Origin of the sequence: uncultured Photobacterium sp., assembly GCF_947502415.1 — a bacterium.
GTDB lineage: Bacteria > Pseudomonadota > Gammaproteobacteria > Enterobacterales > Vibrionaceae > Photobacterium.
In genome coordinates this window covers 1-42,738 of record NZ_CANMZV010000030.1, presented here as the reverse complement: position 1 = coordinate 42,738, position 42,738 = coordinate 1, and the positions used below count along the sequence as shown (strand labels likewise).

The window sequence follows — 42,738 nt, the reverse complement described above, 5'->3', positions numbered from 1 at the left end:
ATGGGTGTTCACGTTAAACCAGAATAGGTGTTCACATTGAACCGGAATGAGTGTTCAGCATGGGCCGGAATACGCAACTTGGTGATATCGAGTTTGATTGGTCTGAACTAACGACAATGGGCATTGTTGCTTCCATCCGTCAAGAAGGCGATGAAGCTGCTGAATCAATGTCGATTCGCTACTACATTAGCTCCGCAAAGTTAACGGCGAAAGAGTTGCTAGAGTCGACACGAGCGCATTGGTCAATTGAGGTGCAGCTTCACTGGAAACTCGATGTTGGAATGAGTGAGGATGAGTGTCGTATACGTCGTGATGAAGCGGGTGAGAACTTTGCTGCTATCCGTCATATAGCGTTAAATTTGCTGAATGCAGATAAGACATTTAAAGCGGGTATAAAACGTAAACAAAAACGAGCAGGTAGAAATAATGTTTACCTGTCACAAGTCCTTACGGGGCAAGGGGCTTCGTAATCTTGCCCTGTATCTCAGATAATTCGGTAACACCTTTAGACGCGCTTGTTGTATTAACCTCGCTAGATGCAGATGTCGGATATCATATAAATAGAGATGTTCGCCCACCTTTAGGGATCTATAATACGTCCTTATCTAGAGTGCTAAATAAACTTGTAAAATGTTGTACAAAACTTGAGGAATACTTCAAACTATCAAACAATATTGATGGGTTAAGTGTAGGTGATGATCTTAAAGATGAGGTGCTCGATTATATAGAACTAGCGTTATATTCTGCTGCTGAGCATGTTGATGATATTGGGCTAATAGCAAGCGGCTTCTTCGAAGATACTAAAAAATACAAAAAGTCAAAACCGGCCAAAAAATTGAATGAAGAAGTTAAAGAATTAAAGTCTTTTATTTCAGCTAGTATTAATTCGATTAAGCATCAGCAATCAAGAATTAGAATGTATTCAGTGGATATCAGTCATAATCGTAAGTTACTGTGTCTGCATGGATATTTTATTGAAGGTGTTCACAATGGAACTGTTGGACCAAATAAAATATTCCATGGGAAAGATAATAAGATATTTTCGATAACCTCTTTAGTTTGGGAAATTATTTGCTTTATTCTTAATACATCAAGAAGTTTAAGCGTGTTCTTATCAACCGTATGTAACATTGAACTAAAAGAGCACAAACAAGTAGGTTGTGAGTCATTAAATAAAGCAATAATAGCAGCAGCAAGACTTCCATTATATAGTTTTGATGATTCTCATCCATTTTCTAAGACCCGTTTAGTAATTAATACGTCAGATGTTACCCTCCTGAACTCTAGTCTATATGGTTCTATTAGTTACAAATGGTCAAATTCTAATGATATGCAGTTTTTCCGTGACCGACTTGGCTTTGTTGGAGATGGTGTAACAAAATCGTTTGAATTTGCAAAGCCAATATCTTTAGGCTTACAACACTGGACGTAATTGCCTAACAAGGCAATCAAGGTGATGCTTTTTACTCGGCAGTTTTGGTATGGAGTTCAGTGTGCTTTGCTGGTTCGGTGGGGCACACCTTATTGCAGGCGTTATGTGCTCAGGCAAATAGCCTCCAAACAATGGAGGCTGTGTTTAAGATTAATTGTGACCAGTTGGAGAGCAATTAATGGTTTTGTTATGGACGTTAATATGACACTTTTGTTCATTCCATGGTGCTGCTGCGATAAATCTAACACCACTGCTGTCCACATTTACCCATCCTGCATATACGGTTGGTGTATCCCTTTCTAGATCGAGACCTGAGTCACCTAGTTTGCAATATCTCATTGTTTCGTTTGATTTGAACATTTTAACAGTAATACATGGATCGCTTTTTATCATGTATGCTGCAAATCTCTCCTTTTGAGTATCAAGAGAATAGTCAGTTGCATAAAAGCGATAATCCGTGTTTACATTTGCCATTGCTGATGATGAGATTAGTGCTATTGCACAAATGAGTCGCTTCATAGTAAATATTCCCAACGTTTTTTGAACCTGTTTGAATCAACACCCCTTTCTCGCCAATGATCGTTGATCATGACGTTATAAAAAGATGAGCTTGTGCCGATTAAACCATTTTTAATATCGTAAACTAAGGCAGGTATGAACCAAGCGCGGGTACTGCCTTTAGGATCGTCGCTGCCAGTGTTGTCTCCTCGGTAAGTTAAGTCAACCAACACATCCTTAATATTTACAGGGAGTTTTTCCCATATTATGACATGTTCCTTGTCGTAAGCAGCGCGGACATCTGCTTTAGTAACAAGTCTTTCAGTTTCTTGTTCGTACCAAGGGTAAATTTCCAAAAATAAAAAATGTTGCTGTTTGCGTGTAAGTACTAGCTCATCATTAGCAACCATAGTGTTTAATTGCTTGTAATGTTCGTAAGCTGTATGTTTGGTTTTTCCTGCACCATCCTGAAGCCATTTGAGTAAGTTGTCAGAAATTGGGTTGCAGTGCTTCGCAACATTTGCAAACAATTGTGTTATGTCGCTAGATGTCCGCTTTCCAATGTCTAAGCCACGCCCAAACGTGATACCAGACTCACCAATGACAACGCCATTATTGTGTGGAATATGCGGAATGCGTGTAAAGTATGGACTCGTATCAATATCATTACCTTCTGAGCTAAAGGTTAATTGTCCCTTTGGTACGTTTAACCATTTTTTATCCATTTCATCGTCACTAGTGTTTTCAACTTGTTTTTGCACTGAAGTTTGCTCAGGTGCGACAACAATGACATCACCAACATTGATTAGGTGCTCGCGGCTTTCATACTTTGGGTTTAACTGAACTATTTCAGAAAAAGTTAATCCATGAGTCTTTGCTATTTGTGATAGGGAATCCCCTGCAACAACAGTGTGTGACATAGGCGGTTGGGAGGTTTCCGTTTTTGGTGCATTATTTGTTAATGCTGCTTGTTGTTTATTGTAGTTTGCTAAGGCTTCATCATATGAGTTGCCGAAGCCACCTGGAGTTGGAGCGGCCCAATATGCGGATGTTCTGGGTGGAAAGGGGTAGGACTGTTCATTTGATTGTGACCTTGGGTTAGCTCTTGCTTTCATATCAGCTTCATAAGCCATCGAACCCACAGGGAATATGCTTTCTTTTGTTGCCATAATTTTTGGTTAATTCGGTGTCTGATACTAGTGAGATTTAGTCTATCATGTGACTACACTTGCAATCTCACCAAAGGAATAGTGAAAATGTAGGTTTTAGATTGTAAACAGTGGCTTATAACACGCACATAACAAAGGCATCAAGGTGACGCTTTACACTCGGCGGTTTTGGTATGGAGTTTGGTGCGCTTGGTAGGTTTATCGTAGCGCACCTTATGCTCGGCGTTAGCCCTATAAAATGGAGTTCAAAGAATGAAATCAGCATTAGTATGTCAGTTCCAGTCTCATTTGGGATTTTGTCCGGCTAAATGGGATTCTGGTTTTTGGTTTATCTGGTTGTTTATAAAGTGATTTTTTGAGTAATGGAGACTTGGGGTGAAATGAGTTGTCCAATTTTCCGCTTCAAACAACCAGAAAATGAGAGCCTTGAAGTTTGAACTACTTCACGCGACAAGGCTGAGAGGCAGGCTTTGTTTGTATGGTCTTAATGTGGCTACATTGGCCAGGTATGTAGAGGATGTCGGATACCGATTGGACAACAACTATATCTAGTGGGAGTGTGGTCGGCCGTGCTTCTTGGCACGATTTTGCCCCATTCCGCATTAGTGTGATTACTCAGTGGCAAATCGTGCCACTGAAATCACAGTACATTTTCTCATGATTGGCGGCTCAGTATCGGTGATTGAAAACTCCCAATAATGAGCGATGCGCAACAAAACTCGCCAGCCTAACTATTGCATAGTTATTCTTGAGCCGACCGTTGACTATAGCTCATACCGATTAAAGGCTTTTCATTGCGGTTGATAGTTCAGTTATGGCTTTGACCATTTCAGCTACTTTTTCTTTCCCAACCGTATCAATTAGTTGCTCCGCATATGCTGTATGAAATGGTCTGATTTTTGACAGAGCATTATGACCTTTAGGTGTTAGCCGAAGTAGCATAGCCTTTTGATGAGATGGGTTTGCTAATGTTTCTAACATACCTTCTTCGATAAGCTGTTTGCTGGTTCTCTGAACACTTTGACGTGTGATCCCCATTTGACGTGCGACTTCAGCTTGTGTGAGAGGGTTATTCACAAGAGCGCCCAACACTTGCCAGCGAGTTGCGGTGAGACCGGCCTGAGAAGCAATATTCTCGGCTATTGACAAAAACTGACCATTTAAAGAAAAAACCGTCAGCGCTAAGGTACTAAGATCTTGCTTTGGGTCACTCATTTGGAGGCTTTCTCCATTAGATCGTAAAATCCAGTTATATCCCGCTGCTCAAACAATTTTACCCAAGAATTTAGCGTATCTTTAGAATAGATCTCTAGCTTCTTAAATATTTCTGCTGCAAAAGCAATAGGTTCAATACCACTTGCTGTAATGAGATAGTCTGTCGAAACAACTGGCTTTTGAACATAGTTCTGGCTTCCTACATACCCCGTCATTTTCAGAAACTCTTTCGCGTTACTCGTATGCAGCACCTTATCAAGGAGACCTCTCCGAGCCAGTGCAGCGGTAGCACCGCATATAGCAGCTACGCAGATACGATTATCAATAAAGCACTTAGCAGCTTCTACAAAATCATCGATACCTCCTGTCGCAGCATTATCTGAGCCACAAAGAATAAGCATTTTACCTTCAGAGGTGCTCAGTTCCTGAAGTGTCAAATCTGGTATTACGGTTAATCCGCCTTTCGTTTTGATTGATTCCTTGGTTCGGCCTACAGTCTTTACCTCAAATCTCTCAGGGGTTATTTGAAATTCTGGTGAGTTTATATGAGCTAAAACATACCCATACTCCCAGTCAGAGATACCATCATATATAGCTAAGTAAACAACATCTTTCATAACGTACATCATCAATAATGACAACAGGCTTACATTGTGTCAGCGTGCTGTCGTTAATTCAAGGTAAGTGTCAGGAATTTTGAGATATTACATATGCTTGATTTCTCCCAATTCCTTTCATTTTGGGCTACGTGAAGTTCAAATTTGCAAATTTATTCCTTACTAACTTGGACGATATGACATATTGTTTATCGATGAATATTTGCTAAGTTTGATATGCTTTAAAAGATGGTATTGTTCTTCAAGTAATCTATGAGTCTTGAAGCCCTTGTACTAAGAAGTTGGCGCCTGTACCAGATGGCATAAACATCACGATTTTTGCCATGCCAATTAGGTAGAACTCTGATCAATTTGCCTGATTCAAGCTCATCTTTTACTTCTGTTAGAGGAATTAATGTTATGCCGAGGCCATTAACAGCAAACTGCTTAGCAACATTAAGATCATTGATCAACACACGACGAGAAACAGGTTTGTAACAGATATTCTCTGATAGGTGGGAGTTGTGATAAAGCTCCCATGTAGTTAAAGGTTCAACAACAATAACTTTCACCTTTTCAAGATCTTTTGGCTCTTCAAGTTTATCTACAGATTGTAGATAGACAGGACTTGCCACAAGTACCGTTTTGATGGTTCCAATTTTAAGTTGTGTTAAATTGGAATCTTCCTGCTTTCCAACACGAATAGCCATATCAGCATTTGACGAATAAAAACTGGTAAGCGCATTACTTAATTCCAGCTCTAATTCAATTTTAGGATTTTCTTTCAGATAGTTAGATAGGGGTTCATGTATACAGCTTGCAACCAAATTGGTGGGTGCTAACAGTTTGATATGACCTTTATCACCAGAAACATCGTCTCTCAGCTCATTTGCTATGGAGTCGAGAGAGTTAACATGAAAACGGGCGTTCTCGTATAGCTTTCTGCCTTCTCTGGTCATTTCAAAAGTGTGGCTATTTCTGCTCAATAGCTTACAACTAAATTCATCTTCTAGGTTTCTGATTCGTCTGCCTATTGTAGATGATGGGATATTAAGTTGTTTACTTGCTGATTTGAAACTTCCCGCTTCTATAACCGCGACAAACAGTGAGATATTGTCATGCATACTAAAGAACCATATTTGGGTTTTAAAGGCTCATTTTGAACCATAGAAATCATTTATGCTTATCACTATAGTTTTTTGTAAACAGTCAAGCAACTTAAGAGGCTAGCATATGAAACATCGTATTTTGTTTACCGTAATCATGTCTTTCTTTTTATCGTCACTAATGACTTTATGGGTTACGTACATAAATTTAGGGAGTACATCAGAGTTTTTAAATTTATGGGGGCATGCTTTTTTATTGGCGTGGCCAGCAGCAGGAGTAATCTCTTTCTTTATTTCACCTCTGGCACAGACGATAACCAAGAAAGTGCTTCAATAATGATATACCACTTCTTCAAGGGCTTGCTTGCCCCTTGATGATTTCGTCCCAGAACCTTTCATGACGCAACGTTTCACGTTAGGTCTTAAAGTGCATATCAGTTCAAAATAGATAAACGCTGGATTCTTTTGTCTGTAGAATGAAAGTGAGTCAAGTCTTGCTAGGTTATAGACAATGAATATAAAAAGGTTTTCTGAATTAGTCGGAGTGTCGGCGTATACACTCCGCTATTACGAAAAAGTCGGGCTACTCAGAAATATTAAACGTGACGCCAGTGGTCATAGGTTCTATACACAGAGTGATATTGAATGGGTCAGGTTTATTGTTCGCCTAAAAGATACAGGAATGGAGCTAGAGGGAATTAAGCAATATGCCGATTTACGAGAGGTAGGTGATGGTACTTTGCAACAAAGGAAACAACTTCTGGAGCAGCACCGTACTAAATTGAAATCCGACATCGAATTTCAACTAGCGCACCTTAAAGCTCTTGATGGCAAAATTGCTTTCTACGAAGAAAAAATTTCTTCTTGACTTAGAGTTAGCTCTAACTAGTAGCCTGCTGCTATTAAACCATACAGAGGGCTAGGAAATGAGCAATATAAGATACGAAATTGGTTTCGAGCAACTGAGTAAGATTGATGGGGAAGCTGGACATAAGGTAGTTGATAGTCTTAAAGACGTTTGCCCAGATCTGGCAAAATACACGATTGAATATCCATTTGGTGATATCTACAGTCGAAATGGATTAGATTTGAAATCCAGAGAAATCGCAACGGTTGCCGCATTAACCGCTTTGGGAAATTGCCAGCCACAGCTAAAAGTTCATCTTCACGCCGCTCTTAATGTTGGCTGTACCGAAGAGGAAATAAAAGAGGTGGTTCTTCAGATGTCAGTTTATGCAGGTTTTCCCGTGGCATTAAACGGTATGTTCGTTGTCAAGGAGGTATTGGCTGAACGCTTAGCTGATTAAGGCAGGGCCATATTGAAGAGAAACGAACTAAGATTTCGGAATGCTATATTTTTGCTCATGACATGTTACATAGAAGCCATGAGCAAAACTTCCCATAAGTTAGTATTAGTACTCATAACACTTGCAGAGAATCTATAGCGCTAGCTATAGCAGATGCTAGCCCTTCGGGGTTTTCCCATGCCATTGAATGTCCAGCATGAGGAACCACTTCAACTTTAACCCCATTACAAGGCAATTTTTCAAAATCACTGTCAGGTAGGGAGTCACTCCCAAAAAGGTAAGTTTTTGGAACATCGAGTGAATATAAAATCTCTCGCCAACTTGGATTACTTCCATATGATTTTCTGATCTAATCAGGGTGAAAGCCCCGATTGTTGGGGCTTTCACTTGAATTCACCCTGTGCTTAACAGTTAGTTTTTTGTTACTTAACTAACGTTCTAAGTCTTTTTTGCCCCTTTCGTTGTTAGTGCTTTGATTCATTCACAGGCTGTTCTTCTGAATTTGCCTTAGAATTTCTTATCAGCTTCATTCAAGTGAAGTTCAACAGGTTATTAACGCACAAACCAAGACAACTGTGTGGGTATACAGTTATAACTAAATCACTCTGATTTTCACCTATCCTTGCGGTATTAACGAGACAAGAATTGCATGCTTTCCACAGTGCATAAGCATATATCTAATTGAAAATATTAACTTTATCATTTTTAATGAGCGTATATGAGGTCTCGTTATACGCGTATACTCGCTTTTACCGAACGTAAAACCGCACATAGATATTAATGTAGGGCTTAAGTGCTTGATAGTCTTACTGAAGTAGCTAAAATGCAATCAAGATGGCGGGCGTGTTATCGAGCATGCTGCTTAATGTGCTGTTAAATGCGCATCAAGTTTAGAGATAAAAATGAAGTTCAAAGTAAGTAAAGATGATTGTATAGCAGAGGCTAAGCGTTTTTTTAAATACTACTATCGCTTTTGTAAATCTCCTGATAGTGATGATTTAAGAGAGTTGCTAGCTTCTGCATACAGTGCAAATGATAAGCTAAGAAAAGCTGGGATGGGTGATTTTTTTGACAGTGAGGAATTTTTGTCGATAAAGGCAATCCGAAACTTTTTCATCCATCAGGCTGAACTGTTGAATGAAACGAAGTCATTACCAGTAATATCAGATGTTCCAATCTCGGGTGAAACCAATATCGTTTGTTTAATTCCGGTTGAGCGCTTTAAGTTAATAAAAGAAGCTTCAAATAAGACAGCGAATGAGTCACTTGACAAAACAATGGTGTTCTATCGTGATTTTGTAGATATTTACCCATGTATATTTAATTTTGGTGTTAAGTTTTACTTTTTCATTAAAGACTTAGGATTTAATTTGGATACAGAAGAAGTACTGAATTTAGAAAACTCACTTGAGTTTGAGAGAAAAAATGGATATTCGCACTACATAAAAGGAAGAATCAGTTTGCCGTTAGGCGGTTGTGTTGATGAGTTTCTTTCGAAAAACCTGATTAGCATGGATGAGCGAAAGTTAATGATGGAAGCACTTTACGAAGAAAAAAACGGTATGTACACCTTCAAAATGGGTATTTAACAAACTGCTCAAGAGGGATTCGCAACGCGTGGCATTTTTACTATGCGTTGAATTTAGTGATTAATGTGATGCGCGGCAACATCGGTATTGCGTTGCTCACCCCTTAGCAGGGCGTTAGGTTTAAGGAGCTCAAGTGTCTGACCTTTGTAGTTTAATCCTCAAAAAGTTTACTCTCTTAGACAGAGAGTGTGAGGCTGAACTAAAGAATGTAATATCGAATTTGCATGCAGAAGTTAAGTATGATGGTGGTCGGATTTGTATCCCCGATTTAAAGAATGCAGGCAACCTGCTATCAAAAGTCATATCGGATAAGTCCAAACTTTTTTTAAAAGAGTTTGAACGTATTATGAGTACTCAAGAAACGAGGCTGTCACAGGATGACTTTTTCAAGCTTCAAACTTATATCGGTAAGACCTTTAGTGAAGAGCGTTACATACGTCGATACGAGATACTAATTAAGGGTATCGAGATGAAGGTTGCTCGTTATGGTCTGAAGTTCGATAGTGGAAAATATCGTGTAGATTTGTATGCCACGCTGTATGAGGTAAGTGTAAAAAACTCTTTGGCTGTTGCTGTTTCATCACTAAATACAGAGTTAGAGTTGTATTTTGGCTCAAAAAACACCTTGAATTCTGTGAATGAAGTATTTGATATAAAGCCAAATGTTATGGGTATTGGCATCAATTTTAACGCACTAATTTCAAAAATTTTTCCGGCAAATAAAAGGCGTTGAGTTCGAAAATTAAACCTAGCAAACTGTTCAAGAGGGATTCGCAACGCGTGGCATTTTCAGCATGCGTTGATTTTGGTGGTTAAGGTGGTGTGCGGAAACATCACATTGCGTTGCTCCCCCTTAACAGGGCTACATGGACTTCCCCGGTTGTCAACAACAGCGTCAGGTAATGCAAGGTTTGGGACTGCCGCTCTACATTCGGTCTATTTACTGGCTTTGTTGCCATGACCCTGATGACACTACGCGGTTGCGGTTCCTCATTCGTTAGAAGGCATCTAAAGTGCCCGCCGCATTATTAGGTTTTCCCGCAAAAGGTCTGAACCTTACATCAAAACGGTTTAGTTCAATATCCGATGGTATTTGCAAATGATGTGCATTAGAACTCGGAAGTGAATAATGACTGTAGAAAAGCCCTACAAGTATTACCTTTACCGGGTGTATTTGTATTGATTATGCAAATACTTCAATAGAGACAGTTAACGCATGGCATTTTCAGTTCAAATTAGCATTTGTGGTTACGGCTGTTATGTTTGAGATTAGAGGTTTGCGTTGTCTGCTCCTTAAGCGGGCGTCACATTTTTGTTTAAAGCCAATTGATGAAGGAAAGTTAATGTTTATTCACTCAAACTCGATCTGACATTTGTGACAATAGGGCTTAACCAATTCGTCCAGTAACCTATTAATAAGCGCTAAGTTACTTTTGCCCTTTCGTTTTAGTTAAAACTATCAATAAAATCTTGTAAGTGACACAGCAGTTGAAGTTTTCGAATTTGACACCATTATCTCTCGTTTCTCGTTTCTCGTTTCTCGTTTCTCGTTTCTCGTTTCTCGTTTCTCGCTTCATTGTAGTCACGCCGAATGTATCCAACATATGTATGGCCTAACTAGGTGCTACCGATTGATAGTATGGAGTTTTTTTGTTTTCTATGTATCACGAACGCATGACGCAAAGCACTTGAAGCCCTCCGATAGATATTCAGTTCCAAACAGAACCTTATTTATTCCACTGGTTTGATATGAATAACAATCGTGCCAGTTTCACTATGTTACCATCGTCAGCTAAATGTCAGCTTTTACAGGAGGACGCATTGGCAAGACGAGGAAGCGGCTTAAGGACGGCTATAAAGGTTGTAAAGGCGATAGATAAAGCCAACAAGCAAGCCGCTCGTGAAGCTCAACGTAGAGAGAAAGCTCGGCAACGTGCAGAAGCTCAAGCTCTTAGGGAGCATGAAAAAACTGTGCGTGAAGCTCAGAGAGAACTTCAAAGGAAGATTCGAGCACAAAAATCAGCAGCAAAGCAAGCATTTAAGGATGCCATGGCTAGTGCAACCGAAGAGTATCAGGATCGCTGTGAGGAACGAGCTGCACTTAGGAAGCAATTTATACAAGAGGTTTTAAAATAATCAATGGATAATAATATACTGATGCTGGCAGGGTTATCTCTAGTCGCTATTTTATTGACCTATGTATTGACAAAACGAGCAGCGGATAAAAAAGCAGGTCAATACAAATCACTCGATGAAGCATTAACTAAAACCCAAAAAGAGCTTGAATCATTAGAGCAAACCAACGAGTCGGTTAAGCAATCTACAGAGAGTGCGAGAAAAGAGCTTGAGGCAATCAACACAGAAACTGCCGAACTACAGGCTTTAAAAGGGCAAGATGATTCCCTTAAGCTTAGTATTCAAGAGCAGCAAGCTCATTTTGAGACTATCCAGAACACTTTAAGTGAACTTAATGCCAAGATTGAAAAAGGCGAACTCGACCTTAATGAGCTAATGGGCGATATAGACTTGTATTCACGACTCGATGAATACACTGCTCATGGTCATTTTGAAATTCCGCAATACCTTTATGAAACATCTAGCCGCTATGCTGAAGAGATAAAAGATATCAGACAACAGCAGAAAGATATGATTAAAGACAAGACTGCTATCATATTCCCAGAAACAACAGTCATCTCTAATGATAAGTCTTTCAATAAGAAGATCCTGAATGGTCAAGTTAAGTTAATGCTCACCGCATTTAATATTGAATGTGACATGCTTATCGGCAAGGTTTCTCCAAGCTCGTTTGGTCGAACGCTAGAGAGGATTGAAAAGCTAGCGAACAATCTAGAGAAATCAGCAGCGACTCTTGAATGCGGCTTTGACCTTGATTACATCGAACTTAAGTTTGAAGAATGTAAACTTCAGTATCAATTCACGCTAAAGAAACAAGAAGAAATTGCGGAGCAGAAACTTATCAAAGAGCAGATCCGTGAAGAACAACGAGCGATTAAAGAGTTTCAAAAAGCGATTGCTGATGCTGAGAAAGAAGAAAAGATGTATCGAAATCTTCTTGATAAAGCACAGCAAGAGCTTGCAAAAGCCACTGAACAAGAGCGCAGTGACATGGAGCAAAGAATTGCGATTCTTGAGCAGCAGCTTGCTGAAGCGGAAGCCAAAGAAGAACGAGCTAAGAGCATGGCAGAACAAACGCGTAAAGGTCATGTGTACGTGATCAGCAATATTGGCTCCTTTGGTGAAGATGTTTATAAGATAGGCTTAACTCGCAGACTAGAGCCAATGGACAGGGTGAAAGAGCTTGGTGATGCCAGCGTACCATTCCCGTTTGACGTTCACGCTATGATTTATACTGACGATGCTCCTTCCCTAGAAACGGCACTACACCGCGAGTTCCATGCTCACCGTGTCAATGCTGTAAACCTTCGTAAAGAGTTCTTTAGTGTTGATTTAGATGAAATTAAACAAGCTGTTGAGAAGATTGCAGGCGTAGAGGCAGAATTCAAGATGACGGCATTAGCCGAAGATTATTATGAAAGCTTAAGATTAAATGAAGCAGCTTAACTCAAATCACTACATATTAGTTTTGAACGAACTTCCGTATGTTCGCTTTATGAGATGCTGAAAAATCCAATATATTCTCATTTTAATTAGTCTGAATTCAATCTGTCAGTTTCGTTTCTCAATGTGAATAGAACTGACAGATTGCCCTATATTGATTCCGCCCTATTCCATCTTAGTTAATTGTATTAGAAACAAGAGGTGGCCTTATAGCGATATACACTTTCTCATCACAGACTGTCACCAAACGTATGGCCTTACCAAATAGGTTAAATAACTTCGATTTTTCAGGAGTAACAATGCAAGTTTTAGTTATCACCAAAGAGATTGCAGCTGAGTTCAAAAGGTGCTGCAGTGAATATTCAACGCTTGATTTTGCAGTCGCATGGATAGGTAACCCTGAATACGGAGTCCCATTTGATGGGTTAGGGGAGCTACAAACTATCAATGCAACGGTTGGTATCGCTTTTAATCAAACTCACCCTGATGGGCTGAAGGAATTATTAGACTTGAAGGCGACTGTTAAAGTTATGGGGAATAACCCTAATAGTACTTTTCACCCTAAGGTTTTTTTATTTCGCAGAGGGCATAAAGCGTGTCTTATTATTGGTAGTAGCAATTTAACCCATAGCGGTTTTACTCGTAATACTGAAGCGTGTGTATCATGTGAAACTCATAATATTGATCAAGATGTCCAATTTCAGAAAATACTAAAACAGCTAGAAGAATGGCATAATGATAGGAATGCTTTCTATCCTGATTTTGATTGGTTAGAACAATATCGAAAAAGCTACTTAGAAACTCTAAGCAAGCAGCGTCAAACGGGATTGCAATCACCTCAAGACAAAGATAACCCTGAAGGCGTCTCAGAATGGTTAAGTGATGCTAGCTGGAGTGAATATTATCAAAGAATAGCAACAATACTTGCTGAATGTCCCGACTTGGATGAAGGCTACCGGCACGTATTGGATTCTGCTAAGCATTCATTGTCTCTCCCTTGGGGCAAAAACTATCTGGATGAGGTTGAAACTAGAAAGCTAATTGGCGGAAGAAAGCCATTTGCCCACTTGGGAAACACCACAGCAAGCGGTAATTTTGCAGGTTTACTCAAAAGTGGAACAAAAGCGCAACACGATATTATTTTAACGGCTGTAAATAATTGCGCATTTCTTAGGATGAATAGTGATGCCGACTGGGTAACCCTTAGAAATGAGCTTAGTTCTTTGTTTGACCTAGGTTTTAAGATGAGTTGTTGGGGGCGTTTACTTTGTATTTCTCGGCCTGACTTATATTCAACTATGTCATCAAAGGCTTTAAAGCGGAACTTGTCTAAGGCTGTTGGACAGCCTATGAATAAGTTTGATGAAGTGGATGGTTACATAAATTTTTTGAAGTTCATTTATTCGTCAAATTGGTTTAATTCGGAAGAGCCAGTTGATAAACAAGAGAAATATATTTGGGAGAATAGAGTTGCTTTACTGGATGTGATTTTTCATTGATACATTTTGAAATGTTGGTAGTACGCTGTCAGTTAAGCAAATATTTACTAGAGCGATACTGTCACCAAATGATTTGTACCAGTCAATATTGGACATCAAGTTCAGTAGCTTTGCCATACTTTTAATAATTCAAGCTTTGCTAAATTAGTAATTGCGTTAAAATGGAACTGCCCTAAAACGTGTTTGGGTGATACGTAACTGTTATGACATAATGTCTTTAAAATTAGTACGATGTGATGTGATGTGATGCCCTAGTAATCGAAGGCGTTGTTTTGCATCAACCAAGTCGTTTTGTTTCACATCTTGGCCAGCGCAAAACCGTCTAATCAAATAAAACATGGTGTAAGAGCTGTTTAAAGTTCGTACAAGTTTACCGTTTTAAAAAATAAACAGGCTAAAAGGCAGTAATGGACAAACTTGATAAGCAAATCACCTCAGTAAAAGCACTGCTTGCATTACCTAACCTGACAATCCCTGCATACCAGCGCCCTTATAAATGGACTCAAACCAATCTTACCGATTTGTTAAGTGACTTGCGGGTATACCGGGATAAATCGGCATATCGGTTAGGGGCGGTGGTATTTCATCGCCATAGCGATAACGAGGTAGAGCAACTTGATATTGTCGATGGCCAGCAACGTACTCTAACACTGGTACTCTTGGTAAAAGCGCTCATTGAAGAGCGTCTGGACAAGCTAAAACGACAAGATGTCAAACAAGACCTAATCGATCTCGAGGGTTCCGTTACTGAGTTCTTGAAGTGTCAGCATTTTAGTAGTGATATTTCCTACCGTAATTTGCATCAAAACTATATGGCGGCCAAACGTGCGGTATCACGCAGTGACTTTACCGAAGCCGATATTGAATTTTTGCTTAAACGCTGTGAAGTAGTGACTTTTGTTCTTGATGATGTTTCGGAGGCGTTTCAGTTTTTTGATTCGCAAAATGCCCGTGGGCGTGATTTAGACCCTCATGATTTACTGAAAGCCTTTCATCTGCGCGAATTTCCTCAGTCAGAGAATCACCTTAAAGCACAATCTGTAAGCCACTGGGAAAGCCTTGAAAGCAAAAAGCTTGCGGGGTTGTTTGCCAATTATCTGTTTCGTATCCGAAACTGGGCACAAGGAAAATCTGCTCAACATTTTAGCAAAGCGCAGGTCGGGCTGTTCAAAGGGGTAAACCTCGAAAAAGTCGGCCTGTACCCATATGTCGAGCCATTGAGGATTTCACATCATTTTGTGGATGACTATAACGGTCAATATCATCGCCATATTGATCATCAGCACATGACCTTTCCCTTTCATCTTGATCAGATGGTGATTAATGGTCGACGTTTCTTTGAAATGACCACCTACTACCAGCAGAAGATTGAAGGGATTGTGAATGCCGAATACGATGAGAATAATCCTAAGCCTATTCGGATTTTGAACCATGAACTTGATGATGCTGCCTGCAATATTCTACGCGTGTTAAACAGTTATCCCTCCCGTACCCGCACGGGTGATGGTTATATCCGTACCATGTTTGATTGCGCAGTGATCTTCTACCTCGATAAATTTGGTGCGCATAATCTATCTCAAGCGATTGAGAAGCTGTTTGTATGGGCGTACAGCTGCCGTTTAAAAATGCAGGTGGTACAGCTGGCGACGATGGATAACCATGTGTTAGGCCACAATGTCTTTGAACGAATAAAGCAAGCGGTACAACCCAGCGATGTACTCAACTGGTCACTAGAAACGATTAAAGCGGCAGACTGTAAAGGCACCAAGTTAGCTGAGATAACGACGTTGTTTCAGGAGATGAAGTTTTATGAATAAAGTCATACCGAGTTTTACGGTAAAAAACCTTCTGGTTGATGCAAGCTGTTACTTGGTGCCTATGTATCAACGTAATTATGCTTGGGGCGAAGCGGAGATAAATCAGCTCATACAAGATGTATTGGATTATCAGCAGAAAAACCACAACATAACTTCAAAGCAAACTTACTACATTGGTAACCTCGTGGTTTATGAGCGCAAAGATGGTAGTTTTGAGGTTATTGATGGGCAGCAACGTTTTACAACATTGACTCTGCTTGCTATCTGCCTGAGACGCATGGCTTTAAAAGATAACCACACTATCGATATGGCTTGGTATCAAGAGCCCAACCTGGACTTTGAGAGTCGAAAAAAATCGACAAACACCTTTAAAAGTTTGGTGCAGGGGATAGAGATCAAACAACTTAAATCCGAGGATTATAACCTTGATGTCATCAAAGGGTATGAACTGATTGAGAAAGGGCTGACTGCTTTAGGGGACAGGCTCAGTGATTTTTGCGATTACTTATTTGAGCATGTTCAGATTGTGCGGGTTTCAGTCCCTCAGGATACCGATTTAAACCACTATTTTGAGGTGATGAACAATCGCGGAGAGCAGCTTGAAAAGCACGAAGTGGTAAAAGCAAGGTTGATGTCGGTCTTAAATGACATTGAAGATAAAACCACCCGCGAGCAGAGCATCCAACTGTTAACTAAGGTATGGGATGCAACAGCGAATATGGAGCGCTATGTTCAATATGGTTTTACGCCAGATGAACGACACCAAATCTTTGGTAAGGATGATTGGGGGCAGTTTACGCCATCGAATTTTGCTGAACTCGTAGAAACTATTCAAATTGAGGCTAAGGAAGGGGAGGCATCAAGCAGTGCAACACCTCGTTCACTACAAGATATCCTAGAAAATCCACCGCAATCAGCAGTTGTTGAAGAGACCACGTTAACCCCAGAGCGATTTAATAGTGTCATCAACTTTTCAAACTTTTTGCTGCATGTTTTAAGGATTTCAATACAGCAGGATGTTCCTTTAGATGATAAACGACTGCTTGAGCAGTTCGAAAAACATATCATCAAAGCCGATCAAGCGATTGCAGCAGTACAGGCGTTTGTTTTTGCTTTACTAAAATGTAAGTACCTGTTTGACCAGTTCATTATTAAGCGTGAATTTACGCAAGGCGAAGATAAGTGGAGCTTAAAGCGGCTGCATTACTACAACTCAAAAAGCCAGAGCTACATCAATACGTTTGATAAAGAGCGCGAAGATGGCTTTGAAGGGGATAACCGCCGTATCTTGATGCTACTGGGGGCATTGCACGTATCAACACCAACCCTTGTTTATAAACATTGGTTAAATGGCGCACTGTACTGCTTGTACAATATGGAAGAGATTCGTCCTCACGCTTACCTGAAGAAACTTGAGCACTTGGCACGACAATTTGTGTTTGGGCGTTTCTTAAGCCCAGACGGTGCAGAGTATTACGACCTTATTTACAAAGGGGCTACATTCGCACCTCTTGCAATTGATAAGCCAGAAGTTTTACAGCTTCTGCAGTACGGTAAAATTGAGAATAATCTTGTTTTCAACTACTTAGATTACCTGCTGTGGTGTGAGGGAATGAGTAGCAATAATACTGAGGACGTAGTTAAGCAGTTTGAGTTTTCATTTAGGAGTTCGGTGGAGCATTTCTATCCGCAACACCCGCTTGATGGCCACCAACAGCTTGAGTCACAACACCTACACCTATTTGGAAACCTTTGCTTAATTAGCCACAGTAAAAACTCCAAGCTAAGCAATGTACAGCCTGCGGCAAAACGGGATCACTTCAAGGCGGCTATTGCCAATAAGAATATTGATAGCTTAAAGCTTTATGAAATGATTAAGCTGTTAAACAGCGCCGCAGATTGGGATATACCTCAGATTGAGCAGCACGGGGAGGAAATGCTTAAGTTACTGGAAAAAGACTCAAAACAGTAAGAGTCACTTAAAACAGCTTCAGCCCCACTAGTTGGTGTGGCACTTGTATGTGCTACACCATCCATCTAATGCTTTTTAGTTTAATGAGGGGGTTACTTACTCTTGGGTGATTATATCCAAAGGTGTCAGCGCGCTTTCAGCTAACGTGAATATGCCCCTTTGTGAGGTAGCTTGGCTTTCAACCGATATATTCCGTTACTGGCTTTCGATGACTTCTGCGGTGGGTTATGGCTAAAAGGCCTGCTCATTTACTTCCAGTTTCTTTCAAAATCGAAATTTAAACCAAAAGCTATTATCTACATTATTGTGCAAGCCAGTACTGAATCGTGGTTTGATGCTATATCTTTGATACGAAAACAGATTGACATAATGAAAAAAAAAGGTAGCTTTTAACACATGAATAAAAAGCCTAACTTTCACCGAATTATTATCATCATTTCTTTTGAAGTGGTGGGATAGTTAGCGCTGCTATTTTTACAAACCCGCCTAAGAGGCGGTTTTTTTTGTTACTTCACCTCTTAGGCTAAAAGTGAGAACAAGAGGTAAGTATGACAATTTTTCAAGATCAACACTCGGTATTGGTAAACATTTCTTTTGCCATACATATCCCCCAATGCAGCCATCTTCATTGCGTTAACAGTTAAAGGGATGTTTTGCCGCTATCAAATTATGCTCGAGAAAAAATAGAGCGTAGATTTCACTCCTACTGCTATTAATAGCGTTGAGTACGCCCCGTAATCTACCTAACACCATAGCCCAAAAAATAAATGTATAAACATGATTTTTATTAGGATATTAAGATGATAAATCTGGCATTACTTAGTGTTTTTGTACCTACTTTCTTTTTTGTCTCGGTTACTCCTGGTATGTGTATGACCTTAGCGCTCAGTTTAGGTATGAGTATCGGTTATAGACGTACATTATGGATGATGTTGGGTGAAGTTATAGGTGTCGCGATAGTAGCTATTGCGGCCGTACTGGGCATCTCGGCGCTGATGTTAAATTCCCCTTGGTTGTTTATCGCTTTAAAAATCCTTGGAGCTGGTTATTTGTTTTATCTTGGGGTGCAGTTGTGGCTATCACGAGGTAAGTTAGCTTTGAATCAAGATCAGACAGAAACCAAAGTCGGCGGCAACTGGGAACTGACAATGCAGGGATTTGTTACAGCAATAGCGAATCCCAAAGGCTGGGCTTTCATGGTCTCATTGCTACCTCCATTTATAGAAGGTGACAAGCCAGTGTTTCCTCAACTATTTGTTTTGGTTGGGATCATAATGATATCAGAGTTTGTTAGCATGACTATGTATGCCACTGGTGGAAAAGGGGTGAAACGTCTGCTAAAGCAAACCAAAAATGTACGTTTGATGAATAGGGTCTCGGGTACTTTAATGATGGGAGTTAGCGTTTGGCTGCTCTTTAGCTGATCAAGTTTTGAATAGTCTTATATGTACTAATTCAGACCTAATTTGGACATTCTCCACACTTCACTTTGGGTTTTGCACAGACTCCGTTCTTCCATTCGTTATCACACGCTAATGAGTAGCCATTACGACCTGTTCCGTTTTCCCATCTTGTTGCATAGATATCAGATCTTCCTTTAAACAGGTCTGCGAAAATTGCGATTTTTTGTTCTGGAGTCATTGAAGGCGGGCCTGATAGCAGGTTTTGCTGTTTTAACAACTCTTGTTTACGAGCTAATAGCTTCTGCTTTTCAGTATCAAGTTGCCGTAGACGAATGTCGATCGCCTCAAGTTCTGATGTTAAATGGTCTCGATTAGTAATATCAGGCAATTGAGACACCTCAAGCTATTAATTTAGTTACCATGTTTAACTGCTTTGCTTACGAAATGCCAATTCAGCTTTGAAAATTTCAATTCTCCAACTAGGTAAGTGGGATTGTGTTTGAATAATGGCTTCAATGTGATCAGTATCGAGCTCTTTTAAAGCTTTGAACTCGACCGGTTGATTACCATCCTTGCCTCTGGTTCGCCAATAGAACCCTTGCCGGACTTCATTGTGAGGTGCGTCAGCGTAGATGGATTGCTCTTCAAATGGTTCTGTATTAACGTTTCGTCGTAGATAGTCAGTCCCTCCATCTACCATATTGGTTTTGCCGTTTGCATCAATATGAGTGACATAGTCGTGTCGACGCCTGCTAATCAAAATTGTGCCGTTTGGTGTTTTAATTCGGTTTAGAACGATATGTGAATGTGAGAGCCTCGCTTAATTATGGCTAACATATTAATTTTATGAACAAGTGTGGAGCCGGACTAGAGCTATAGTTGACGAGTGTTGCTAGCAGTCTTCCCGGACACAGGTATTTCGGCTCATTCCCTTTGGCCTGGAGTCCTCATCACCAAATGTAAGATAAAGATTGTTTGGCTTTGAAAAATTGCCTACGGTGCAGATACCCCAAGCCCAGCACTCCCTATAGCCTTTATCCTGCTCTTGCATCATCTCGAGTTCGGCTTCTAACAGTTCGTGAATCGCTTCAATATATCGTGGAGTTAACTTGATTTTGTGTTTGTGGTATCTGGCCATTTCGATGCAACCTCTGAATTTACTCTATACTGTTTTTTTATACAGTATAGAGCGGTGATTTAAGAAATTGCAACTGGAGGTAGTTGAGATGGATGTACCACAAGTTTTGAACCTTGAGCATTCGCTCACAGTACCTGACGGTTTTGAGCTAACACTTGTGATGCACGAATACGGTCTTTACGTCAGCCAAAGTACGCTCATTACGAATTGGTATGATTTTCGATTGTTAGCTCTGACAATAGCCTTTTCCCGACAGGGCGAGACTCGAAGGTTTATGTACTCATTACCCAAGCAATCTGATTTATTTGATCTTCAATTTTCATTTCAATTGTGTGTACACCAGACCTGTTGTGGTGGGTTTCAGCCTTCTCGAGTCCAGATTTCGTATTCATTTGTTGATGATGACGATGTTCGAGAAGAAATTTATGATTTTTGGAAACAGCTGTTAGAGCAGGTGAAATGTCTGGAAGGCTTAAAGAAAGTGGAGATATAAAAAGAGTACCAACTGAGTGCTCATTCTATTACTTATAAAGCATTGGTGCGGGGCGTATTATGATTAAACCTGACGGGCGTGTGTACACACCAGATGGATGGACGATCTTCCATATTAACAACAATGGTGCTCATACCTATAAAGTGTTGGGTACGTGGAGTGTCGGGTATCTCGATGGCGATTTGTGGCGCCTTTTATCTGGCACTGAAGATTTTAATCTGATATGTGATGCAACAATCGGCTTGTTTGTCTCAGAGCAGTTGAGCGGTTCTACGTACCACCTCAGCCGAGCTGCGTATCAGCGTCACAATGCTTACGGAACAGTTATTCTCCAACGGACAATAAATTCTTTTGAAATGGCGCCTCCTGGTATAGAGATTTCTTTGCTGAAATTGAGGATTAGCGAGGATGGATTGGTTACCAATCCTGTTGAGAGCTTAGATGAGGTAGGTAGCTATGAACGTCATTACACCAGACCCTGAATCGAGGGTTCATAAGCCTGATGCCTGGATTATATTACGGCTCACTCAAAAGGGGGAGGTATCATATCGGCTTTTTGTATCGTGGCGCGGAAATAATGGTCTTCAAGATCGATGACGTATGTCATCGGGAGCTGATAATCTGGACGAAATGATTAAAAGAGATGATGGCTGTTTCGTATGGCCACAGACATCAGGTTCAACATATGTGCTGTTGCCTTATGCTCAAGGTTTTGTGGGCTTAAACGGTGATCGAATGCTTCAGAGTATTATGTGTAACCCACAACTTCATTTTTCATCAGGTACTGTGGTTGAACAGTTAAGTGCACTTAGAGGGTCAAATGGTCTAGTTAAATATCCGATGGTATTTGCAAATGATATTGATTAGAACTCGGAAATGAATAATGACTGAAGACAAGCACTACAAGTATTCCCTCTACCGGGAGCGTTTAAATTGATCAAACAATCCTTCCATGTTCAAAACAGCTGATGTGATCAGCTAGCTTTTTTGTTTGCTGATCTGAATGGGAAACCATCACTATGGTATACCGTGTAGCGAGTTGGATAATAAGTTCTTCAATTTGAGCGGTTGTTTCAGGATCCAATGAGGCCGTAGGTTCATCAAGCAGTAAAATTTCAGGTTCAAGTGCCAGTGTGCGGGCCAGACAAAGGCGCTGCTGTTGTCCGCCAGAAAGAGAGTGAGCCGGCATGTTAAGGCGGTCTTTGACTTCATCCCAGAGTGCGGCCTGATTGAAGGCGGTATAAAGCTTTTGTTGTGCGTCCTGACCTTTCAGGCCACGAACAACTTTAAGAGGTAGGAGTAAGTTCTCTTTTATCGTGCCGGGTAACAATTGTGGGTGCTGGAATACCATGCCTACCTTTCGGCGTAGTTCTGGTAGTTGTTGGGTTTTAATTGCGTGAACAGACTGCATTGTACCGTCAAGTAACAGTTCTATTTTTCCGTGTGTTTGGCAGTTTTCGAAACAATCATTGAGGCGGTTGAGTGCTCGTAGAAAAGTTGTTTTTCCTGAGCCGGATAGGCCGGTAAACACGTGGATTTGATTTTTATAAAAGTCCACACTTACATCTGAGACAACCTTTTGGGAGCCAAAAGAGATCGTGAGATTGGAAACCTTACCGGCAAATTCTGGCGGCCGTTTGAATGTCATACTAGGTTCTCCATGACTGTCGTGTTCGTGGCAATAATCCGGCCGCAGAAAAAATAGCGGCAGTGAGGCTCAGAAGGGTTAGCGCAGCACCAAAGGCCATTTTGAGCTCTGAATCACTTTGGTACTGAGCACTGTAATAGAAAATAGTAAATGGCAGTGCTTCATAGCGTTCAAATACACCGCTGGGCATTCCTGCGTTGGCAACTGCGCCCGTCAGCATAATAACTGCGGTATCTTCGGCTGCTCTTCCCATCGCCAACATAATACCCCCGATTATTCCTTTGGCTGCTTGTGGTAGCTGTACCGTACGCAAAGTTTGCCAGTGCGTCATACCGAGTGATAGCGCCGTTATCTCAAGCGAAGGGGGCAAGGCTTGCAAGGCAGTTCGGGTTGCGACGGCTAAATAGGGAATGATTAACATTGCGAGGCTTAACGCCGATAAAAGTAAGCACGTATTGGCTGATGGGAGTAACCAGTTGCGCAGAAATAGGATTAAGGTAAATCCGAACAGCCCCATTAAAATTGAAGGGATACCTGCAAGGATATCAATGCCTAGCGCAAGGATGGTTTTGAACCGTGAGTCCGCGCTGGTTGCCAGCCATATCCCTGTTGCCAGCCCAGGTAAAAGGGCTAAAGACAAGGCACTGACCACAACCGTAATCGTACCGGCGCAGGCCGGCCATATTCCGTCCCAAATGGGCTCGAGCCCAAGTAATCCTTTGATGGGGTCGGTATCGCCGAAAAATAGTGAAAGACTGAGAGCGGGCCCGCCACGGTTTATTATAAAACCGATGAAAAAGGTCAGGCATACCAAGAGCCCGATCGCGCAGCCCAGGCACCAGAGGTGAAATAATCGAGCCTTCATTCTGAGTCACCTTTGAGTGCATTACATTGTGCGTGTTCCATTTTTCTGATTAGCAAAGTAACAGTAACACTTATCGCAAGTAACAACAGGCCGGCAGCAAACAGAGAGTTATATGCTGCGCTGCCGTTTTCAGTTGCGAGAACCAAGCCAATATGGGCTGTTAAGGTGCGAATTGAGTCAAATACGCTGTCGGTCAGCTGAGGGGCATTACCGGTCAACATTAGTGGGAGAAGGGTATCACCAATAGCGCGACTAAAACCCAGTAACGCAGCAGAGGCCATCGCTTTGGTTGCGTTAGGTAGGACTAAGTATAAAACTGTCTGTGTATCGGTAAACCCCATGGACGCAGATGCTAGGCTGATCTGGTTTGCTTGCGGTCGGCAGTGAGTGTCTAACATCATTACCATAACGGGCAAAATCAACAGTACGACCATCATTGCAGCGGCGAGCAGGCAAAAGCCTGAGCCACTTCGAAAGGTTTCACGTAGTAGCGGCACAAGTAAAAAAACAGCGGCAATACCATAAACTACCGTCGGGATCCCAGCCATCAGCCGGATCACTCGCCGGATCCAAACCGCTATTTTTTGATAGCGATTCAACAGGCAAAAGCCCGCGATGCCAACGGCAATAGGAAATGCCACTGTCAGAGCGATAAAACCGATCAGCCCGGAACCAATGATCATAGATAAAATGCCATATTGCCCTTGCTCAGGCATCCAGTTCAGCGATAAAACCTGTGTCTCAGTATTAATGAAAACGGGCAAGGCAAACCAGAACAGAAAGCCGAACAACAACAGCATCAGAACAAATACTGTGGTAACAAGTACCAGCAGTATTCGCTCTGTCGTGATAGGGGATGTCATGGGTTATTTATTGCTGACTGGAATATATCCAGACGCGCGAATATATTCAGCACCCTGCGGGCTGTAGATAAAATTAATAAATTCTCGCACCAGTCCTTTAGGTTCGCCTTTGGTGTTCATGTATAGCTTGCGCACAATAGGGTATTCGCCGGATGCACAGGCTTCATTGGTAGGTTGGACATTATCTAGAGCTGGCGCTTTAACCATGCTGTCTATATAGCCAACGCTACTGTAGCCGATGGCACCAGGATCGCGTGCGATGGCTGTTTTCATTGCGCCATTAGACGGTACAACATTGGCGTGATTGACCATTGGTGAGTTGTGAAGCAATTTTTTTACGAAAACGGCACGGGTACCACTGGCCTCATCTCGTGTAAAAATGTTGATAGGGCGATCATTTCCGCCTAGAGACTGCCAGTTGGTGATTTTGCCTGCAAAGATATCGGCCACTTCTTGTTGGGTTAATGCTTGAATTGGATTCGACGGATTGATGATGACCGCTACGCCGTCGATAGCGAATGGGAACGAGATCAGCCCGTGTTTTGCTTCACCCGGTTTTAATTGTCGGCCAGTGTTTCCTATCTCAACCAGGCCTTTGGCCACTTGCTGGGCACCTACACCAGATCCTCCTCCCGCGATTGTGATACGAATTTCGCTATTGGATTTCATAACAGCTTTGGCGGCTTGTTTCATGACCGGGATATGTGCCGTTCCCCCTGCGATATTGAGCGTTCCAGAAAGCCCTTTGAAATTGTCTAGATCAGATGCCTGACTGATAGCCGGAATAAAGCACATGCCACAAACAAGCAACCGGAGAAAACCAGATTTGAGTCGCATAAAATCACCTTTTTGTTGGAACTGAAGCACGGGGAAAGCACCACCGATGTATCCGGTGCTGATTTTGAACGTAAAAGACTACGCCTACCTAACTGACAAAACAATATGTATTACAAATGAAGTGTGATATTACTAATTGATATAAAACACAATCTTTGAAAAGGTGAGTGACTTGATAGCTGTGCTTTAGTCCACCATCACGAAAACAAATCCAAAGGTGCAGAGGCAGTTACCCTGGTAATTTAGATAACACCATTTGTTAGACCAGGGTTGAATTAGAATACGCTCTAAGGCTCTCGGAGTAGACAGATTGCTAGGAAAATTTCCCTCGATCTTATCTTCATTTTAGCAATGGCATCCAGTGCTTTGGATAGAAATTTGGAATTATGAAATAAGTACTTAACCTTGGTTCGTAACATTTTTCGTTATAAATTAAGTTTCAAGTTATCTAATTCCTCCAGCATATAAATCCATTACATGAAACCATTTTACGAGAATTGTATCCATATTGACTGTTATTTTGTGTATATGGTTTTGCCTTATTTAAGATGGTTAATAACCAACTTAGCATCACCAACACTTTTTAAGGTCAACTTGATAACAGGTTCCCGTGAAAGCTGGTTGTAAATGCGTAACGCACTGTGCCGGCCATAATTGGACTCATCCGCCGATGTCTGTTCATATTCTGCTTTGATGAAAGGCTCCAAAGCAATAGCTTTTCTTGATGCATTGAGCCATATATTCACTGTCTTCGTGGTCGAAATTTCTACGCCTATCTCCGTACCATTTTGTAGCAGCATTCCCATTAACTTTTTGTTCGCTTTGTAATTGGGGTGAACTCGGCCAATGCTTTTTGTTAATTCAATGAATTCAGTTGGCGTGATACGGTCTTCGTCATTTTTTATTTCCGCTGCCGTGATCTTAGAAGGTAATTCGCTCGCTTGTTTGTACTTGTTAATAATTGCCGCTTTTTCATACTCCAACTCAATGGATTGTAATAAACCAACAAATGAATCAAGATCTAGTGACAGAACTTGAGCAACCGTTGCGCAGTTTTCAGGGCTGACTATCACTTTAGTAAGTTCTTCCTCTGATTCGACACCTAAAATGTCACATAAACGCGAGCGTTCGACCTTGCGCCATTCAGCCCTATTTAGCAGCGTTTTTGCCACTATTCTTAATGTATGTGAATGCTCACCATAATAAATCAGTTTGTAGTTATCTTGTAAGGCTTCACTGTTATACATGACAAGAGGTAAGAATCCACGCCGGGTTTGCACAAAGGCTTTGAGGTCATCCTCATTCAAAGCTGAGGCTGAAATTGTTGATTTAAAACTTGAGTACTTCATGCGTGCCACAGCTGCTAATGCGCGAACATAGTCAGTATCAAAGGCACTTGCATCTTCTTCATAAATTAACGCATAACCAAGCCCAATATACATAACTTCAATTAAGCCTGATGCTTCATTGTCCTCTGAAATTTCTCCCCAACCTAGACACGGATCTTGCTCGAAGGCTTTCATTAATTGAATCATCGAATTTGTAAAGTGAAACAAATCTACTGTTGAACACCGACTGACATCTAGACGACCAGTATCTCTTAACTCTTCACAAACACAGACAAAATGGTCAATCTTACTTTCAGTGTAATAGTCGTATGCACCAGGCAGACCTAGAGGCGATAAAAAGAACTCTAAGAACTCACAAAATCTTTGGGTCTCGTTTTTTAGGTTATGCATGTGGCGTTTACTTGCCCCTTAACTTGTACCGATACTTTATCTTTATATAGTTATTCTTATATGTCAATTTGGCTAAAAAAAACATTCATTATTTATTTGAACTAATGATTTTACCATCTATCGTAGTATGTAGGATCATTAAGACGGAGCAGAAAAGAGCCAGTTAAAGCATTAATTACAAACGTCATGAGACAATCTTATCAGTAAGATGACAGGGAGAGTTTAATGATTACTGGGGAAACCGAAGCAAAGGCAATCTTAAAAGGAACTTTGAGGCAAGCTCAAGCTGTGGGTGATGAGCTGCTGTGTCTTAAAATGAGTCGTGCGAATATATACGAGAAGAAAAGTAGAGCAAGTGCAGAGCGTTTCATGCAGGAAGAGCTCGCATGGTACGGGGACTTCATTCTTTTCAATAAAAGATATCGGAGGTTATCCTCTTGGCACTTTTGCGCTGAATTCTCTGCAATAGAGCCAGAACTTGCTCCTGCTGAAGGCATGGGTAACCTGTGCGGATTCATCCTCGGATACTATGACTCCAGAAAACACTTAAAAGGTAAGCCTGGATTTTATTTAATGTGGGCAAGCAATTTTTATTTTCATGAGCACTTTTTGGTCAGAGGTATCCAGAGGTTTAATGAAAAATCAATCGGTGAAATTGGCGCTATTGTTTACCCAGTTATTGAATGGCTCATCTCAGAAAACGTACCAATCACTCGGTTGAATGATGTGAATTATTTCGTTTTCAGAAACTTTATCCTTGTTAGCAACAAACTACCCAAAAGTAACGGCTTGGTGTTTAAGACTATTCTCTTAACCAATGTCATGACCAAAGAGCAGGAAATGAAGTTCTCAAACGCCTTAGCGACGCTGGAGAATGGAAAAATCGAAGCAGTTATGACCAACGAACATGGGGATGTAGTGCGGAAGATCCCGCCTGCGACAGGAAAAAGCCTTATCGTTAGTTTGAGCGACAAATCCTTTTGGGTACAGAACGTGTTAACTAAGCGAGATTATCGCTTTAATAATGAACCCTTAATAGACCAGCTGGAAAATATGAAGAAGGATATCAATGCATAAGTTACCTGAACATGGACGTATACAGTGCACTCGATGCTATTCATGCCAAGCAGAAGAAGTACAATTCGATAAGACCAAAAACGACGGCGGGAATGGCTGGCGAATTAGCAATAATCCATTGGCTTGGGGGTGTTCTGAGCCGGAAATTATAGTCCTCGGCTTTTCTAAAGGGCCAACTCAAGTAGGAGCCCTTTTAGCAACACCTCATAACAAAATTGCTTATAAGGGGAGCAGAAAAAATGTCGATAAAATTTTATCGCATATTGGTCTGTTGGAGGATGAAACAATTGACCAAAATTCGAGATATAAATGTGATGCCTTGATCAATGAAAGCAATAATAGGTTTCACTTTGGCTCACTAATTCGTTGCACTGTCGAGCAGTTAGATGCCAAGACCAATAAATGGAAAGGCTCAGGTGGCGGTATGCTAGACAAATTCGTAAAGACCGACTTCGGCAGTCAGATCGCAAATAATTGTACTCAACGTTTTTTAGTCGATTTGCCAGAACGAGTGAAGCTGATTGTTATGTTTGGGCTTGGGACAAAACTTAACTATGTCAGAGAAGCATATAAGCTCTTTTCCAAGAATCGACCTGGAAACTGGAAGTGGATTAATGACGTTTCTTACACTGACGGGAAAGTTACCGTTGTTCACGTTGAGCACTTTGCAAGCCAGGGCGCACTGATACCAAACTGGTTGGGAGAGAATAATAACCTGCGCCAGAACCTTGGCTTGCAAGCTCAGACCGCAGTCAAGCTTGCCATAAATGATGGCATCACGTCTTTGACACCCCAAGTGACAGTAATAAAGGAGCCTGTAATGAGAAAAGCAAATAAATCATCACCAATAGTGTCCAATACTTATGCATCAGATAAGTTCTGTATGAGACTAAAGCTCATTTGCGATGATGGCATTGCGCTCTATCCAGTGAAATTGCGTAATCGAACCACGGGTATTTTTTCTTATCGCGTATCCAATGGTAGTAATCGAAAGGAAGATGCGATTGAACTATTTGATGAGGATATAGATAAGCTTATCGATATGGTGGTGAATCAAGGATACGGTGTTAGGGCTTCTTCACTTGACAAGGCAAGGCACGGAATTTATGGCATCAATAAACGCTCTGTTCACTCCTATGAGATAATCTCATGATCCACGCTCGTGGGAAGTTACTCGATAGAATGCAATCTTGAAGTAACTATACTATGAAGAGCTGGTAGGTCTCCCTGCTTGAATCAATATATAGGCAATACAAAAGTTTTCCGAAACTTATTAGTAAAGTGACAGTTTACGATTCTTGCCCCCATTGAGTTAGTCGGTAATGGCTAACTCGAAAACGCCCCCTTTTAAGTTAGTACATTTGCTTACTTATAACCTGTTAACATAGATGCCATATTTTTTGATGTAAGCTGAAAAGAACGGGAATTGTAATAACCAGAAAAACGTCAGAAATCACATCATGTAACTAAAAAAATTCACGCTACAGTAGATGTTTTTTGTATGTCAGATCGCAGTCTACAATGATAAATCCTGCGAAACTGTGAAAAAAGGAATCTAAATACACTTAGCTGGACACAAGGAATGGCAGAGCAAAGTGACCAACCCAGAAGCTTACAGCAGATACAAGTTTGTATTGATTGTAATCGACTGCAACAAGCAGAACGCTTGTTAAAACAGCAATTAGGCAAAGCTCCTCGTTCACCAGAACTATGGCAAGTCTATGCGTTAATCAAAAGTCGGCAAGGAGCACGCAAAGCGGCAAGGAAAGCTCGTAGAAAAGCCGCAGCATTATTGGCTCATGCACAATCCAGCCATCGATTATACCCTGAAGAGTCCGACTTCGATTACATCGTCCAAGAAGCTCAGCAATACCAGGCAGCTGACGTTTATGAATACGGTGAAGAAGAACCTGAGTATCACCACAAACGCCCCACAAAGAAGCGCCCGATACTCTCGTTAAAACAAATGCCACCAGAAACCAGATGGCCTTCAATGGATTCAGATGACAAGACTCCTAGTTCTGATTCTTCAACAAGCCCTACGGAACAAAAAAGAGTAATAACAACGCCCGCTATCACCACATCAGTGGCTGAATCTCGACAAGATTTCGAAGTAAGGACGAAAAGAAAAACTTTATCCTTAAACCGCGTAAAAAAAACAAAAGTGGACGAAAACAGGGAATCACCTAAGCACATTCAAAAAATTACCGCATTATCCCCTTCAGCATCGCTGCAAGTACCTGCAGATGAGCACAACTCAGAGATCTTAGCAAGCGAAGCTCAAGCCATATCATATCAACCCAAATGGTTGGATAAAGGCTTCGTTAAAGCCTCTTCTCAAACAATAACAACAAGCTCTCCGGCTCTAATAAATGAGCTTTTACAGACACCAACGGGCAAACAATCCAGCCAGGATACAGATTATATTCAACAAAACGAATCTACCCCTAAAACAAGCGCTGATGCTCTGGATGATGAGAGGGCTTTCACGCCACAAGCTAACGTTGGTTCTGAGCCTCTAGAACTTAACAGTTACCAATATCCTGACGACGAGCTGTTGCTACCTGAATCGGATGAGTTGGATCAAGACTGGGATGAAAGCCTTGAACTTTGGGAGTTCAATGATGCCCAGAGTGAAGCACTTCCAGAAATTGAATTTATTGATATCGACAACTACGACAGTGTGCAGGATATGTGGCTTGAACCTGAGCCAATAGAGCCTCGCGAACCAGATACCTCAATCCTCACATCATCTCTACTCCTCAGTGACAAGGCCCGACTTAGAGCTATCCAGTTTATTTATGAGAATGATTGGCCAATAAGTCATATCGATTTTCTAACGGTCTTACTTTCAAGTCGTGGCTATGGCGCAATAATAAAAACCCTGGAGCGACACATATCTGAGGGCATGACACCAGATGAATTTATTATTGCATCCAAAATACAATCATATTGGAAGCAAAGCCCCCACCTATGGATCCGCATTAGCAAAAATGGTCATTCTGATGATGCCTATCGCAATATCAGTTGGTCTGATTGCTTAAGGGTTATCAAAACTCTAGAAGGCCCCTACGATTCATTACCTGATATGGTTGAGATTCAGGAGTCCATCGAAATTCTTTATGAGGAATGGATCTCCTCCCCTGTACTTATTAGGTATTACCGCGCTTTTAATCGTTACTTCTCTATGTGGCTTTACCATAGCCTTAAGTTTGGCCATCAAAGAGTTGCTCCAAATCGATTTGGCGGATTCAACGATGAAGAGGTGGAGGCTTTTTGTGACTGTGGCCTGTATGACATCGCCCAAAATACGCTTTACAACAATCTATCCGAATTGGGTTTTACTCATGGCCCACAAGGTTTGTATCGAAGTACATTCAGGCCAGAACATATCATGGAAGGAACTTGCATTGATGAACAGGTTTTTAAAAATCAGCTTTTCTAGAGGAAAAAATGGCTCTTGATTACAGCATTAATCCCATTCGAGGTTGTTGGGTCTCACTGCCCACCAATACAAAGGAAAATCGCACAGGGATCGTTCTTCAGATATATTCACGTCAAGAAGGTAGCCAAGCCCAGGTCAAGTGGATACCTACCGGAGAAATATCAGTTGTACCTGTTATTCAGTTGCGTAACGGCTTTAAGCTTGGTATGGATGTCCTCGCTGCACATACTGATGCAGGACTGAAGCTTCAAGAAGGTGTCATCAAGCAAGCAAGAAAAGTGGGGGGTAGTGAGCAACTCTTGGTGGAATTCAATTCCTCAGGACTGCGTCGTTGGATCCCTTTCCAGTTCCTACAACATATACAAGGCGTTAAGCATGGATTCATTACATCTAAAACAGGTAATAATGATCAAGCGGAACGTCTTCGTATGCGAGTACTTGCCCATGCATTGACAGTTTGGAATGAAAACACCGGAGCCTTATCTGCCCTTGATATTGATCCGCTGCCGCATCAAATTCATCTCGTTCATCACATTATCAACTCTGGCAACCTTAACTGGATGATTGCTGATGATGTTGGCTTGGGAAAAACCATTGAGACCGGAATGCTATTGGCGGCATTACGGCAAAGGGGATTGGCCAAAAGGATCCTCCTTATTACTCCTGCGGGCCTGACGAAACAATGGCAGGACGAAATGTATGAGAAATTTGATTTGGGGGACTTTCAAATCTACGGCGATGATTTCTCTATCAACGAGCCCAGACATTGGAAAATGCATGACAATGTCATCGCTTCCATCGACCGTCTAAAAACAGATGCACATCAAGAGTTACTTCTTCAAGCTGAACCTTGGGACTTAGTGATCTTTGATGAAGCTCATCGACTCTCACGCCGCCTTTACGGATTACAGTATGACAGCTCAGGTCGTTTTGAGCTGGCAGCAAACTTGAGACGCTATGGCAAAGCGCAGTCCATGCTGCTGCTGACCGCAACACCTCACCAAGGGTTGCAGGACAAATTCACCTCATTGCTTGAGTTACTTCGTCCAGAGTTAAAAAGCGACATTGAACTATTAAGTCTCAAGCCCCAACTACTCAACGATATGGTGATCCGAAATTACAAAGCTGATGTGACCGATTTGGAGGGTAACTTTGTTTTTCATGGAAAGTCCACTCACGCCATGACTGTCGATATTAACGACGAAGCAAAAGTATTCGATCGATCTTTGCAAAACTACCTCAAGCAAGGTTATAAAGCAGGGGAGGCTCTTGGCAGAGCTGGAAATGCTATCGGCTTTGTGATGACGGTTTATCGAAAGCTGGCAGCTTCCAGCGTTGCTGCAATTCATCTTTCTCTTGAACGTCGCCTCAAGCGATTATGTAATGAATATGATGATTGCGTAAATCATACGCAGGACTACAGTGAAGACGAACGCTATCAAGGCGAAATGGAGGAAAATTATGATACCTCCCAGCAACAATTTTTCGAAGGTGAAATAGAGCTACTCGAAGAGTTAATCATAGAGTCTCGCGCATTGCTTCAGAAAGATCTCAAACTGGAGTTATTTCTTGACCAATTATTGCATCAGATACTGGCGGATGATCCTGACAAAAAAGTACTCATATTCTCTGAGTATCGTGCTACCCAAGACTATCTGAGATGTGCACTGTCATCTGTCTATGGTGAACATAAAGTTGCGTTATTACATGGAAGCCTCACCAGAGACGAGCGAGCCGAGGCTATACAGCATTTCGAACAATCCGGTCAGTTTTTGATCTCAACTGAAGCCGGTGGGGAAGGGATAAACCTCCAACGCAACTGTCATATCATGGTGAATTACGATCTCCCATGGAATCCTATGCGTTTGGTTCAACGAATCGGTCGACTGTATCGCTACGGCCAGAAAAACAAGGTTGTTGTGTTCAATATCCACTCACCGGATACAGTTGATGAAAAAATTATTGGTTTGATGTACGAGCGCATAGATCAAGTCGTAAAGGACTTAGCCGTTGTCCAAGGTGATGAGTTTAACGATGCTTTAAAAGACGACATTTTGGGGGAGATTTCCGACTTAGTCGACGTAGAAGATATCCTCAAAACCGCAACAAACAGCGATATCGAACGAACTAAAGAACGTATTGATGAAGCACTAAACATGGCAAAAGAATCTGCATCTAAGCAACGTGAATTGTTTCAATATGCTGCCGGTTTCAACCCCGAGGAACTCAGCAACGATTTAACGATAACTACGGCTCATGTAGAGGCTTTTGTCGCAGGTATGTGCCAGATCCTAAACATCGAAATTTTCAATCGAACTCACTCTCAGAGAATCTGGCACCTCAAGCTCCCCGAGCAGGTGATGAAGAAACTAGGAACCCGACGTAGTAAATGCGAAATCACCTTCGACAGACCACTGGCGAAACTTCGCCCTGGTACCGTGATGATGGATATGAGTTCAGAGCTACTGACATTCTTGGTAAAAACTGCAAGTAGCTACCGCTTTGAAGGTAAAACGGCTGCGGTTGTCGGCCATCAATCAATGGGAGATGCATTTATGGCCGGCTTACTCCGCTGGCAAAACGATTTGGGCCTGAGAATGAAACAGGAGTTCAGTGCATTTACCATCAAAAATGGCAAAGTCGGCAATAATCCCGCCACTTTAGGGCAATGGCTATTAGATCCAGCTCAGTACGGTGACACTGATACATCGAGGGATAATAATCGATATATATTCGAGCAATGCGACTCGGCAGCAAACTCAATCCTTGCACAGAAAGCGAATAATCACCTTTTCCCTGAGGAAGTTGAATGGGTTGGGGCCGCATGGGTAACATCTCAGCGCTGTTGATCGCGAATTCAACTCGTGAGTGATATCATTTTCCGTAGAAGTTGTTTTAGCCTTGCTCTTCGTAAAATAATATTCGTGCGAAATTTCGTCTGGAAAAATTTTTCGCTAGAGTTGATGCTTGCAGTCAATATTGGCTGCAACTCATTGACCTTTAGAGAGCTACAAATAAGTATCTATAATGTGAATATCCAGAACTCTCCCGCAGTCGTTCGATAACGGCAAAGTAATGGTCTGCGGCCACTACAACCTTACCTCGCAGGAGGCTACGCTAAAAGTTTAAGTCGTGATCAGATTGTTTTTATCTGGAAGCCAGTACGAGGTGGGGGGTAGTACGAACGGCTGGAGGCCTTTTTAAGGCTAATGATAAAAAAGGTGAAGTAAAGCTTATTACCTTGCGAAATAAGGTAAAATGTCGACAGCACAGTAACCGGTATAAGCTGATAAAATGTGATTTTGACGACATAGTTGCTGTTGAGTGAAAGCTTCCTTGCTTTCAAAAAGGCCACCACAGCGAGCGACCTTTCATTGCATTACCAGAGAAATTAGCTGCATTTCTTATATCTCGATTCTAAGTTTGTTCGTGACATCTCTTGTGCTCTTGATATATCTTCATCTGTCGGCTATTCCTGCGCTCTTAGGAAACTCTCTTCATCCTTTTTTGGAGTTCGAGTAACATCATTGCTAATCCGGTATAAAGCCCTATTTTTGGTTCCCATCCGAGATGCTTTCTGGCCAATCTTATATCAGGCCGACGTTGGCGAGGATCGGCAGTCGGTAGAGGCTTAAAGAGTATTGGACTGGAGCTGTATGTAATTTCCTTAATCATCCGTGCCAAAGTTATCACTTTAGTTTCTTCATCATTGCCAATGTTAATTACTGGTATCTGAAAATTCTCCATTTCTTTTTGCATTAAAGTAATAAGGGCGGTGACCGTATCTGTTACATAACAAAATGATCGTGTTTGTTGTCCGTCTCCGTAAACCGTTATTGGTTTATTCGACATGGCTTGATGAAGAAAATTAGTGGTAACTCTTCCGTCGTCTGAACGCATACTTGGGCCATACGTGTTAAATAGACGAGTGATCCTCACGTCGACGCCTTGTTCGGTTCGGTAGTAAAAGCAGAGGGTTTCTGCAAGTCTTTTTCCTTCGTCATAGCATGCTCTGGGGCTTATGGTTGATACTTCCCCAAGATCGCTTTCTTTCTGAGGAAGCGATCTTGAATCACCGTAGATCTCCGACGTCGATGTAAAAACTACTCGAGCTCTCCATTGCTTTGCTTTCTCGAGTATCTTTTGAGTGCCGGTTACGCATGTATTTATCGTGTGTAATGGTGACCGCTGGTAGAACTGAGGGGAAGCAGGGCAAGCAAGGTGATAGATTTGGTTATGAGTCGGAATATCATCCAAATAATCACTTGAAATATCTGCTTTTATAAAGTGGCTGGATGAAGAAATGTTGGTTTTTTGACCCGAACTGAGATCGTCAATAATGGTGATCTTGTTTTCCGGATCACGGCCAAGCTCGTTGGCCAGGATGGTGCCGAGAAAACCAGCACCACCGGTGATCAGGATAGAGTTCATAGATTTGCACTCCTATGATAATGCCAAGCCATCACAATCCATTGAGTGATGGCTAATACCCAGTGCAACGGTTTACCGCTGACTGGTACGAAAGGTCGTGGTTTTAGTTCAAGACCAAATTTATCGGCAAGACGACGGTTTCCGATGCCATAGCGTCGGAAACGTCGGACAAACCCCCAATAGCCATCATTAAAGCGGTGCTTTGCCACGCTATTTAGACAAAAGCCAATCTCTCCGATTTCTAATAAACGCAAAGCAAGGTCAATATCTTCCCCGCCTGCGAGATTGAAATGCTCGTCGAATCCTCCAATGGATAAGGCTGCTTCACGAGAAACTAGGCAATTAGCCGTGACTAGATAATCAGGGCGCTGACCAAGAACTGTCTTGGCTATCGGTGGCAGTAAAGTTTTTTGATCGCGGTAGTAAGTTGATAGCCAGTCGTTCTCCATAACAGCGATATTGCCTGCGTAGGCAAGAAGGCTATTGGAGTCGCGACAATAGCCAGAAACAAGCGTTTGGGTTGGTATGCAATCAGAGTCTGTAAACAAGACCCAAGGTAAGCTACATGCCATTAGTCCTTTATTTCGGGCTGCGGCAGGCCCAGGTGTGACACAACGCAGAAGTCTGATTGGTAAGGGATAATCATTTCGCAAGAGCTTAAGTGGAGGCATCGAATTATTGTCAACAATAATCACTTCTGCTGGCCTTTGAGATGGCTCCAGGCGACTGATTCGGTTTAGAAAGAGATCGATTCCAGGTTGATTGTTTTTGACTGGGACGACGATGCTTATGAGATCATCCCGGATAATTTTTGGAGGCTGAAACAGTTTTTCTTTTGATAGTCGAGGCGTATAGCCAAGTGTACTGCGCAGCACAGTAGCTACTGTCATATTTGGATGCTCAAGTCGCTCTTATTTTGTCAGTTTAGTTTATAAGTAAATGAATCGTCTTCACTGATGCTTAACAGGCCAAATTGATTTTGTCTAAACATAGTTAGTCTTATCGGGTTAACTCTGTAGCTACGACTAAATGTGATATTTGTGTCAATCAATTGTCGGGACTTTTTAGGAGTTGACCTGGGAGCTGCGAATCATAAGCAGTGTTTGATTCGCCAGCTTTCGTAGGGGTAGGTGCTCGTAAGTGCCTGAAGTTGATCATTTTTACGTTGTCAAAGAAAAAAATTTAAGTGATTGTTTTAATGATAGTTATGTCAATATTAAAGCAATATCTCTTTGATTCACTTTAAAATATTGAGTGAAAAAAAGCTTGATTTTGGCTTATGTCAGTACTAATATAAGCGTAAGTGCTATAGATGCACTTGTTATAAACTGACTTTGCAGCTAGTCTTCTCTGTATTCATAAACAGAGAGGATTTTTCATGCTTGAAAAAACATACCTTAGAGATAGTTATCTAAACGAAAATCACTTCATTGATAACTACCTTATCCATCGCATTTATCGTTATGACAAAGTCAAAGCGATAACCTCATTTCCGAGTATCAAACACCCCAAAGCGCAGCTTTGCGAAAGTACCCTTGAGAAAGAAGTTTGTCTGATCAAAGACTTTGATTCTCGAGTTGTTAAGCGTCTAACACAGCCATTTACAATTGACTTTGGTGATTTCCGGTATACACCTGATGCCATCACTCGAGAGAACGATGGCAAAGAATACATCGAAGAAGTTAAACCAGCGTGTGAGCTGGAAAAGCCTAAGGTGATCAATCGACTACGTGAAGTTGAACGTCGTTTGTTCCGTAAGGGGATTAATTTTCGCGTTATAACTGACGAACTCACCTCAAACCGACTTTACATAGCGAACCTTTGGCAACTATATCGTCACCGCAGTTACCCTCATGACCTGACTTGGCTGCCAGAAGCGCGTGCTACATTCGGCGCTTGTTGTCAGTTAGGTGAGCTTCAGGCTTGGATACATACTCAGAGTATCGATATAGCTTCGCTCTACTATGCCATTGCTCACCATGAGATTTCGTGTGACCTGCACACTCCATTCAATAACCGTATGGAGTTGATCTTCAATGCATGATGGGTACGGAACTTTCAAGAAAAATCAACGGATTGAACTCTTAGGTAAGAAGGGGTTCATTAAACATATTTGTCATGAAGAGACATTAGTCAGGTTTGAAAAGACAAAAATTAGCCAGGTATTTGAAACGAGCTACATTCAGCAGATGTTTTGCAGTGGTGATCTCAAAATCATAAATACTGAGACACTTATTTCTACGAAGGAGATGCTGACTGATAAGGAATATGCTCTTTTAGAGTATAAGCGAGCATATGTTGAACATCTGCAGGCTCACCATTCTGGTCAACCAACATCGAAAGCTGCCATAGATGATGCGCTGCAGGTGGTTCCAGCTCAAATCGCTGACTTGAACCCACCATCGAGATCGACGCTTTGTCGCTGGGTGAAAGAGTATCAAACGGCAGGCTCACACATTATGGCGTTTGCCCCTCGAAAACCCGGGCCCAAGCGTAGAACCCGTGTTCCATATAGTCGCCTAGACGATATTTATGAGGCGTTGCATAAATATTATCTGTGCAAAAACTACATGACCCTCAGTGCGATTCATAAGGATCTTGTGGCCGGGTGGAAACATAATAATATTACAGACTTTCCGTCTCGTTCGACCTTTTACAAAGAGGTTCATGATTACTTAGATGATGGTCAAATCATTGAAGCTCAAAATGGTAAATCAGCAGCGAACAAGCACAACCGCCAAGCCGTTGAGAAATATATTGTTCACTCGATTTTAGAGCGGGTAGAGATTGATTCTGCTTACATCAGCATTGGCTTGCTCGATGATGATGGTAATTACCTTGGCCCCGCTATTTTAACTGTTGCTATTGATGTGTATAGCCGTGCCATCCTCGGTATTTCCCTTGAAGTAGGACGTCACGGGGAAAGCACAGAACATATAGTCGATTGCTTACGTAATTCTATCTTAACTAAACCCGGCAACGATGCCATTCCTGAAGAGTTTCGTGAAGGCTGGCCGATGTGTGGCAAGCCGGCACAAATCATCGCGGATGCTGGCCCTGGTTATGTCTCGAAGGCATTTACCTTGTTGTTATCAATTTTGGATATATCTCGTGACACAACGCAGGTCAGGCGGCCCTGGAAAAAGCCCTTCATTGAACGTTTCTTTGGAACATTGCGTACTCGTGTTTTACAAAACATGAAGGGTTATATGTCATCAGGAAGAAAATCAGAAGAACTAGAGCCAGATCAAACACTAAAAAGAATTGCAACTTTATCTGTTAACAAGTTCAAGCAATGCCTTTATCACTTTATCGTTAATGATTACCACCATACACCGCATACAGGGCTAAACGGAGCTACGCCATTTGAGGTCTGGGAGCAAAAAGCAGCAGTAAGTGGTATTACTTTACCTGAACAAGCCCACGTGATTCGTATGGCATACCCTCGCTTGAAAGTTGTGGCATTGGATCCTGTTAAAGGGGTTCAGTATGAAAACCTTCGGTTCAATTGCCGGGAGCTTCGAGAGATTTATTCAAAGATTAAGAAACGCTCAGACAAGAATAATCCAAGGGTTGAACTGTTAGCAACGCATACAGATATGTCTCATGTCGCAATTGTCGACCCTGTTACTCAAAACCTGATTCGCGTCAAATGTACGCACCCAAAGGTAGTTGCTGGTATGACGTTAGCAGAGACGAAGAGCTTTAACGGAACAATTCCAGCTGGCGTTACAGGGCACAATACGAATTACATTGAAATGACAGCGGATAGTGCTGCGCGCAAGAAAGCCAAAGATGCAAAGGAGAAGCTTGATAGGCAAAAGGCGAAGGCTGAAAAGAACACAAATAAGCCTGTAAAAGTTGATGAGCTTCATTGGCTAATGGGTCAACAGCTAGATGATGACTCATCGTATAGACCGTACTTAGGTAGCGATTCCGGGGATGACAATATTACAGGCTTTAGTAAGGGGTTGTGGGATGACGAAGAGTAGCGTTTTAGCAAATTATCGTAATGATGTTCAGCTGGGTTTCAAAGCGACCAAAGTTGAGCATCCGCACTACAAATTAGCCAAAGAGTGCCTGGTAAAGGCTATCGGTTTTTCAGGCACTGATGAGTTTGAGTCTGTGGCGATTAGCGGCCCAACCGGTGTAGGCAAGAGTACGCTATGCCGGGCTTTCCGTGATGAGGTCAACGGCCAGGTTCCGCCTAATTCCGATGAATTGCCTGTTGTGGTCATCACGGCAAAAAATATTACGACACATAAGTCATTTTTTAGCGCCCTGTTATATGAACTTGGTGATATTAATCCAACGAAAGGCACTAGCGAGGAGATGAGAATACGGCTTCGTGTTTTACTCAAAGGACGCGGTGTATTAATGATCATTATTGATGAGTTTCAAGATTTATTTGAGGAGGTTTCTGGGCCTAAAGCGATGAAAACTGCATCCTTTTACAAGGGCTTCATGAAGGAAACACAAATCCCGGTAGTGATTGCTGGCACTGAGTCAGTAGAGTATGTGCTGCAGGTTGATGGGCAATTTCAACGGCTTTATAACTTGTATCGGCTGCCTAGCTTTTCTATCGACACCCAGCAGGGGACGGAATATTACCAGTATTTTGTTGAAAAGCTGATGAAGCGCTCGCCTTTACCATCATCAGTAACTTTTGAAGGCAAGATGCTGGAGCGGCTCTTTCTAGCAACAAACGGTAGTATGGCATTGCTTAAAAAGCTGATTACGGAAGCTATTCATGTGGCTCAGAAGCGTGATTGCATGGAGTTAACTAAAGTGGTCTTTGCCGAAGCTTTTTCGAGCTATTTTGGGCTGAGGGAAACGCAGTTAGGGATTAACCCATTCTTGGCAACTACCCAGCAGTTGAATATAAAATTGAAGCGAGGCGTGATCTGATGGAGTTCGGCGTACGAAATATATATTCTTTGGCTGTACGTCTTGCACCTTTGCAAGGAGAGAGTATCAAAAGCTTTTTGATGCGCCTTGCGATAGCGAATGCATGCAAATATAAAGATCTCATTAAGCACTTAGGGTTTGGCCCGAATGTTTGGTTTACTCCAGGCTCACGTTCTGAGTCAAAGGTGTATACAGAGCTGAGCCGAGTTTTAAATGTAAGTGAAGGTGATTTGCTTAATGTACTTCGGACACCATATATGAAGGAGTTGTGGGTACCAAGTGTGAAGGGAACGAGCGAAATGAAAATTCGCTCGATTCGAGTATGCGTAGGCTGTTTGTTGGAAGCCTTGTATCATCGGCAGGCGTGGCAGCACGCGTTGTATTGTGTTTGCTCTAAACATAATGAGTTGTTGATCGATGTGTGTCCGCAGTGTGGTGAAGATCTGGTTTTGGCAACTAGCCATAGTGGTCGATGTGGTAAATGTGCATCTCATATAACTGAGTGGACGGTTAGCAAAGTTGAAGTTCCGCATTGGCAATCTCAAGTATTTCGAGGAAGCCGTTCGAGAGAACTACTTATTTCGTTATTGAAGATGAGTATGATTGCGGTGCGCCCACTGGATGTTTTTACCTCAGATATTCGTATACGTGAGATGCGTATTACAGAAATCATGGTGTTAATGCAGAAAGCATGGTTTTTACTTTACAGTCACGCAGAAAGACAGGCATTGAAAGAAGAGCTGGAGAGCCACTGGTACGAAGAGATTCGGGTTTTAGGAGATGAACTAGCCTTGACCCTTTACAGAGAGGCTCAAGCGTTAGCATTAGCTGATGAGTTGAGCAGAAATGGTTCTAAATCTTCGGTGTTTACTAGTGCTTCACGTGCTCTAAACATAATTAAAAGTACGAAACACTTTGCGTTGCTTTACCGAGGTAATGATGCGGCGGATTTTGTTAGGGCAACTCAATTAACTCATTACTTGGGGGTTGCTCCTGCTGATTTTAAGCAGTTGAAGTTGTCTGGCGTATTTATACCGGTTAATCCTGAAGCAGCCAAGAAGGATGCACTATACAGTCTTGAAAATGTAGCTCGCAAAGTATCAATGTTGAATCGAACAAATAGCGTTGCTAAAGGATATATACCTTATTGTGAATTAGTACCTTCAGCCTGTAAGTTTATCCCTGGAGTTACTGCAGGGGATGTGCTGGTGGATGTTTTTAATAACAAACTCCCTGCACAACTATTAACCTTGAAAAAAGGAAGCCTTATTTCAAGGTTATATATCAATAAGCAGTCATTCTTTGAAAAGTATGATGAGGATGCACTTGTCAAAGAGGACGAAATACCTGTTGAGTATTTACCAGCGTATTGGGGAACCAAAATGCCGAATGTCAGAGAGGCATTAAAGAGTGAGTTTATCCTTGACATTATCGACATGGGTTCAGAGTCTCCAATAAGATATATTCCAATGTTAGCTATAAAGGAGTTGAACTCTAACTATCTGATATTAAACAAGTGGGCGTTCTTACATGCTAAGAGCAAGGTTAAGTGTTTATGTGCACTGAAGCGGGCGAAAATAGAACCATTGGTGAGGGTAAATGAAGAAAACTGTAACTCTTTTGAAATTTATCCTAAAAGCGCAGAGCAAGTTTTGCTTGAAAGGTATGACGAGCTAACTTGATGGACATCAGCTTTAAAGCTAGATAGAAAATATGAATCTTGATGTTTAATAGGCACCTGATATATCAGGTGCTTTTTTTTGTCTGCAATTTTGAATCTAAGGAATAATCTTTGGGTTTATTTTTATGTAAATATCAATATAAAAACCTGCTATAGTTGTATACACAGATGGTTTGTCATGAAAACCGCCTGACTACTTATTACCATGATGAAATAGGCTAAAATCTCATAGATTACTGGGTTTTTGCCAGTAATCCCACGAATTGTTGGATTTTGAGCAATTTCTAATTGGACAAATCGTTGTAACATGTTGATTTACTTATGTGGCAATCTCATTTGAAACTGGACATGACAAGTAGTTATTGATGTTCAACGAGTCTTATTTGAAGGAGACTCTCAGCCTTTTGCTGCTGATGAAGTTGTTCACAATA

37 protein-coding genes and 1 pseudogene are annotated in these 42,738 nt (G+C 41.6%); 24 read left to right on the top strand and 14 right to left on the bottom strand.

The features are described from left to right. Nucleotides 1-71: 71 nt before the first annotated feature. Together Q0852_RS21480 and Q0852_RS21475 are read left to right on the top strand one after the other, a co-directional pair. Nucleotides 72-470, top strand: a pseudogene (locus Q0852_RS21480) (ISAs1 family transposase); the annotation flags it as partial. Nucleotides 471-472: 2 nt separating this feature from the next. Then, a complete protein-coding gene (locus tag Q0852_RS21475; RefSeq protein WP_299021970.1) occupies nucleotides 473-1,432 on the top strand; it encodes a hypothetical protein in 960 nt (319 codons plus the stop codon). Between the two features lie 150 nt (nucleotides 1,433-1,582). Here Q0852_RS21475 and Q0852_RS21470 read toward each other — a convergent pair whose 3' ends face one another. The 5 genes from Q0852_RS21470 to Q0852_RS21450 all read right to left on the bottom strand — a co-directional run bounded on the left by Q0852_RS21470 (nucleotide 1,583) and on the right by Q0852_RS21450 (nucleotide 6,034). Continuing rightward, entirely contained in the window at nucleotides 1,583-1,951 is a 369-nt protein-coding gene (locus tag Q0852_RS21470) for a hypothetical protein (protein WP_299021968.1), read from the bottom strand. Then, nucleotides 1,948-3,099 carry a LysM peptidoglycan-binding domain-containing protein gene (locus Q0852_RS21465; RefSeq protein ID WP_299021967.1) on the bottom strand — a complete coding sequence of 384 codons (1,152 nt, stop codon included), beginning with the start codon at nucleotides 3,097-3,099 and terminating at the stop codon, nucleotides 1,948-1,950. The genes Q0852_RS21470 and Q0852_RS21465 overlap by 4 nt, the downstream gene beginning before the upstream one ends. A 780-nt stretch (nucleotides 3,100-3,879) precedes the next feature. After that, nucleotides 3,880-4,314, bottom strand: coding sequence for a MarR family winged helix-turn-helix transcriptional regulator (locus tag Q0852_RS21460; RefSeq protein WP_064603685.1), 435 nt, complete (start codon nucleotides 4,312-4,314; stop codon nucleotides 3,880-3,882). After that, entirely contained in the window at nucleotides 4,311-4,931 is a 621-nt protein-coding gene (locus tag Q0852_RS21455; RefSeq protein WP_299021964.1) for a DJ-1/PfpI family protein, read from the bottom strand. Before Q0852_RS21455 ends, Q0852_RS21460 begins: the two co-directional genes overlap by 4 nt. 221 nt (nucleotides 4,932-5,152) lie before the next feature. Next, nucleotides 5,153-6,034, bottom strand: a complete 882-nt coding sequence (locus Q0852_RS21450) for a LysR family transcriptional regulator (RefSeq protein WP_064603691.1) — start codon at nucleotides 6,032-6,034, stop codon at nucleotides 5,153-5,155. Nucleotides 6,035-6,143: 109 nt separating this feature from the next. On the opposite strand from Q0852_RS21450, the gene Q0852_RS21445 reads away from it, so the two are divergent. The 11 genes from Q0852_RS21445 (at nucleotide 6,144) to Q0852_RS21390 (ending at nucleotide 19,203) form a co-directional block, all read left to right on the top strand. Then, nucleotides 6,144-6,353: a DUF2798 domain-containing protein gene (locus Q0852_RS21445; RefSeq protein WP_084419057.1), complete on the top strand. Its 210-nt coding sequence runs from the start codon at nucleotides 6,144-6,146 to the stop codon at nucleotides 6,351-6,353. A 174-nt stretch (nucleotides 6,354-6,527) separates the two neighbouring features. Then, nucleotides 6,528-6,884, top strand: coding sequence for a MerR family transcriptional regulator (locus Q0852_RS21440; RefSeq protein WP_299021957.1), 357 nt, complete (start codon nucleotides 6,528-6,530; stop codon nucleotides 6,882-6,884). Between the two features lie 58 nt (nucleotides 6,885-6,942). Further along, nucleotides 6,943-7,323: a carboxymuconolactone decarboxylase family protein gene (locus Q0852_RS21435; protein ID WP_299021956.1), complete on the top strand. Its 381-nt coding sequence runs from the start codon at nucleotides 6,943-6,945 to the stop codon at nucleotides 7,321-7,323. 902 nt (nucleotides 7,324-8,225) lie between these two features. Next, complete coding sequence (locus Q0852_RS21430; RefSeq protein ID WP_299021953.1) at nucleotides 8,226-8,912, top strand: hypothetical protein; 687 nt, start codon at nucleotides 8,226-8,228, stop codon at nucleotides 8,910-8,912. A gap of 133 nt (nucleotides 8,913-9,045) precedes the next feature. After that, nucleotides 9,046-9,645, top strand: a complete 600-nt coding sequence (locus tag Q0852_RS21420) for a hypothetical protein (protein WP_299021952.1) — start codon at nucleotides 9,046-9,048, stop codon at nucleotides 9,643-9,645. 1,016 nt (nucleotides 9,646-10,661) lie between these two features. Then, nucleotides 10,662-11,048, top strand: a complete 387-nt coding sequence (locus Q0852_RS21415) for a hypothetical protein (protein ID WP_299021951.1) — start codon at nucleotides 10,662-10,664, stop codon at nucleotides 11,046-11,048. 3 nt (nucleotides 11,049-11,051) lie between these two features. Next, the gene (locus Q0852_RS21410; RefSeq protein WP_299021948.1) at nucleotides 11,052-12,494 is read left to right on the top strand and encodes a DUF4041 domain-containing protein; all 1,443 of its coding nucleotides are present in this window, start codon (nucleotides 11,052-11,054) and stop codon (nucleotides 12,492-12,494) included. A 296-nt stretch (nucleotides 12,495-12,790) separates the two neighbouring features. After that, the gene (locus tag Q0852_RS21405; RefSeq protein WP_299021946.1) at nucleotides 12,791-13,990 is read left to right on the top strand and encodes a phospholipase D family protein; all 1,200 of its coding nucleotides are present in this window, start codon (nucleotides 12,791-12,793) and stop codon (nucleotides 13,988-13,990) included. Nucleotides 13,991-14,397: 407 nt separating this feature from the next. After that, nucleotides 14,398-15,807, top strand: coding sequence for a DUF262 domain-containing protein (locus Q0852_RS21400; RefSeq protein WP_299021943.1), 1,410 nt, complete (start codon nucleotides 14,398-14,400; stop codon nucleotides 15,805-15,807). After that, the gene (locus Q0852_RS21395; protein ID WP_299021942.1) at nucleotides 15,800-17,779 is read left to right on the top strand and encodes a DUF262 domain-containing protein; all 1,980 of its coding nucleotides are present in this window, start codon (nucleotides 15,800-15,802) and stop codon (nucleotides 17,777-17,779) included. Before Q0852_RS21400 ends, Q0852_RS21395 begins: the two co-directional genes overlap by 8 nt. 803 nt (nucleotides 17,780-18,582) lie before the next feature. After that, entirely contained in the window at nucleotides 18,583-19,203 is a 621-nt protein-coding gene (locus Q0852_RS21390; protein ID WP_299021972.1) for a LysE family translocator, read from the top strand. Between the two features lie 37 nt (nucleotides 19,204-19,240). Here Q0852_RS21390 and Q0852_RS21385 read toward each other — a convergent pair whose 3' ends face one another. Then, nucleotides 19,241-19,570, bottom strand: a complete 330-nt coding sequence (locus Q0852_RS21385; RefSeq protein WP_299021940.1) for a hypothetical protein — start codon at nucleotides 19,568-19,570, stop codon at nucleotides 19,241-19,243. 36 nt (nucleotides 19,571-19,606) lie between these two features. After that, nucleotides 19,607-19,942, bottom strand: a complete 336-nt coding sequence (locus Q0852_RS21380; RefSeq protein ID WP_299021939.1) for a hypothetical protein — start codon at nucleotides 19,940-19,942, stop codon at nucleotides 19,607-19,609. A 466-nt stretch (nucleotides 19,943-20,408) separates the two neighbouring features. Here Q0852_RS21380 and Q0852_RS21375 point away from each other — a divergent pair, with 466 nt between their 5' ends. The 3 genes from Q0852_RS21375 to Q0852_RS21365 all read left to right on the top strand — a co-directional run bounded on the left by Q0852_RS21375 (nucleotide 20,409) and on the right by Q0852_RS21365 (nucleotide 21,680). Continuing rightward, the gene (locus Q0852_RS21375; RefSeq protein WP_299021937.1) at nucleotides 20,409-20,813 is read left to right on the top strand and encodes a hypothetical protein; all 405 of its coding nucleotides are present in this window, start codon (nucleotides 20,409-20,411) and stop codon (nucleotides 20,811-20,813) included. A gap of 59 nt (nucleotides 20,814-20,872) precedes the next feature. Further along, nucleotides 20,873-21,295, top strand: coding sequence for a hypothetical protein (locus tag Q0852_RS21370; protein ID WP_299021935.1), 423 nt, complete (start codon nucleotides 20,873-20,875; stop codon nucleotides 21,293-21,295). Nucleotides 21,296-21,413: 118 nt separating this feature from the next. Next, a complete protein-coding gene (locus tag Q0852_RS21365; RefSeq protein WP_299021933.1) occupies nucleotides 21,414-21,680 on the top strand; it encodes a hypothetical protein in 267 nt (88 codons plus the stop codon). Nucleotides 21,681-21,750: 70 nt separating this feature from the next. Here Q0852_RS21365 and Q0852_RS21360 read toward each other — a convergent pair whose 3' ends face one another. The 5 genes from Q0852_RS21360 to Q0852_RS21340 form a co-directional block, all read right to left on the bottom strand. Beyond that, nucleotides 21,751-22,461: a phosphate ABC transporter ATP-binding protein gene (locus Q0852_RS21360; protein WP_299021931.1), complete on the bottom strand. Its 711-nt coding sequence runs from the start codon at nucleotides 22,459-22,461 to the stop codon at nucleotides 21,751-21,753. 1 nt (nucleotide 22,462) lies between these two features. Continuing rightward, complete coding sequence (locus Q0852_RS21355; protein WP_299021929.1) at nucleotides 22,463-23,326, bottom strand: PstA family ABC transporter permease; 864 nt, start codon at nucleotides 23,324-23,326, stop codon at nucleotides 22,463-22,465. Beyond that, on the bottom strand, nucleotides 23,323-24,189 hold the full coding sequence (locus tag Q0852_RS21350; protein WP_299021927.1) for a PstC family ABC transporter permease: 867 nt from the start codon (nucleotides 24,187-24,189) through the stop codon (nucleotides 23,323-23,325). The genes Q0852_RS21355 and Q0852_RS21350 overlap by 4 nt, the downstream gene beginning before the upstream one ends. Nucleotides 24,190-24,192: 3 nt before the next feature. After that, nucleotides 24,193-25,026: a phosphate ABC transporter substrate-binding protein gene (locus tag Q0852_RS21345; protein WP_299021924.1), complete on the bottom strand. Its 834-nt coding sequence runs from the start codon at nucleotides 25,024-25,026 to the stop codon at nucleotides 24,193-24,195. A 539-nt stretch (nucleotides 25,027-25,565) separates the two neighbouring features. Further along, on the bottom strand, nucleotides 25,566-26,765 hold the full coding sequence (locus tag Q0852_RS21340) for a hypothetical protein (protein WP_299021922.1): 1,200 nt from the start codon (nucleotides 26,763-26,765) through the stop codon (nucleotides 25,566-25,568). Nucleotides 26,766-26,990: 225 nt separating this feature from the next. Between Q0852_RS21340 and Q0852_RS21335 the strand changes: the two genes are divergently transcribed. The 4 genes from Q0852_RS21335 to Q0852_RS21320 all read left to right on the top strand — a co-directional run bounded on the left by Q0852_RS21335 (nucleotide 26,991) and on the right by Q0852_RS21320 (nucleotide 34,136). Beyond that, nucleotides 26,991-27,842, top strand: coding sequence for a hypothetical protein (locus Q0852_RS21335; RefSeq protein ID WP_299021919.1), 852 nt, complete (start codon nucleotides 26,991-26,993; stop codon nucleotides 27,840-27,842). Beyond that, nucleotides 27,835-28,995, top strand: coding sequence for a hypothetical protein (locus tag Q0852_RS21330; protein WP_299021917.1), 1,161 nt, complete (start codon nucleotides 27,835-27,837; stop codon nucleotides 28,993-28,995). Before Q0852_RS21335 ends, Q0852_RS21330 begins: the two co-directional genes overlap by 8 nt. A 429-nt stretch (nucleotides 28,996-29,424) precedes the next feature. After that, a complete protein-coding gene (locus tag Q0852_RS21325; protein ID WP_299021915.1) occupies nucleotides 29,425-31,287 on the top strand; it encodes a hypothetical protein in 1,863 nt (620 codons plus the stop codon). Between the two features lie 8 nt (nucleotides 31,288-31,295). Beyond that, a complete protein-coding gene (locus Q0852_RS21320) occupies nucleotides 31,296-34,136 on the top strand; it encodes a DEAD/DEAH box helicase (protein ID WP_299021913.1) in 2,841 nt (946 codons plus the stop codon). A 634-nt stretch (nucleotides 34,137-34,770) separates the two neighbouring features. Here Q0852_RS21320 and Q0852_RS21315 read toward each other — a convergent pair. Beyond that, nucleotides 34,771-35,718, bottom strand: a complete 948-nt coding sequence (locus Q0852_RS21315) for an NAD-dependent epimerase/dehydratase family protein (protein WP_299021910.1) — start codon at nucleotides 35,716-35,718, stop codon at nucleotides 34,771-34,773. Continuing rightward, the gene (locus tag Q0852_RS21310) at nucleotides 35,715-36,608 is read right to left on the bottom strand and encodes a glycosyltransferase (RefSeq protein WP_299021908.1); all 894 of its coding nucleotides are present in this window, start codon (nucleotides 36,606-36,608) and stop codon (nucleotides 35,715-35,717) included. The genes Q0852_RS21315 and Q0852_RS21310 overlap by 4 nt, the downstream gene beginning before the upstream one ends. A 488-nt stretch (nucleotides 36,609-37,096) precedes the next feature. Here Q0852_RS21310 and Q0852_RS21305 point away from each other — a divergent pair, with 488 nt between their 5' ends. Genes Q0852_RS21305 through Q0852_RS21290 form a run of 4 tightly spaced genes read left to right on the top strand, consistent with a single transcriptional unit; the run spans nucleotide 37,097 to nucleotide 42,308 of the window. Then, complete coding sequence (locus tag Q0852_RS21305; protein WP_299021906.1) at nucleotides 37,097-37,762, top strand: TnsA endonuclease N-terminal domain-containing protein; 666 nt, start codon at nucleotides 37,097-37,099, stop codon at nucleotides 37,760-37,762. Then, the gene (locus Q0852_RS21300) at nucleotides 37,755-39,710 is read left to right on the top strand and encodes a hypothetical protein (RefSeq protein WP_299021904.1); all 1,956 of its coding nucleotides are present in this window, start codon (nucleotides 37,755-37,757) and stop codon (nucleotides 39,708-39,710) included. Before Q0852_RS21305 ends, Q0852_RS21300 begins: the two co-directional genes overlap by 8 nt. Beyond that, nucleotides 39,697-40,626: a TniB family NTP-binding protein gene (locus Q0852_RS21295; protein WP_299021902.1), complete on the top strand. Its 930-nt coding sequence runs from the start codon at nucleotides 39,697-39,699 to the stop codon at nucleotides 40,624-40,626. Before Q0852_RS21300 ends, Q0852_RS21295 begins: the two co-directional genes overlap by 14 nt. Then, nucleotides 40,626-42,308 (top strand): TniQ family protein, encoded by a 1,683-nt coding sequence (locus Q0852_RS21290; RefSeq protein WP_299021899.1) that lies wholly within the window; start codon nucleotides 40,626-40,628, stop codon nucleotides 42,306-42,308. Before Q0852_RS21295 ends, Q0852_RS21290 begins: the two co-directional genes overlap by 1 nt. Nucleotides 42,309-42,738: the final 430 nt, after the last annotated feature.

What these genes read in the sequence shown, in the direction of transcription:
- Q0852_RS21375 (WP_299021937.1), top strand. Translation starts at nt 20,409, where the DNA reads ATGGATGTACCACAAGTTTTGAACCTTGAGCATTCGCTCACAGTACCT.
- Q0852_RS21355 (WP_299021929.1), bottom strand. Translation starts at nt 23,326, where the DNA reads ATGAAGGCTCGATTATTTCACCTCTGGTGCCTGGGCTGCGCGATCGGG.
- Q0852_RS21370 (WP_299021935.1), top strand. Translation starts at nt 20,873, where the DNA reads ATGATTAAACCTGACGGGCGTGTGTACACACCAGATGGATGGACGATC.
- Q0852_RS21365 (WP_299021933.1), top strand. Translation starts at nt 21,414, where the DNA reads ATGTCATCGGGAGCTGATAATCTGGACGAAATGATTAAAAGAGATGAT.
- Q0852_RS21450 (WP_064603691.1), bottom strand. Translation starts at nt 6,034, where the DNA reads ATGCATGACAATATCTCACTGTTTGTCGCGGTTATAGAAGCGGGAAGT.
- Q0852_RS21400 (WP_299021943.1), top strand. Translation starts at nt 14,398, where the DNA reads ATGGACAAACTTGATAAGCAAATCACCTCAGTAAAAGCACTGCTTGCA.
- Q0852_RS21315 (WP_299021910.1), bottom strand. Translation starts at nt 35,718, where the DNA reads ATGAACTCTATCCTGATCACCGGTGGTGCTGGTTTTCTCGGCACCATC.
- Q0852_RS21350 (WP_299021927.1), bottom strand. Translation starts at nt 24,189, where the DNA reads ATGACATCCCCTATCACGACAGAGCGAATACTGCTGGTACTTGTTACC.
- Q0852_RS21330 (WP_299021917.1), top strand. Translation starts at nt 27,835, where the DNA reads ATGCATAAGTTACCTGAACATGGACGTATACAGTGCACTCGATGCTAT.
- Q0852_RS21415 (WP_299021951.1), top strand. Translation starts at nt 10,662, where the DNA reads ATGAATAACAATCGTGCCAGTTTCACTATGTTACCATCGTCAGCTAAA.
- Q0852_RS21335 (WP_299021919.1), top strand. Translation starts at nt 26,991, where the DNA reads ATGATTACTGGGGAAACCGAAGCAAAGGCAATCTTAAAAGGAACTTTG.
- Q0852_RS21410 (WP_299021948.1), top strand. Translation starts at nt 11,052, where the DNA reads ATGGATAATAATATACTGATGCTGGCAGGGTTATCTCTAGTCGCTATT.
- Q0852_RS21395 (WP_299021942.1), top strand. Translation starts at nt 15,800, where the DNA reads ATGAATAAAGTCATACCGAGTTTTACGGTAAAAAACCTTCTGGTTGAT.
- Q0852_RS21290 (WP_299021899.1), top strand. Translation starts at nt 40,626, where the DNA reads ATGGAGTTCGGCGTACGAAATATATATTCTTTGGCTGTACGTCTTGCA.
- Q0852_RS21345 (WP_299021924.1), bottom strand. Translation starts at nt 25,026, where the DNA reads ATGCGACTCAAATCTGGTTTTCTCCGGTTGCTTGTTTGTGGCATGTGC.
- Q0852_RS21300 (WP_299021904.1), top strand. Translation starts at nt 37,755, where the DNA reads ATGCATGATGGGTACGGAACTTTCAAGAAAAATCAACGGATTGAACTC.
- Q0852_RS21460 (WP_064603685.1), bottom strand. Translation starts at nt 4,314, where the DNA reads ATGAGTGACCCAAAGCAAGATCTTAGTACCTTAGCGCTGACGGTTTTT.
- Q0852_RS21325 (WP_299021915.1), top strand. Translation starts at nt 29,425, where the DNA reads ATGGCAGAGCAAAGTGACCAACCCAGAAGCTTACAGCAGATACAAGTT.
- Q0852_RS21440 (WP_299021957.1), top strand. Translation starts at nt 6,528, where the DNA reads ATGAATATAAAAAGGTTTTCTGAATTAGTCGGAGTGTCGGCGTATACA.
- Q0852_RS21435 (WP_299021956.1), top strand. Translation starts at nt 6,943, where the DNA reads ATGAGCAATATAAGATACGAAATTGGTTTCGAGCAACTGAGTAAGATT.
- Q0852_RS21465 (WP_299021967.1), bottom strand. Translation starts at nt 3,099, where the DNA reads ATGGCAACAAAAGAAAGCATATTCCCTGTGGGTTCGATGGCTTATGAA.
- Q0852_RS21445 (WP_084419057.1), top strand. Translation starts at nt 6,144, where the DNA reads ATGAAACATCGTATTTTGTTTACCGTAATCATGTCTTTCTTTTTATCG.
- Q0852_RS21310 (WP_299021908.1), bottom strand. Translation starts at nt 36,608, where the DNA reads ATGACAGTAGCTACTGTGCTGCGCAGTACACTTGGCTATACGCCTCGA.
- Q0852_RS21430 (WP_299021953.1), top strand. Translation starts at nt 8,226, where the DNA reads ATGAAGTTCAAAGTAAGTAAAGATGATTGTATAGCAGAGGCTAAGCGT.
- Q0852_RS21360 (WP_299021931.1), bottom strand. Translation starts at nt 22,461, where the DNA reads ATGACATTCAAACGGCCGCCAGAATTTGCCGGTAAGGTTTCCAATCTC.
- Q0852_RS21320 (WP_299021913.1), top strand. Translation starts at nt 31,296, where the DNA reads ATGGCTCTTGATTACAGCATTAATCCCATTCGAGGTTGTTGGGTCTCA.
- Q0852_RS21405 (WP_299021946.1), top strand. Translation starts at nt 12,791, where the DNA reads ATGCAAGTTTTAGTTATCACCAAAGAGATTGCAGCTGAGTTCAAAAGG.
- Q0852_RS21455 (WP_299021964.1), bottom strand. Translation starts at nt 4,931, where the DNA reads ATGAAAGATGTTGTTTACTTAGCTATATATGATGGTATCTCTGACTGG.
- Q0852_RS21470 (WP_299021968.1), bottom strand. Translation starts at nt 1,951, where the DNA reads ATGAAGCGACTCATTTGTGCAATAGCACTAATCTCATCATCAGCAATG.
- Q0852_RS21295 (WP_299021902.1), top strand. Translation starts at nt 39,697, where the DNA reads ATGACGAAGAGTAGCGTTTTAGCAAATTATCGTAATGATGTTCAGCTG.
- Q0852_RS21305 (WP_299021906.1), top strand. Translation starts at nt 37,097, where the DNA reads ATGCTTGAAAAAACATACCTTAGAGATAGTTATCTAAACGAAAATCAC.
- Q0852_RS21340 (WP_299021922.1), bottom strand. Translation starts at nt 26,765, where the DNA reads ATGCATAACCTAAAAAACGAGACCCAAAGATTTTGTGAGTTCTTAGAG.